Source organism: Streptomyces alanosinicus (assembly GCF_014650595.1).
Lineage (GTDB): Bacteria > Actinomycetota > Actinomycetes > Streptomycetales > Streptomycetaceae > Streptomyces > Streptomyces alanosinicus.
Genome location: NZ_BMVG01000017.1, coordinates 1 through 56,014, shown reverse-complemented (window position 1 = coordinate 56,014; position 56,014 = coordinate 1). Strand labels below are relative to the sequence as shown.

Annotated in this window: 56 protein-coding genes, 1 tRNA gene and 3 pseudogenes (1 of these 60 cut by a window edge); 24 read left to right on the top strand and 36 right to left on the bottom strand. The window is 69.1% G+C overall.

The window, feature by feature from the left end; genetic code table 11:
• The 19 genes from IE277_RS28480 to IE277_RS28390 all read right to left on the bottom strand — a co-directional run.
• Positions 1-270: the 5' portion of a DUF6519 domain-containing protein gene (locus IE277_RS28480; RefSeq protein ID WP_189956575.1), read on the bottom strand. Its footprint begins 3,024 nt before the window's first position; the window shows 270 of its 3,294 coding nt (coding positions 1-270); it begins with the start codon at positions 268-270; the stop codon falls past the left edge of the window.
• Between the two features lie 32 nt (positions 271-302).
• Positions 303-2,522, bottom strand: coding sequence for a hypothetical protein (locus IE277_RS28475; RefSeq protein WP_189956574.1), 2,220 nt, complete (start codon positions 2,520-2,522; stop codon positions 303-305).
• Positions 2,519-5,131, bottom strand: coding sequence for a baseplate J/gp47 family protein (locus IE277_RS28470; protein WP_189956573.1), 2,613 nt, complete (start codon positions 5,129-5,131; stop codon positions 2,519-2,521). Before IE277_RS28470 ends, IE277_RS28475 begins: the two co-directional genes overlap by 4 nt.
• Positions 5,128-7,689 (bottom strand): putative baseplate assembly protein, encoded by a 2,562-nt coding sequence (locus IE277_RS28465; RefSeq protein WP_189956572.1) that lies wholly within the window; start codon positions 7,687-7,689, stop codon positions 5,128-5,130. The genes IE277_RS28470 and IE277_RS28465 overlap by 4 nt, the downstream gene beginning before the upstream one ends.
• Entirely contained in the window at positions 7,686-8,051 is a 366-nt protein-coding gene (locus IE277_RS28460; RefSeq protein WP_189956571.1) for a GPW/gp25 family protein, read from the bottom strand. Before IE277_RS28460 ends, IE277_RS28465 begins: the two co-directional genes overlap by 4 nt.
• The gene (locus IE277_RS28455) at positions 8,048-8,350 is read right to left on the bottom strand and encodes a hypothetical protein (RefSeq protein WP_189956570.1); all 303 of its coding nucleotides are present in this window, start codon (positions 8,348-8,350) and stop codon (positions 8,048-8,050) included. Before IE277_RS28455 ends, IE277_RS28460 begins: the two co-directional genes overlap by 4 nt.
• A 5-nt stretch (positions 8,351-8,355) precedes the next feature.
• A complete protein-coding gene (locus IE277_RS28450) occupies positions 8,356-9,072 on the bottom strand; it encodes a phage baseplate assembly protein V (protein ID WP_229882020.1) in 717 nt (238 codons plus the stop codon).
• A complete protein-coding gene (locus tag IE277_RS28445; protein WP_189956569.1) occupies positions 9,069-10,172 on the bottom strand; it encodes a phage late control D family protein in 1,104 nt (367 codons plus the stop codon). The genes IE277_RS28450 and IE277_RS28445 overlap by 4 nt, the downstream gene beginning before the upstream one ends.
• Positions 10,169-10,474, bottom strand: a complete 306-nt coding sequence (locus tag IE277_RS28440) for a Base plate wedge protein 53 (RefSeq protein WP_189956568.1) — start codon at positions 10,472-10,474, stop codon at positions 10,169-10,171. Before IE277_RS28440 ends, IE277_RS28445 begins: the two co-directional genes overlap by 4 nt.
• Positions 10,475-10,491: 17 nt before the next feature.
• A complete protein-coding gene (locus tag IE277_RS28435; protein WP_031167654.1) occupies positions 10,492-11,160 on the bottom strand; it encodes a hypothetical protein in 669 nt (222 codons plus the stop codon).
• Positions 11,161-14,340, bottom strand: a complete 3,180-nt coding sequence (locus tag IE277_RS47555; RefSeq protein ID WP_229882019.1) for an eCIS core domain-containing protein — start codon at positions 14,338-14,340, stop codon at positions 11,161-11,163.
• Entirely contained in the window at positions 14,337-14,588 is a 252-nt protein-coding gene (locus IE277_RS28425; protein ID WP_189956567.1) for a hypothetical protein, read from the bottom strand. Before IE277_RS28425 ends, IE277_RS47555 begins: the two co-directional genes overlap by 4 nt.
• Entirely contained in the window at positions 14,585-16,531 is a 1,947-nt protein-coding gene (locus IE277_RS28420) for an ATP-binding protein (RefSeq protein ID WP_189956566.1), read from the bottom strand. The genes IE277_RS28425 and IE277_RS28420 overlap by 4 nt, the downstream gene beginning before the upstream one ends.
• Positions 16,532-16,536: 5 nt before the next feature.
• A complete protein-coding gene (locus tag IE277_RS28415; RefSeq protein WP_189956565.1) occupies positions 16,537-17,778 on the bottom strand; it encodes a Pvc16 family protein in 1,242 nt (413 codons plus the stop codon).
• Positions 17,775-18,626 carry a hypothetical protein gene (locus IE277_RS28410; RefSeq protein ID WP_189956564.1) on the bottom strand — a complete coding sequence of 284 codons (852 nt, stop codon included), beginning with the start codon at positions 18,624-18,626 and terminating at the stop codon, positions 17,775-17,777. The genes IE277_RS28415 and IE277_RS28410 overlap by 4 nt, the downstream gene beginning before the upstream one ends.
• Positions 18,623-19,396, bottom strand: a complete 774-nt coding sequence (locus IE277_RS28405) for a hypothetical protein (protein WP_051926900.1) — start codon at positions 19,394-19,396, stop codon at positions 18,623-18,625. The genes IE277_RS28410 and IE277_RS28405 overlap by 4 nt, the downstream gene beginning before the upstream one ends.
• Entirely contained in the window at positions 19,393-19,911 is a 519-nt protein-coding gene (locus IE277_RS28400; protein WP_189956563.1) for a phage tail protein, read from the bottom strand. Before IE277_RS28400 ends, IE277_RS28405 begins: the two co-directional genes overlap by 4 nt.
• A 31-nt stretch (positions 19,912-19,942) precedes the next feature.
• Entirely contained in the window at positions 19,943-21,874 is a 1,932-nt protein-coding gene (locus tag IE277_RS28395) for a phage tail sheath family protein (RefSeq protein ID WP_189956562.1), read from the bottom strand.
• Positions 21,875-22,033: 159 nt separating this feature from the next.
• A complete protein-coding gene (locus tag IE277_RS28390; RefSeq protein ID WP_229882018.1) occupies positions 22,034-22,702 on the bottom strand; it encodes a COG4705 family protein in 669 nt (222 codons plus the stop codon).
• Positions 22,703-22,939: 237 nt separating this feature from the next.
• On the opposite strand from IE277_RS28390, the gene IE277_RS49650 reads away from it, so the two are divergent.
• The 5 genes from IE277_RS49650 (at position 22,940) to IE277_RS28370 (ending at position 26,247) form a co-directional block, all read left to right on the top strand.
• A complete protein-coding gene (locus IE277_RS49650; RefSeq protein ID WP_373310897.1) occupies positions 22,940-23,209 on the top strand; it encodes a ribbon-helix-helix domain-containing protein in 270 nt (89 codons plus the stop codon).
• Entirely contained in the window at positions 23,181-23,621 is a 441-nt protein-coding gene (locus IE277_RS49645; RefSeq protein WP_373310895.1) for a type II toxin-antitoxin system VapC family toxin, read from the top strand. Before IE277_RS49650 ends, IE277_RS49645 begins: the two co-directional genes overlap by 29 nt.
• A gap of 24 nt (positions 23,622-23,645) precedes the next feature.
• Positions 23,646-24,290, top strand: coding sequence for a plasmid pRiA4b ORF-3 family protein (locus IE277_RS28375; protein ID WP_189956558.1), 645 nt, complete (start codon positions 23,646-23,648; stop codon positions 24,288-24,290).
• 639 nt (positions 24,291-24,929) lie between these two features.
• Positions 24,930-25,109 carry a DUF6197 family protein gene (locus IE277_RS50115; RefSeq protein WP_444544845.1) on the top strand — a complete coding sequence of 60 codons (180 nt, stop codon included), beginning with the start codon at positions 24,930-24,932 and terminating at the stop codon, positions 25,107-25,109.
• A gap of 586 nt (positions 25,110-25,695) precedes the next feature.
• Positions 25,696-26,247, top strand: a complete 552-nt coding sequence (locus tag IE277_RS28370; protein ID WP_229882017.1) for a hypothetical protein — start codon at positions 25,696-25,698, stop codon at positions 26,245-26,247.
• Positions 26,248-26,400: 153 nt separating this feature from the next.
• On the opposite strand, the gene IE277_RS28365 is transcribed toward IE277_RS28370, so the two are convergent.
• The 4 genes from IE277_RS28365 to IE277_RS28350 are packed head-to-tail and all read right to left on the bottom strand — an operon-like array spanning position 26,401 to position 28,370.
• Positions 26,401-26,589, bottom strand: coding sequence for a DUF397 domain-containing protein (locus tag IE277_RS28365; RefSeq protein ID WP_189956556.1), 189 nt, complete (start codon positions 26,587-26,589; stop codon positions 26,401-26,403).
• A 12-nt stretch (positions 26,590-26,601) separates the two neighbouring features.
• Positions 26,602-27,456 (bottom strand): helix-turn-helix domain-containing protein, encoded by an 855-nt coding sequence (locus IE277_RS28360; protein ID WP_189956555.1) that lies wholly within the window; start codon positions 27,454-27,456, stop codon positions 26,602-26,604.
• A gap of 7 nt (positions 27,457-27,463) precedes the next feature.
• Entirely contained in the window at positions 27,464-27,988 is a 525-nt protein-coding gene (locus tag IE277_RS28355) for a DUF6879 family protein (protein WP_189956554.1), read from the bottom strand.
• The gene (locus tag IE277_RS28350; RefSeq protein WP_189956553.1) at positions 27,960-28,370 is read right to left on the bottom strand and encodes a hypothetical protein; all 411 of its coding nucleotides are present in this window, start codon (positions 28,368-28,370) and stop codon (positions 27,960-27,962) included. The genes IE277_RS28355 and IE277_RS28350 overlap by 29 nt, the downstream gene beginning before the upstream one ends.
• Before the next feature lie 194 nt (positions 28,371-28,564).
• Here IE277_RS28350 and IE277_RS28345 point away from each other — a divergent pair, with 194 nt between their 5' ends.
• From IE277_RS28345 to IE277_RS28315, 7 genes are all read left to right on the top strand, one after another.
• Positions 28,565-28,933, top strand: coding sequence for a hypothetical protein (locus IE277_RS28345; RefSeq protein WP_189956552.1), 369 nt, complete (start codon positions 28,565-28,567; stop codon positions 28,931-28,933).
• Positions 28,930-29,163, top strand: coding sequence for a DUF7848 domain-containing protein (locus IE277_RS28340; protein ID WP_189956551.1), 234 nt, complete (start codon positions 28,930-28,932; stop codon positions 29,161-29,163). Before IE277_RS28345 ends, IE277_RS28340 begins: the two co-directional genes overlap by 4 nt.
• Before the next feature lie 315 nt (positions 29,164-29,478).
• Positions 29,479-29,970 carry a hypothetical protein gene (locus IE277_RS28335; RefSeq protein ID WP_189956550.1) on the top strand — a complete coding sequence of 164 codons (492 nt, stop codon included), beginning with the start codon at positions 29,479-29,481 and terminating at the stop codon, positions 29,968-29,970.
• A gap of 95 nt (positions 29,971-30,065) precedes the next feature.
• Complete coding sequence (locus IE277_RS28330) at positions 30,066-30,725, top strand: class I SAM-dependent methyltransferase (RefSeq protein ID WP_189956549.1); 660 nt, start codon at positions 30,066-30,068, stop codon at positions 30,723-30,725.
• A gap of 103 nt (positions 30,726-30,828) precedes the next feature.
• Positions 30,829-30,996 (top strand): tyrosine-type recombinase/integrase, encoded by a 168-nt coding sequence (locus tag IE277_RS28325; RefSeq protein WP_268252663.1) that lies wholly within the window; start codon positions 30,829-30,831, stop codon positions 30,994-30,996.
• Between the two features lie 111 nt (positions 30,997-31,107).
• Positions 31,108-31,809: a hypothetical protein gene (locus tag IE277_RS28320; RefSeq protein WP_189956548.1), complete on the top strand. Its 702-nt coding sequence runs from the start codon at positions 31,108-31,110 to the stop codon at positions 31,807-31,809.
• A 354-nt stretch (positions 31,810-32,163) separates the two neighbouring features.
• Entirely contained in the window at positions 32,164-32,862 is a 699-nt protein-coding gene (locus tag IE277_RS28315; protein WP_189956547.1) for a hypothetical protein, read from the top strand.
• A 129-nt stretch (positions 32,863-32,991) separates the two neighbouring features.
• On the opposite strand, the gene IE277_RS28310 is transcribed toward IE277_RS28315, so the two are convergent.
• The 3 genes and pseudogenes from IE277_RS28310 to IE277_RS28300 form a co-directional block, all read right to left on the bottom strand.
• Positions 32,992-33,065: transfer RNA gene (locus tag IE277_RS28310), tRNA-Pro, on the bottom strand.
• 142 nt (positions 33,066-33,207) lie between these two features.
• Positions 33,208-33,922: pseudogene (locus tag IE277_RS28305) on the bottom strand (MFS transporter); the annotation flags it as partial.
• A 151-nt stretch (positions 33,923-34,073) separates the two neighbouring features.
• Positions 34,074-34,595: a hypothetical protein gene (locus IE277_RS28300; RefSeq protein WP_189956546.1), complete on the bottom strand. Its 522-nt coding sequence runs from the start codon at positions 34,593-34,595 to the stop codon at positions 34,074-34,076.
• Positions 34,596-34,726: 131 nt separating this feature from the next.
• Here IE277_RS28300 and IE277_RS28295 point away from each other — a divergent pair, with 131 nt between their 5' ends.
• Entirely contained in the window at positions 34,727-35,071 is a 345-nt protein-coding gene (locus tag IE277_RS28295; protein ID WP_189956545.1) for a cupin domain-containing protein, read from the top strand.
• Positions 35,072-35,132: 61 nt separating this feature from the next.
• Here the strand turns inward: IE277_RS28295 and IE277_RS28290 are convergent, their stop codons facing one another.
• The gene (locus tag IE277_RS28290; RefSeq protein ID WP_189956544.1) at positions 35,133-36,125 is read right to left on the bottom strand and encodes a LacI family DNA-binding transcriptional regulator; all 993 of its coding nucleotides are present in this window, start codon (positions 36,123-36,125) and stop codon (positions 35,133-35,135) included.
• Positions 36,126-36,244: 119 nt separating this feature from the next.
• Between IE277_RS28290 and IE277_RS28285 the strand changes: the two genes are divergently transcribed.
• Positions 36,245-37,405: a Gfo/Idh/MocA family protein gene (locus IE277_RS28285; protein WP_189956543.1), complete on the top strand. Its 1,161-nt coding sequence runs from the start codon at positions 36,245-36,247 to the stop codon at positions 37,403-37,405.
• A 30-nt stretch (positions 37,406-37,435) separates the two neighbouring features.
• Here IE277_RS28285 and IE277_RS28280 read toward each other — a convergent pair whose 3' ends face one another.
• Both IE277_RS28280 and IE277_RS28275 read right to left on the bottom strand, forming a co-directional pair.
• The gene (locus IE277_RS28280) at positions 37,436-38,092 is read right to left on the bottom strand and encodes a poly-gamma-glutamate hydrolase family protein (protein ID WP_189956542.1); all 657 of its coding nucleotides are present in this window, start codon (positions 38,090-38,092) and stop codon (positions 37,436-37,438) included.
• Positions 38,093-38,102: 10 nt separating this feature from the next.
• A complete protein-coding gene (locus IE277_RS28275) occupies positions 38,103-39,134 on the bottom strand; it encodes a LacI family DNA-binding transcriptional regulator (protein WP_189956541.1) in 1,032 nt (343 codons plus the stop codon).
• A gap of 147 nt (positions 39,135-39,281) precedes the next feature.
• On the opposite strand from IE277_RS28275, the pseudogene IE277_RS28270 reads away from it, so the two are divergent.
• The 3 genes and pseudogenes from IE277_RS28270 to IE277_RS28260 all read left to right on the top strand — a co-directional run.
• Positions 39,282-39,614: pseudogene (locus IE277_RS28270) on the top strand (phytanoyl-CoA dioxygenase family protein); the annotation flags it as partial.
• A gap of 123 nt (positions 39,615-39,737) precedes the next feature.
• Positions 39,738-40,562, top strand: a pseudogene (locus IE277_RS28265) (SDR family oxidoreductase).
• Positions 40,563-40,661: 99 nt separating this feature from the next.
• Positions 40,662-41,666, top strand: coding sequence for a Gfo/Idh/MocA family protein (locus tag IE277_RS28260; protein WP_189956540.1), 1,005 nt, complete (start codon positions 40,662-40,664; stop codon positions 41,664-41,666).
• Positions 41,667-41,727: 61 nt separating this feature from the next.
• Here IE277_RS28260 and IE277_RS28255 read toward each other — a convergent pair whose 3' ends face one another.
• From IE277_RS28255 to IE277_RS28235, 5 genes are all read right to left on the bottom strand, one after another.
• Positions 41,728-41,919, bottom strand: a complete 192-nt coding sequence (locus tag IE277_RS28255) for a hypothetical protein (protein WP_189956539.1) — start codon at positions 41,917-41,919, stop codon at positions 41,728-41,730.
• 226 nt (positions 41,920-42,145) lie between these two features.
• On the bottom strand, positions 42,146-43,054 hold the full coding sequence (locus IE277_RS28250) for a sugar phosphate isomerase/epimerase family protein (protein WP_189956538.1): 909 nt from the start codon (positions 43,052-43,054) through the stop codon (positions 42,146-42,148).
• Between the two features lie 2 nt (positions 43,055-43,056).
• Positions 43,057-43,968, bottom strand: coding sequence for an ATP-binding cassette domain-containing protein (locus tag IE277_RS28245; protein WP_189956537.1), 912 nt, complete (start codon positions 43,966-43,968; stop codon positions 43,057-43,059).
• Positions 43,969-43,972: 4 nt separating this feature from the next.
• Positions 43,973-45,049 carry an ABC transporter permease gene (locus IE277_RS28240; protein ID WP_189956536.1) on the bottom strand — a complete coding sequence of 359 codons (1,077 nt, stop codon included), beginning with the start codon at positions 45,047-45,049 and terminating at the stop codon, positions 43,973-43,975.
• Positions 45,049-46,068, bottom strand: coding sequence for a sugar ABC transporter substrate-binding protein (locus IE277_RS28235; protein WP_189956535.1), 1,020 nt, complete (start codon positions 46,066-46,068; stop codon positions 45,049-45,051). Before IE277_RS28235 ends, IE277_RS28240 begins: the two co-directional genes overlap by 1 nt.
• A 505-nt stretch (positions 46,069-46,573) precedes the next feature.
• On the opposite strand from IE277_RS28235, the gene IE277_RS28230 reads away from it, so the two are divergent.
• From IE277_RS28230 to IE277_RS28215, 4 genes are all read left to right on the top strand, one after another.
• Positions 46,574-47,887 carry an ABC transporter substrate-binding protein gene (locus IE277_RS28230; protein ID WP_189956534.1) on the top strand — a complete coding sequence of 438 codons (1,314 nt, stop codon included), beginning with the start codon at positions 46,574-46,576 and terminating at the stop codon, positions 47,885-47,887.
• Positions 47,888-47,895: 8 nt separating this feature from the next.
• On the top strand, positions 47,896-48,879 hold the full coding sequence (locus IE277_RS28225) for a carbohydrate ABC transporter permease (RefSeq protein ID WP_189956533.1): 984 nt from the start codon (positions 47,896-47,898) through the stop codon (positions 48,877-48,879).
• Positions 48,876-49,763, top strand: a complete 888-nt coding sequence (locus tag IE277_RS28220) for a carbohydrate ABC transporter permease (protein WP_189956532.1) — start codon at positions 48,876-48,878, stop codon at positions 49,761-49,763. The genes IE277_RS28225 and IE277_RS28220 overlap by 4 nt, the downstream gene beginning before the upstream one ends.
• 114 nt (positions 49,764-49,877) lie before the next feature.
• Positions 49,878-50,882 (top strand): zinc-binding dehydrogenase, encoded by a 1,005-nt coding sequence (locus IE277_RS28215; RefSeq protein ID WP_189956531.1) that lies wholly within the window; start codon positions 49,878-49,880, stop codon positions 50,880-50,882.
• 34 nt (positions 50,883-50,916) lie between these two features.
• Here the strand turns inward: IE277_RS28215 and IE277_RS28210 are convergent, their stop codons facing one another.
• Complete coding sequence (locus IE277_RS28210; protein ID WP_189956530.1) at positions 50,917-51,453, bottom strand: PadR family transcriptional regulator; 537 nt, start codon at positions 51,451-51,453, stop codon at positions 50,917-50,919.
• Positions 51,454-51,825: 372 nt separating this feature from the next.
• Here IE277_RS28210 and IE277_RS28205 point away from each other — a divergent pair, with 372 nt between their 5' ends.
• The 3 genes from IE277_RS28205 (at position 51,826) to IE277_RS49275 (ending at position 54,869) form a co-directional block, all read left to right on the top strand.
• The gene (locus tag IE277_RS28205; RefSeq protein WP_189956658.1) at positions 51,826-53,103 is read left to right on the top strand and encodes a PP2C family protein-serine/threonine phosphatase; all 1,278 of its coding nucleotides are present in this window, start codon (positions 51,826-51,828) and stop codon (positions 53,101-53,103) included.
• Between the two features lie 109 nt (positions 53,104-53,212).
• Positions 53,213-54,262, top strand: a complete 1,050-nt coding sequence (locus IE277_RS28200; RefSeq protein WP_189956529.1) for an MASE1 domain-containing protein — start codon at positions 53,213-53,215, stop codon at positions 54,260-54,262.
• A 157-nt stretch (positions 54,263-54,419) separates the two neighbouring features.
• A complete protein-coding gene (locus IE277_RS49275; protein ID WP_189956528.1) occupies positions 54,420-54,869 on the top strand; it encodes a lipoyl domain-containing protein in 450 nt (149 codons plus the stop codon).
• A gap of 87 nt (positions 54,870-54,956) precedes the next feature.
• Here IE277_RS49275 and IE277_RS28190 read toward each other — a convergent pair whose 3' ends face one another.
• Positions 54,957-55,730 (bottom strand): hypothetical protein, encoded by a 774-nt coding sequence (locus tag IE277_RS28190; protein ID WP_189956527.1) that lies wholly within the window; start codon positions 55,728-55,730, stop codon positions 54,957-54,959.
• Positions 55,731-56,014 lie beyond the last annotated feature (284 nt).

Here is a 56,014-nt window from a genome sequence, read left to right as displayed (position 1 = left end):
GTGGACGTAGAGACGGCCGAGTCCGATGGTGAAGGACGCGCCGGCGGCGGCGATCCGGAAACCGGTGGCGCCCGGCGTGGCGCCCGCATCGAGGTCGAGCGGGGCTGTGCACGGGCCGAGGACGTCCAGGGCGAGCGCGCGCAGCCGGTGGTCGACCGCATCCGCGAGCTCGTTGAGGTCGGCGTCCAGCAGCACGCGGCCCTGCTGCGTCCTGGGGCGGTTGAAGTCGTCCACCGGGTCGTAGCTGAGGCGGGTGTAGTCCCCCGGCATGCGCTGCTCCTTCGGGTGTGCTCAGACGTGGTTCAGTTGATGAGGCTGGTGCCCGCTGTGATCCCCGCGGGGAGGTACTCGTCGAGCCGACGGCGGAGATTGTCCAGCCGCTGGGCCTGCTTGACGTGTCCGTATGCGCCGATCTCGCTGCCGTCCTCGGCGCCGGTGGCGATCTCGGCCGGGCAGGACGGCCCGAGTTGGGCGAAGCCCGGGTCGCCGTACCGGCGGGAGACGAACACCGGCCGGACCCGGCGGCGTTCGGCCGCGGCCGAGGCGGCCCGGGCAGCGAGGTCGGTCATCCCGGCGAGCGCTCGGGCCACCGCGAGCTCGGGCTGGCAGGCGAACCGGCGCGGGGTACGGCTGCCGTCGGGCGCGACGTAGCAGTAGCGCAGGCAGCCCTGCTGGGTGCGGGCAGCCATCACCCGGTCACCGAACAGGCACTCGCTCGCCTCCACGGTTCGGGCGGAGACCTCGCCGAGGAAGGTGCTGCGCTCGGCGCGCAGACCGGTCTCCGGTGCTGCCGGGCCGCCCAGCGTGTCGGTGCCGGTGCCGCGCGAGAGCACCGAGTCGAGCAGAAGGATCTCGTCGGCGGCCGCGTCCAGCACGATCTCGCCGAGGATGCTGAAGGCGAGCTGGACACGCAGCCGCGGCGACGGCCCGGAGACCCTGATGCTCGGCCCGTCCGCCAGCGGGGCACCGGTGGCATCGTGTGCTCCGCCCGGAGGCAGGGTGCAGTGCAGCAGCCGCAGTCGCGCGAGTTCGGCCCCGGTGGTGATCCGGCCGTCCAGGGCGACACCGGACAGGGTCAGCGAGCCGTCGCCGTCCACGGTCAGTACGGCATCCTGTGTGACCGGGCGGAGCACCGGGCGCTCGAGGTCCGCGGCCTCGATCACCAGGGTGCGTCCGGCGAGCGCGAGGTCGCCCGGAAGCCGGTAGGTCTCGCTGTCCAGGAGCCGGACGAGGGTGTGCCGGGCCGTGCTCGCGGCCCAGTCGGTCAGAGCGTCGGTCAGCGCGGTGCGGTCGGCGCCCTGGGCGGCCACGGTGATCACCTGGTCGGGCGCGGTCCCGACCAGCCAGCCCGACCGGTCGTAGTTGCCGCCACCGATCGTTCCGGCCGCGCCGTGGAAGAACGAGGCGCGCAGCTCGGACGGCAGTGCCAGCTGGTCGCCCACCGCCACCCGGCCGTGGCGGACGTCGACGGCGAGCACCCGCCCGGTGGGCCGGGCGGCGGGCCACGGGGCGAGCCGGCGGCTGACCACCTGGGCCGCGTACGCCGTGTCGGGGGCGGTCTCGTCGGCGGCGGGCGTGACGAACAGTTTGTCCAGCCAGACGCCCAGGCTCGCCGCCGGGGCGCCCGGTTCCTCGCCCACTGCGCCGTACAGCACTGTGTGCGCAGGACGGGCGTCGGCGGGCGGCAGGAGTGGCGCCTGACGGTGCGCCAGCAGATCGGTCTCGAACAGCGCCGGGGCCAAGGGGGCCGGTACTGCCGCGGCCTGGAGCTGCGGTGGCAGCTCGGCATCGCGGCTGCCTGGGGTGAACAGCGGTCGGTCCAGGCCGAGCGGGTCGAGCCGGAAGCGCCAGGGGCGGTCCGCCGGGCTCGCCATCACCCGGCGATGGGCCACCGCACGCTGCCGGTGGACGGCGATCGTCACGTGGGCCGGGTGGTACCAGCCCCGCGGGCCGTCCGGGCGGCGGACGTCGGCGAACCGGCTGGTGCGGTCGAACGGGGTGCCGGTCAGGCTGCTGTCGAGCCGGGTGGTGGGCCGGGCGGTGCCGAGGTCGGGCCGCGAGTGCCGCAGGTGCTGTGTCCAGCCGGTCCGGGCGAGCCCCTCGACCAGGTGCACCGGGAAGCCCGACGCGTAGTGGGCGATGTCCGCGATGCCGAAGACCGTTCCCTTGCGGCGGCGCAGGGCGATGGTGCGGGCGATGTCCGCGCGGGCGCTCGCCCCGGCGGGCGGCAGCAGGCGCGGGCCGCGCAGGTCCTCGAACTCGATCAGCGCGGTGGCGTCGTCCTGGGACCGGGCGGCGTCGTACAGCGGGACGGCGCCGATGAGTTCGGCGAGGTAGGGGACGACCCAGTCCTCGCACGTCTCGATGAACAGGTTGTCGTAGCCGCGGGCCATGTCTGCGGCGAGCGCGTCCGCCTGCTCGCCGATGATGCTGAGCAGCGCCCGCAGTGGTTCGCCCGCCTCGGCATCGCTCACCCGGATCGCGGCGGGGAGCTGGGCGTAGAGCCGGTCGGCTGCGGTCATTCGAGGCCTCCGGTGGTCGGCGTCGGTGGAGCGGCGACCAGAGTCACCGTCAGGTCCTCGGCGGTGAGGGACGGCAGCTCGGCGGGCAGGACGGTGCCCTGGGGGTCCGTGCGGACGCCGAGCAGGCGCAGCCGTTCCGGCAGCGGATCGGTGCCCGCTCCATGCGCGGTCAGGTAGGCCTCCCACTCGGTGTCGGTCAGGCCGTCCGGACGGAGGAATGCGAGCTCGGTGATGTTCACCGCCGCGACCCCTCGCACGTCGGACGTCGCGAGGTACAGGTCCGACAGGTGCAGGGGGCGGGCGAGTGCGGTGCGGTCGAAGGAGAGCCGGTGGGACAGGGCCTGGCGCACGGCTGCGAGCACGCTGTTGGCATCCGCGCCCGGATCGGGCACGACCGTGGCGGTGATCGTGACCGGGACCGGGACGTGGTCCTGGACCACCACCCGGCGGTAGGGCGGGCTCGCCGAGGCCACCACTTGGGCCAGCAGCCGGAGGCTGGCCGGGGCGAACGTGCCGCCCGCCGGAGCGGCGACCGTGACGGCGATCAGCATGCCCCGGCCGTCCCAGAGCGTCGCTGAACTCGCCTTGGCCACCTGACCGGTGGCGATCAGCATGTCCACGCAGTCGGCGGCACTGACCGCCCGGCCGAGTACCCGGGCGATGCCTGGGGCCCGCTCGCGTAGCGCAGTAGCGTTCTCCTGGTCGGCACCTCCCTGCGCGGCGGCCGGGTTCACCACCGCCTCGACGCCGGGCAGCCGGTGGAGTGCCTGGGTCAGGCTGCCCGCGCGCACCCGGCCGGCGAGCCCCGCGCCGTGCCGGTAGACGGCGACGAGGTTGGATGCGCCGGTACGGGGGCGGGCACCGGTGGCCGAGTCGCCGAACTGGACGGTGGTCGAGCCGTCGGGTTCGGTGCGCAGGGCGAACACCTCGTCCTCGGGGCCGGCCGCGAGCAGTTCGGGCACCGCGGTCCAGGCCAGGCCGTCCACCCGGACGGTCAGCGCGGGCACCGAGCCCTCGGGCGTCGGCGCGGGCACCCGGGTCAGCGGGCCCTTGGCGAGCGCGAACCGCTGGAACGTGGCCGAGGCGTCGCCGGAGCCGAGCACTTCGCCGGGCACGGTGGTGCCGTGGCCGGCCGCGGCGGCGTTGCCGAGCAGGCTGGTGGTGGCGGCGTCGAGGGCGGCCGTCTCGTCCGGGCTCGCGCCGACTGGCACGACGAGATGGCAGGACGTGCCCGGCACCGCGTCCGGGGGCTCGCGTCGGGCCTGGTGTTTCAGGGCGGTGGCGACGACGTGCCCGGAGGAGTCGGCGAGCATCACCCGCCGTCCCTCGATCAGGTCTGCCGGGGAGATGACGGGTGCCTGCGACCGGTCGGCGTCGGGAGGACCGACCACCCTGACGGCATCGCCCTCGGCGAGCCCGGGAATCCACAGTTCGCTCCCGAGCGTGGCCGGATAGTCGTAGTCCAGCAGCGGCAGGCGGTCGCCGTGCAGTTCGGTGATCCGCGCACAGCGCCGGTCCGGGATCTCCGGAAACGCCGGTGAGGTGCTGACCAGCGCGACCGGGGCCGTGACACCGGCGATGGTCTCGACGTCCGTCTCGACGGCGGTCACCGTGACGACCTGGGTGAACTCCTCGGTCTTCGCGGAGTTCCGAGGGGTGATCACGACGAGCAGCCAGGTGCCGACGGCCAGGTCCTGGTGCGTGCCTTCCAAGGGCAGTGGCCGGCCGGCTCCGACATCGAGTCCGGGGGTGGGCTGCCCCCAGTCCCAGCGGACGCCCCCCGGCACGGACGGGTCGGGATGCGCTGTGGGTGGTGTGGTGTCCGGCGCATCGTGGCCGAAGACGCGGAGCGTTCGCTTCGGCCGGAAGACCGCGGTGCCCTTGCCGGGGCCGAAGTGCAGCCGCAGGCCGGCCGGTCCGGAGTCCACCGCGGTCACGACAGTGCGGACCGCTCCGTCGGGGCCGTGTCCCTGGGTGACCAGCACCACCGGGTCGCCGGGTCGGACCTGATCCCGGACCGCGGGCGAGTCGGCCGGATCGACCAGGACGCCCCCCGGGGCGGTCAGCGGGTTGTCGCCCTTGTCGAAACGGACGGGCTTTCCGAACGCGGGAAGCGAGTTGAACCGCCAGTCGGCCGCGCAGTCCTCCAAGGTCTCGAAGGTCTGCGGTTCCTCCCCGGGACCGGGCACACTCTGGACCGCGAAGCCGGTCGGTACGCTGACGGCAGTACGCGCGCCGAGGGTGAAGGCGAGCGTGGTGGTGGCGGAGACGCCCGGACGGGGGCGGTAGCCGATCAGCCGGACCAGGCGGTGCAGGCTCTCGTCGCGGGTGGCCGTGCCCAGGTAGGCCTCGTTGGCGTACCGCTCGCCGTAGAAGGTGAGCACGTCGGCGAGCACGGCCCACTGTTCGACCAGCGCGACGGCGTGGTCGTCCGGGTCGCGGGTGGTGAGCGCGGCGAGCTCGGAGCGGACGGCGATGCGTTCCAGCATGGTCCGGCGAAATGAACCGAAGGTGCCGATCCGGGTGCGCAGGCTCGGCAGTCCGGGCGGGTTGTCCACCGGCAGTGGCGTGTCGGGCAGGGTGCTGGGGCAGGTGTCGCGGGGCCTCACGGGGTACCTCCGTCGATGTCCAGGCGCAGCACGCCGCGCCCCGGCAGGCTGGGGTCGTCGTCGAGCCGGAGCACCTCCCAGGGCGCCACGTCGAGTCGCCCTGCGGCGAGTTCGCCGTTGTCGGACTGGTCGTAACGCCGCAGCAGGACAGCCTTCACCGAGTCCACACCGGGTACGGCGGCCACCGTCGCGTAGAGCTCGCCGAGCAGCAGGGGCCGTCCGAAGGTGAGCGTCGCCGGAGCCAGCAGCCCTGGGCGCCCGCCGGGCAGCCGGCGGGCGAGCAGGGCGTCCCGGACGGCGTGGCGCACCACGGACCGGCTGTGGCCGGCCGCGGCGCACACGTGCAGTTCCAGTTCGACGGGGACGAACCAGGGCGGCCGGACGTCGACGTCCTGCCCGGCGAGCCTGACGGCGTCCATGGCGGCGAGGATCCGGGCCCGCAGGCCGGCGGACAGTTCCTGGTGGCTGCCGCCGATGTCGACCAGGTCGGCCGGGTCGGTGGGGAGCGCGGCGATCAGCCAGGTGTACCAGCTGCCGGTCCACCGCAGGGCGGCCACGGCCGCCCGTACGCTCGGCAGACGCAGTACGGCGTCGACGGCATCCCGTTCGGTGACGGCGCGTTCCGAGTGGGACCGGTAGGCGTCGGGGGCGAGCTGCCTGGCGTGCTCGGTGGTCTCCGGCTCGGTGCCGCCGGTGGCGGGCAGCGGGTTGCGGACCGTCTCCACCTTGCCGGTGTCGGCGGCGGCCAGGCCGATGTGGATCAGTGATTCGGCTCCGACATTGCCGGCGGTGCCGTTGCCGGTGCGGTACCGGGCCAGGAAGGTGCTCGCCTCCAGCGGGGGGCGGCCGAGCGTGCCGTCGCCGAACCGGACCAGGCCGTGGCCGGTGTCGTCCACCTCGACGACCAGATGGAGGTCGTTCGGGCCGCTGTCGAGCAGGTCCGGTACGGGCGTGTACACCTGATCCCGACCGGAGCCGGGACGGGCGGTGACCGACAGGGCCGGCACCGCGTCCTCCGGTCCTCCGGTCAGCTGCGTGCGCTCGGCGCCGAGGGCGCCGATCTGGTGGGTGAGCGGGGCGTCGGGCAGGCGCAGCCGGAGTGGTGGCGGGCCGCCGAGCGGTCCGGCGGCGGTGGGGCTCCAGTCCTGGGGGCGGACGTCGACGCCGTCGCGGGTGATGCCGTGATCGGCCAGGACCAGATTGCCACGGGCGACCGAGACGTCCGGCACCGGGTCCCCGTCGGCTCGTACCGCGCGGACGCACACTGCGCGGTCGGGCGCGTCCGTCTCGGCCCAGCGCACGGCGAGCAGCGGGAGCGCCGGAGAGGTGTCGTCGGTGCGCTCGGCGAGCTGTACCTGGCCCTCGGAGTCCCGCCCGTAGTCGGCGAGGTACGCGGGGTCGCTGCCGGGCTGGACGTCCGTCAGCCGGACCACCCAGCGGGCGGTCGGGTCGGCGTCGGCGGGCGCGCCGGTGCCGGGCGAGCGGACCTGCTCCAGCAACAGCAGGTCACCGACGGTGAGTCGGGGAAGTACGGCGGTGCTCGGCTGCGCCCGGTCCTCGGCCCACAGCCAGGCGGTCGTGGCACCGGGAGGCAGCCGGAAGACATCCTCACCCCAGTGGTGGACGTGCAGCAGGTTGCCGCGCGGATGGGCCTTGAGTCGGTGCGTGGTCTCGAACACCACCGAGCCGGACAACGGCGGGAGTTGCAGGGCGGCCGGGGTCAGCAGGCCGGCCGGGACCGCCACGGGCGGGGCGGTGCTGGTGCCCGGCAGCGGCCCGGGGATCCGGGTGAGCACCCGAGTACCGGCCGGTACGGTGACCGGCGCCGTGACGGCCAGGTACACGGCCGTCGCCGCGTTGCGGCCCTGGTGCAGCCGGTAGTCCACGAGGGTGAGGTGCCTGCGGACGGACACCCGGCGCCGGGCGGTGTCCAGGTACGCCTCCAGGGCGGTTGCGTCCTGGGCGTACGAGAGCTGGTCGGCGTGGAATGCCAGCAACTCCAGGAGGGTGATCGCCAGGTCGGCCGGGTGCTGGTCGGACAGCGAGGGGTGGCGCTGGGCGGAGAGGTCGAGCAGCAGCCGGCGGAAGCTCGCGAAGTCCTTGGCGAGGGTGTCGAGCAGCGGTTCCGGCCCGGCCGGGTCGTCGGCCTCCGCGGGCGGCCGGCAGTCCAGGTCGGACGGACAGGCCGCCATGAAGGAGAACCCGATCCGGCGTAGCACCGGGTCCAGGTCGGTGACCGCGAGTTCCAGCTGGTACGTCGAGTGGTCGCCGCCCCTGTCCACCCGGACGTCGAGGGTGCGCGGGTCGTGCACGGCGACCGTCAGCGTCCGGATGGCGCGCACCCGTTCCCCGCCCTTGACCAGCACCCGGTCCGGCTGGCTGACCAGCTGCCAGGGGTCACCGCCGGTGGGCAGGTCGCTCAGCACGCCGACGGTGAGCCTGGTGTGGTCGGTGGGATCGACCTCGACGTAGTCGATGCCGTTGCCCCGGCCCTCCTCGGTGATCAGCTCGGCGCGGCGGCGGGAGAGCGGCGACGGCGGCAGGATGGCGTCCGTCATGCCGGCACCACCACCTGGCTGCTGCCGGGCGTGCCGTCGGCGCGACGGCGGTAGGCGACCGTGACGACCAGGCTGCCGTCCTCGCGTGCCTCGGCCGTCACCTGGTCGATGCTGATCACGTCGTCGAGCCACGTGTGCAGCTGTGCCTGGACCAGCGCCTGGGTGGTGGTGGCCATGACATCGCCGAGCGGGGCGAAGACCATCGCCCGCAGGCCGCAGCCGAAGTCGGGCCGCATGACGCGTTCTCCGGGCTCGGTGAGCAGGACGAGTCCGATCAGGTCGCGGATGTGCTGGTCGGGATCGGCGCTCGCGGTGCGGCCGGTCCCGTCGGGGCGGAGCGGGAAGGCGAGCGGACCGGTCATGAGGCGTCCACCCTGATGTTCACGGTGCAGGGGTGGTGGGCCGAGTCCCACGCCAGCAGCCCGTCCGAGGCATGGTCGTGCAGATGCTCGACGACCGCCTGCGAGATCGCCACGAACAGTGCGCGGCGGGCGCGGGCGTCAGGGCTGTTGTCGTCCAGCGCGAATGGCTCCTTGCCGGTCTCGGTGCGGACCAGGTCGTGGAGCTTGTGTTCGATCGTGGCGGCGAGCGAGCCTGCGAAGGCGGCCGGAGTGTCGGTGCCGCCCTTGTCGCCCATGCCGCCGGGCCGGAATCCCGTCATGTTCCTCACTCCACGAGGTTCTTGGTGCTGAGCATGCTGGCTGGTGGCGGGGTGAACGGGGCCACCGGCGGGGCTGGGGTCACCGGCAGCGCTCCCGCGGCGAGCTGGCCGGGGTGGATGTGCGTGTTGAAGAGCGTGGTGAGCTGAGTGAGGTAGCTCAGCAGCTGGGTGCCGAGCACCGCCGGTTCGGTGGCCTGCTGCCCGTGGGCGATCACCGGTGCTTCGAGGGTCACCTGGGTGAGCGCCTTCAGGGTGACCTGGCCGGACTGTGCCTTGATCTCCAGCAGGTTCTGGCCGGTCAGGTCACTGACCGTCAGGGTGTGGCCATCGTCGTCCAGGGCCACGGTCAGGCCGGTCTCGCTGGTCAGCTCGCGGCGGGCCGGACTCGGCAACGGCGAGGTCGGTTCGCCCGGGGCCTCCAGAGGACCCCACCAACCGCCGGACCAGATCGGGCGGGAGGGATCGCCGGCCTCGAACTCGACCCAGGCCGGGGCACCGACCGGCGGGATGGTGTACAAGCCCGAGCGCTGCCCCGCGTACGGCGTGCAGGGCAGCGCCCAGCCGGTCTCCACATCGCCGAGGACCTCGGGCACCTTCGCCTTGACCCGGCCGGACTTGAGCGGGTCATCGACGCTGGTGATCGTTCCCCGGTACTTGCCGTAGTAGCGGTCGGTCCTCGCCCCGACCGCGAGCAGCGCATGGTCCAGCATGTCCGCGGTCACCCCCCGAGTGCGCCGAGCAGCCCGTCATTGCCCACCGCGTTGCGCACCGCGGTGAACCGCTGGGTGTAACCCCCGGCTGGGCTGATCCGGTGCACGACTCTGCGGACCAGCCAGGAACCGCTGTACGCCTCGCCCGCACCGCCGAGCCGGATGACGTCGCCGGGCCGCAGCGGCCCGACGGAGGCGTCCACGGTGCCTTCGGCGGTGATCGCCAGGGCCGACCGGTCGACCACGGCCTGTGCTGCCGTGCGTAGGTCGCCCGCGTTGGTGAGCCCGGTGCCGGTCAGTCTCGTCACCGGGGCCGGGCTGATCCGGGACAGCACGCTGGTCCGGCCGATGGTCGAACCGGCCTCGTCGACGGTGGCGGACTGGGTGGCGTGCCGGAAGTCCAGCGCGTCTGCCGTGGCGGTGGTGGGCCGCAGCATGTCCTGGCTGATCCGCAGGTCGGTGACACTACTGGAGTCGCCGGCCCGGACGGCGAGCGTGGCGACGGGGTCGCCGTCGGCGGACAGCTGGTGGAAGTGTCCGATCTCCAGACCGGTGTTGGGCTGAGGCAGGGTGTACACCTCGAAGCCGTTGCGTCGGGCCAGGTGGCGCAGGAAGCGGATGTCGCTGCCGCGCTGGATCGTCGTGCCCTCCGGTTCGATCAGCACCGGTCCGGTCGGTGTCACCTGGGGAATGAGCCGGTGGGAGGCGAAGATCTGGGTGGCGATGAGGAAGTCGGGAAGATTGGGCCAGGCCTTGGTGTGGTCCTGGAGGTTCATCAGGGCGGTGGCGTCCACGCCGCCGATCTCCATGGAGGAGCCGCCGGTGGTCTCGCTGTAGATCACGGACCGGGTCGCCACGTAGCCGGTGAACAGGAAGGTGGGCAGCGGGCCGGTGCCGATCACGGCGCCGATCCGGACGCTCTGGCCAGGGGTGAACCGGTCCGGTTCGGTCAGTGGCCAGTCCCCGCTCGGGCCCAGCCCCGTGCCGAGCCGGAGCCGGAAGGTGCCGGAGGTGTCGAGGGTGGTCTCGATGACGAGCTCCTGAAGGGAGTTGACCACTTCAGCGGGCCCGGGGCGGTTGTCGAGCAGCAGGACGACGGTGGTCGCGGTCACGGCAGCACCTCCGCCGAGACCGGTTGGGGAAGGTCGATCCGGCTTCCCGGGCTGTCCAGCATTGCCGCCGGTCCGTCAGCGGCGGTGGCCGGATTGGCGTCCGCGATGTGCCACCAGGCACCCGCGTCGCCGTAGGCCCGGGCTGCCAGCATGTCGAGCCGGTCGTGCGCCCGGACCAGGTAGCCGGTGGTGGGGCCGGTGGCAGGCGGGATGCGCAGGTTGACCCACGGCCGGGCCCGGCCCTGGTCGTCGACGTACGTGGCGACCGGGACGTCCCGGTAACGGCTGCTCGGGTCGAACATGCGTGGCCTCACGGTGCTCAGAGGGGCAGGACGGACGGGGCGTGTGCGGCTGACTGGGCCGTGTTGACGGCCGCGAGCGCCTCGCGGGCCACGGCGTGCACGGTGACGAGCGCCTTGACGGCCGACGGTGCCTGGTCGAGCTCGTTCTTCGTCAGGGTGGTCAGCTGGAGGTCGGCGCGGGCGCTGATCGGGTTCAGGCGGGCGTCGAAGGCCTGCTCGGTCACGGTCAGCCCGGCGACCCTGACGGGCAGCACCCGTCCGATGCCCCAGACGAACACCGTCCACGGCACGGTGGCCGGCTTGATGGTGCTGAGACCGATCTTCGACAGTTGGTCGGTCAGCGCGGTCATCACGGTGGACGGGTGGATCAGCTGCTCGATCGCCGAGATCACCGGCAGTAGACCGCTCACCACGGTGACGGGGTTGGCCGACGGCTGTTCCAGCTGGTCGGTCGCGTCCAGGTCGAGCGTGACGGTCAGGTTCTCGACGGGTGTGTTCACCGGGGTGGTCGGTTCGCCGGCGCCGGGCGCAGCCTTGCCACCGGTGGCCTGGCCGAGATCGAAGCGACGGGTGAGAGTGTCGGGGTTGAGTGGGAACACGATCAGCTGGGTGGGCACCGGGACGCTCAGTCCGAACGCCAGAATCGCGCCCTTGGTGACCCGCGGCCGCCCGGGGAACTCGGTCATCTACAGCCCCAATCCCGCGCGGATCTGGGCGCCGATCCGGCCGGCCAGCGCGCGTACGTCGATGTCGGGCACGATCCACTGGATGTCCTTGGCCTCGGGCAGCCGCAGCGGCTGGTCCGACTGGTAGTGGAAGGGCGCGACCATTCCGAACTCCAGCCCCGTGGCGTACGAGTAGGCCGCCAGCCGGTAGGGCCAGCGCTTCTCGCCCAACAGCACCGCGTGGGCGACGATGTCCGCGTCGATGGCCAGCGTGAGCACCGGCTGCACCCGGATGGCCGCCGACGTGTCGAAGGTCAGCACATGCCTGGCGTACGTCAGCTTTGCACCGGCCTCCAGGCCGCCTTTCAGCACGACCCCACCGGTGACGGTGATGCCGGCGGTCACGCTCCCGACCGCGACCGAGAGGCCCACCCCGGCCCGCACATCGAGCTCCAGCCCCGCCTGCGCGGGCAGCACCAGCCGCGCCTCGGCCCCCACTTCGAGGTCGGAGTCCTGCTCCAGCGGGTTGAACGCGGCCGAGATCACCATGTCGCGGATCTCGCCCGGGCCGAAGCTGTACTGCGCCGCCATCCCGGCGCTGATCGTCGCCACCAGGCCGATCGACTTCGGCCCCAACGGGATGGCGAAGAGCGGGATCTCCGGCAGGTCGTAGTGGAACAGCTGGTACCGGTTGCCGCGCCGCTCCAGGAACCTGTACGGCGGGAACCGCAGCTCACCTTCCACCCGGAGCCGCTGATCCGGCGACAGAACGAGCACGGCCTTGCCGGTCAGGCCTTCCCGGACGGTGACGAGAGCCTCGCCCCGGCCGGAGATCCGGCCCTGCTCGTCCAGCACGACCTTGAGGCTGCCGTGGACCCGGCCGTGCTCCAGCGCGGCGGTCCCGTGGCCGGTGAACCTGTCGTCGCGGTAGGCGACGGTGAGATCGCCGGAGACGCCGTGGACGGCGAATGTGGTGTGCCCGGTGCCGGTGAGGTGCTCACCGTCGTAGGAGACGTGGAAGTCGAGCTCCTGGAGCCCGGGAGGGGTGAGTTTGACCAGCCCGGCGTAGACGATGCGGTCGCCCTTGCTGGAGACCTCCAAGTTCGCGACGGTGGTGCCGATCTGCAGGCCGGCGGTGCCGGACGCCTGCCACCCCACGCCGTCGAAGCCGACCCGTACGTCCGCGCTGCGCACCAGCCCGGACGGGCGTGTGCTCTTGACGTCGGCGTGACCGCGGAGTCCGGTCCCCGGCCGGTACTCGACGGTGCCCTTAGCCTCGTCGGTCCCCGGAATCCGGGCCCGTACCGCGCCTGCCGCGAACAGCCCGTCGGAGTCCACCTTGGCATCCAGCCGGCCGGTGATCCGTTGCCCCAGTGCGAAGCCGACGTGTCCCTCCGCGGAGAACGGCTCGGCGAGGTTCACGCTCAGCGTGGACTCGGTGACCTCGAAGGGCGGCAGTGTGAGCTCTTCGGGCTTGGGGTTGACGGAACCCTTCAGGCCGTCGGAGTCCAGCTCGATCCCGATGTCCACTCCGCGCAGCAGCGGCACGTCGGGCTTGATGACGCCCTTGCCGACCAGCCCGCCTTCCGTGAGGTCCACATCGAGGTGACCACTGCTCAGAAAGGGGTAGGCGACCTTCAGTTTTTTGTCCTGCGGGTTCAGCTTCAGTACCCCGTCGGCCCCCACGTTCAGCCGGATCGGTGCCCTCGCTTCCTCGGACTCGCCCTTCTTGGGCTTCGCGCCCTTTGCGTGTTGCAGGAGGAGCGGGATCTTGGTGCCCTTCTTGGAGTTCGCACCACGGGTGTCCACCCTCGCCGTGATGTAATCGGCTTTCTTCCCACGGTGCAGGGTGTCTAGGATCAGAACCGGAATCAACAGGCGGGCGTTGTGGTTCTGCGCGATGGGGCTGCCGTCGAGCTTGACGGGCTCGTCGGCCGGTTTCCCGGGCACCAGCAGAACGGCAGAGTTGGCCCCGGCCTTGATGGTGTAGGGCACCAGGCCTTCGGTGCCCGCCGACACCACCGGCCCGGGCCTGGTTCCTTCCTCCAGATCCTGGAGCGCGGTGAAGTGGATCTGCAGCGGCTCCGTTGCCTTGCCCCGGCGCTGCTTGTCGAGGAATTCCTCGACGTTGGTCTGGCTCTTCAGTGAGGGCAGGGAGGCCGGCCGCGGGTACTTCGACGGCTTTTGCGTGGCACCGGAGAACTTGAGTACTACATTCTCCACTCGCTCGGCTTCGGGATGCCCCTTCACGGCGTCCTGTGCGGACCGTGCGGCCCTGAAGAGGCTCTGCGCGATGGTCGCGCCACTGCTCATGTTCAGGTCCGCCTTGTGAGGGGCGAAGTTCTGCCTGTCGTTGGAGCCGCCTACCTGGAGCTCCACGATGTGGTCGAACTGGACGCCATCGGCCGTGGTCTGCTCCCTGAGCGTGGAGCCGGCGGACCCACCGGCGTCGTGCCACAACCTGGGGGCATCCTTCTCGGGCCACTGGACGCGCTGCAACCACAACCGGCTGGTGGGTTCCTCCCTCTTCTGCTTCATCGCAACACTTGGATGCTGACCTGGCACGACGCAGATGGTCGCTTCCAACTGATCTGCCTTGGCGGCCTCTTGGTAGACGTCCTCCCACGGGCCCTTCTCATAGGGAAGGATGAACTCGCCCATGTCGACGGCGATGACACCGGACGTGCCCCCCGGCTTCCACTTGACCGGCCGCTGCTCACCCGCTTTCACGTAGTCGACCGTGATCGGGTTCCAGCCGGTCTCCGCCCGTCCCAGGAACGGGGCCGTGGCGCGCTGCCAGGCCCAGGCGCGGGGCAGCGGGCGGTCCGACAGCGCCGCCGCCAGGTCGGCCTGGCGTTCCAGGGGTGCCGACGCAGCCGGCAGGCGGCCGCCCTCACCGGCAAGGAAGTTGGGCGCATGGGCCGTCCCGCCATGCTGGACGACATGGGCCAGCTCGTGGGCGATCAGGGACCGGCCGGAGGCGGTCAGCGGGTCGTAGGAGCCGTGCGCGAACGCCACGTCATGGCCGACGGTGTACGCCTTCGCGTCCAGCGCGCGGGCCGCGGCATCCGCCTCCGGGCCGACGTGCACCCGCACGGGCGAGAAGTCGTGCCCGAAACGCGCCGAGAGCTGGTCGCGCACGCCCGCCTCGAGCGGTTGCGGGCGCCCGGTGAGGCCCGCGGCCGCGGTCGACCCGCTCATCGCCGCACCACCCGCGCCACGGTGAACGCCAGCTGTCGGCCCAGGAGTTCGCTGTCCGGCACCGACTGCCGTCCCTCGCTCTCGCGTGGCGGGCGCTCGGTGGTGACCGACGGTCCCGGCGCGGCCGGATCGGCGAGCAGGGCCGCCAGATGGCGCCGGAAGGCGGCCAGCACGGCCGGTGCGTCGGGCTCCTGGATGCCGCGCAGCACCAACTGCTCGATCGCCACCTCGATCGGCGCGGTCATCATTCCCACCCCCGGATCTCGTGTGGGGACAGCGGGCGGTCCAGCTTGTCGCACTCGATCTGCAAGGCCTCACGGACGTGCGTCATCCGCACCGGCTCTCCGGCCTCCGCGGCCAGGAACGCGGCGTGCAGGGCGAGTTGGACGATCGTGCCGCCCGCCACGGCGACCTGCGACAGCCGCGCCGGGTCGAGGCCCTCCACCGGGACGCCCGGCGGGAAGGCCCGCTCCCACAGCCGGGTCCGCTGCGCGGCATCCGGGAAGGGGAAGGTGACCACGAACCGCATCCGCCGGGTGAAGGCGGAATCGATGGCCTCCTTGACGTTGGTGGTCACGATGCAGATGCCGGAGTAGGTCTCCAAGCGCTGGAGCAGGTAGCTGACCTCCAGGTTGGCGTACCGGTCGCGGCTGTCGCGCACCTGGGTGCGGCGGCTGAACAGGGCGTCGCCCTCGTCGAACAGCAGCACCGCACCGGCCTCGGCGGCGTCGAACAGCCGGGCCAGGTTCTTCTCGGTCTCCCCGATGTACTTGCTGACCACCTGGCTCAGGTCCGCGCAGATGACATCGAGGCCGAGATCGGCGGCCACGGCCTCGGCTGCCGTGGTCTTCCCGGTGCCACTGGGGCCTGTGAACAGGGCGGTCACCGCCAGGCCGCGGCTGTGCTCGGGACAGCCCCATTCGCCGTGTACCCGGCTGCGCTGCCGCACCTGCGCCAGCAGGGCGCTCAGGGCGCGCCGGGCCGGCTCGGCGAGTACCAGGGAGTCCAGCCGGGCGATGGGACGGCGCAGTTCGGCCAGCCCGTGCAGCGGCCGGCCCGCGGCGGCGCGGCAGGCGGCTGCCACGTCCGGGTGTGCGCCGGGAACGGTGGCGAGCCGGGCCGCCCGCTCGACGCCCAGGGCGATGGCGGCCGGGGTGAGCGGGTGGCGGTCCGCCAGAGCGGCCGGATCGTCCCGCAGTCCGGCCTCGGCCAGGGCGTGGGCGAACAGCGTGCGGCGCTCCGCCGGGCCGGCCGCGGGCAGGCGCAGCACCGGCAGATCGGCGCGCGGCGGCGGCTCCGTCAGGGCGAGCACGGTCGGCACGCCGTGTGCGCTGGTCCCTGCCGCCAGCCGCAGCACGGCCGCCACGGTTTCCGGTGCTCCGGCCACCGGTGCCGATTCGATCAGCAGCAGCCGGCCACCCAGTGCGGCCTCCCGGGCGAGCATCCGGCCGTACAGGTCGGCGGTGGGGGCGTCGGCCGGGATGTCGCCACCGTCGACGAGCAGGCAGGTCAGTCCATGAGAACCGGCCGCGGCCAGCACGGCCTGGCGTCTGGTCAGGTGGTCCTCGCCGACCAGGACGACCGCCCGGGCGGTCGGACCCGGCGCGGTCAGCGCGGCAAGCGCGTCGGCGACGTCCCCCTGGTTGTCCGTCAGCCGGCAGAGGTCGGCGGCCAACCGAGCTCGGCCGCACAGCCGTTCGTCCAGGGTGGTGGCTCCGACCAGGCCGTGCAGGATCCGCTCGTCCACGGTCAGCGGCAGCTGGGAGATCCCGCCGGGCCGGGCCGCCGGCGACTGGGGAGGGAGGTCGACCAGCCGCCAGTGCCGCAGCGGCGCGTCGGGCAGCAGCGCACTCCAGTGCGCGTCGGACAGCGCGGCGAGCGCACGGGCGAAGGTCACCGGCCCGGTGGCGGACGGCAGGCCGAGATCGGGTGCGGCCGCAGCCACCAGCACGTCCCGCTCGAAGCGGGTCAGGCCGAACAGCAGCGCGATCCGGTCGAGCGCGACCGGTGATCCGGTTGCGGCCTGCACGTCCTCGGCGAGCAGCGCCGCGGCGCGTTCCGGCTGCTCGGCGTCGGCAGGGCGGGCGTCCAGGCGGACCGCGACCGCCTCGGCCTGCAGGACCAGGTGGCGCTGGTTGTCGCGGGCCCACACCGCGGCCCTGTCGTCCTTGCCCACCACACGATCGGCCATTGCCGTCACAGCGTCACCTCCAGCAGCCTGTACCGGCCCTGGCTGTCGAGCGGTGGCATGCTGCGAACGCCGTCGACCTCCAGCGTGACCCGGTAGGTGCCGCGAGGGGCGTCGGCCACCGGTGCGCTGACGGCCGCTGAGGGCGGGGCGCCTGCCAGGGGCGATGCGTCGAGTGCGAGTGCCACGACGGTGCCCGGCGCCACACTGTCGAGCAGCAGGCGCACCCGCTGCGGGGCGGCGACCGCCGGGACGACGGCGGCGCTGATCGTGCCGTGGTAGTCACCCGGCCCGGGGCTGGGAGCCGCGGTGACCGACGACAGAGTCGGTACGACCGTGAACGCCACCGGATCGCTCGCCGCCGCCGGACTGGTGGAGGACAGAGCCGGGTCGAGGGGCGGAGTCAGTCGCTGGACCTGCACGCTGTGCGCGCCGGCCTTGAGACCGGTCAGCGGGATCGTCAGGTGTCCGGGGTCGACCACGGTCGCGGTAGCGACCGGGGTGCCGTTCAGCACCACCCGCAATGTCTCGCCGGGCAGCGGGGCGAGCGCGCCGCCGTACAACTGTAGGAGCGGCATCGGGTCGGTCGCCCGGACCGGGGCACCGATGCCTTCCGGACCTGCCACCGCGTCCAGCCGCGGAGCGGCCAGCGAACGGGCACCGGACGCGACCTGCCGTACCGGGAGCACGGTGCCCGGCACTTCCGACGACTCGACCAGTACCGGACCCGCGGCGGCAGCGAGGGTGACCGTGAACGAGCCGGGCTGGTACAGCGCCCACAGCCGGCTCACCTCGTCCAGAGTCAGCGACTCCGGAATGATCCGGACCCGTTCGACGGCCTGGCCCAGGTCGCTGCCCACCAGGTCCTGGTGGCCGTTGACCGCCGTCGTGATCAGCTCGGCGGTGAGTTCGGGCACCGCATGCAGAGTGGCCGCGCACAGCGCGAGCAACTGCTCGGACTGGTAGGTGGTCGTACCGCGGAAGGTGAAGAGATAGTGCAGTTCAAGGGCGGCCCGGGGCTTGCTGCGCAGGACGCCGGTGGACGTACGGGTCGGCAGGTCGACGAACGACAGTGCCTCGTTTCGGGTGATCCGGTACAGGTGGACGCCGACCCGAGGGGCGTGTCCGTCGTCGTCCAACGGGCCCGGCGCCACCAGCGGACGTGGCGCGATGCCGGCCGCGTCCACGCGGCTCTGGAGCAGGGTGGTGATCGCGGCGGTGACCGTGGGCACGGCCAGCGCATTGCTCATCCGGCCCACTCCCCGGCGAGGTGGCGGCGGTAAGCGGCGAGCAGATCGGGATGTGCGGCCGGCGTCGGCTGTGCAGGTCTGGCCGTGGCGGGCGCGGCTGGTGGCGCGGGCGGCGGTACCACCAGTTCGACCCGGCCGATCCGGACCACCACGGGCGGGGGAGCAGGCGATTCGGCCGCCCGGGCTCGGCGGGCTGCGCGGGCCGAGGTCAGCGCCGGCGGGAGCGGACGGTCGGCAGGCGTCGTCGCGCTCGGGATCGGCCGGGGACGCAGTACGACACATGGCTGCTTGGAGGGCGCGGGCGGGGTGCCCCCGCGGGCGGGTGCGGTGGCCCGTGGCTCGGGACGGGCTGGTGGCACGGGTGGCGGCGCCGGGCGCAGTGGGAGCTCGGGGGCGATGGGCAGGGCCTGCTGCATCCGGGGCGGAGCGGGGTCGGGTCGTACCGGGCGGGGATCGGTGGGCCCAGGCGTGTCCTGGGGTGGTGCGGGTGCCGTGCGCGGCCGCCGGTCGAGGGCGGCGGTCCGGGGAGTGGCCGTCGGGCGAGGGGCAGGCGGGTCCGAGGCTGCCGCCCCGGCCGGTCGCGGTGCCTCGGTAACCTGGTGTTCGACGACGGGTACCACGGTGATCCGGGGCGGTGTCTGCGGTTCGGCAGGGAGGACTGAAGGCCTGTCGGCATGCCGGTCGATCGGCATGGGCACGCCCGGCGGCTCCGCGACGGCGGAAACGGCCGCCCGGGCCGCGAACCGCGCGAGGTGCCGGTCGGTGGACGGACGGGGTGTTCCCGCGCGCTCGGTGGTGCGGAGCGCGCGTGCCGCGAGCCGGTGCAGGTAGCCGCCGGAGCCGCTCACACCCCACCGTCCGCGATCAGAGTGAGGTACTCGGCCCGTCGGGGCGCGGGCAGCGCGAGGACGTCTGACTCGGTCCAGCCGTAGGCCAGTGCCAGTGTGTGGACGTCCTCCAGGAGTTCATGGGGCGTGGCGAGCCGGGCGGCCAGCTCGGCGGCCGGGTCGAGAAGGCCGGGCACCGCCGCCGTACAACTGGCACAGTGCAGCAGCAGCTCGATGTCCGCGAGCGGGTCGGCCGCGGCCATGGACGCCTCGACGGCCGTGAGAGCCTCCTCGCCCAGGGTGCGCCATCCGTCGACGCAGCGATCCAGCAGCAGGTGACGGCCCTGGCCGGCGTCGGCGATCGCGACAACCGCCTCCAGGTCGGCGCCGGTCGGAAGCCGGTAACCGATCTGGCCGTCCGCTCGGGCACCTGGTTCGCCTGCGTCCCGGATCAACTCCTGGACATCGACGGCGGCATCCAGCTGCTCACCGCAGGATGGGCATGCGACCATCCATTCGATGGGTGCGCCGTACGTCACCGCGACCACCGCGAGCAGCAGCGCGTTGCGGTCGCCGATGCAGAGTGCCCGGAGCCTGTCCACGCTCGGAAGCGATCCGCCGACTTCCTCGACAGCTGCCGACAGCACCCGGGTGACCCACTGTTCGTCGACGTGCAGGTCCGGTGCCCCCAGCGCTGCCTCGTCGGCGCCGGTGAGCACCCGTACCACCGCGGTGTCCGGCTCATGACGCAGCGGCACTTGCTCGACCTTCCTGGCGATGCCGTACCTCATGGCGTGTACGAGACCTCCTTGGGTTCCGTCACCGCCGGGTCGCGTTCCCACCCCTCGTTCTCCAGCTTGAGATGGGCGATTGCCACGGCGTTCGCGTTGGCGTCCAGGTCGGGCAGCGACTGGTACTCGCTCACCCAGCACCGGAACACGTTGTAGGCGATGACGAGCTGCCCGGCCTCGTTGTAGAGCTCGATCACGATGTCCTTGCGGAAGTCCGCGAGGCTGACCTCGGCACCGAAGGCCGCGCCGTGCTGCCAGACCTTGGCCGCCCAGTTCTCGAATTCGAGATCATGGGTGACGCCGCGTTCCAGCGTGATCGCCTCGTACTTGGTCCGGCCGGGTGAGCGGCGCGCACTGGACGGGTCGCCGCCCTCGCGGTGCTCAACCACCTCGGTGGTCCGTTTCAGGGAGCTGACCTTGCTGACTCCGGCGACGTAGCGGCCGTCCCACTTCACCCGGAACTTGAAGTTCTTGTACGGGTCGAACCGGTTGGTGTTGACTGCGAACTGGGCCATGGATGGCGCCCCTTCGAACTCTGGATCTGGCTCAACTCTGCGTTTGGCCGGCCAGCTGCTGGATGCGCAGGACCACGAACTCGGCCGGCCTCAGTGGCGCGAAGCCCACCAGGACGTTGACCACGCCCAGCGCCTGGTCATCCGGCGTGGTGGTGGTCGCGTCGCACCGCACCAGGTACGCCTCTTTGGGAGTGCGCCCGGCGAAGGCCCCTTGGCGGAACAGGCCGTGGAGGAACGAGCCGATATTCAGCCGGATCTGGGACCACAACGGCTCGTCGTTGGGTTCGAAGACCACCCACTTCAGCCCCCTGAGCAGGCTCGACTCCAGGAAGTTCGCCATCCGCCGGACCGGGACGTACCGATAGTCCGAAGGCGTGGCATCGCCGCCTGCCAGCGTGCGCGCACCCCAGGCCACTTGGCCGTACGCGGGGAAGGTCCGAAGGCAGTTGACTGCGATGGGGTTGAGCACGCCGTTCTCGGGGTCGGTCAGGTCGTAGTCGAGCTGGCGCACTCCGAGCAGGGTCGCCTCGGTACCGGCCGGTGCCTTCCAGACTCCACGGGCCGCGTCGATCCGCGCCATCAGGCCTGCGATCGTGCCACACGGTCCGATCGAGCGGGGCAGGTAGTTGCTGGTCGGATCGGAGATGGTCAGGCGAGGGTAGTAGAGGGCGCTGTACTCGTCCCGGACGTAGTTGTGGCTCTGCAGCCAGGACCGCAGCGCGGCCGGGGTGTCCACGGTGTCCGGCGGGTCGAGGAGCAGGATCGCCTGCTTGGCCCGGCAGTAGGCGATGGCGTTGCCGACGATGTTGTCGTACCCAGTATCGCCGGACAGCCCGTCGCGGTCGCCGGACTGCTGGTTGGCGATGCTGGGCAGGCAGAGGAGCGTGAAATCGGTGTTCTCCAGGGCGTGCATGCCGCTGCCGCCACCGGTCGCACCGCCCACGAGATCCGCGGCGGAGGGGTGCGCGCCGTCGCTGCCGGAGGTCAGGGGGAGGGAGCTGTCCGCATGGGCGGCGCGACCGTTGGAGTCGAGCAACAGCTTTTCAGCGATGGTGCTGCTACCGGTGTTCGCGATCGTCACGAGTGCGCTGTCGGCCACTCCGGCGAGCACCTGCAGGGCGTTGTGTCCGGGCAGGACGTGCACGATGGCCTGGGCCCACACGGGGTCCGCGCCCTTGGCGGTACGGATCGCGGACTGGAGGTCGGCCGCCAGTTCCTCCAGCGAACCGGTCGTCTTGGGAAGCGCCACTGTCGTGGTGACCGTCCCCACGGTGATGTCGAGATGCGGCGTGTCGGTCTCCGCCAGGTTCGGGACGTTCGAGCCGGAGAGCAGTCCGGTGGCGGCGGGCTGCACGGGAGCCCCAGCCGGAATATCCTTGATCCGTACCAGAGTGGACGCCGAATTGACCACGTTCGGAAGGTAGTTGGGATCGCCTGGGGCGCTGACGGTGAGCCCGCGGAAGACCTCCTGCTGGACGACGGCCACGCTGTGGCCGTCACTGCCGACCAGGCTGATCACAAGGTCGAACCGCTCGACGCCCTGCGCGTCCGGATCGGGCCCGATCACCTGGACGCGCAGGCTGTTCCCCCACTCACCCTCGCTGAGCGCGGCCACCCTGAACGCGGTGGCTCCGCCCGTGCCGGTGACATCGACCCACGCCTTTGCGGGCGAGGCCGTGGACGAGGCCGTGGACGAGGTTCCGGCAACCCGTACCACCCACGCCCGAGCCCCGCCGTTCAGGAAGTACTGCGCCAACGCGAATGACGCATCGCTGTCCCGGTGCAGTCCGCCGAACTGGCGTTCCACGTCCGCGAACGACAGGACCTCTACGGCCTGGTTCATCGGGCCGCGCGGGAACCACCCGACGAAGGCCGCGATCGCGGTGGGCACACCGGTGATCGGATGGACGCCGCTGGGCACCTCCTCGACGTACACGCCCGGATACGTGGGTGCGACGGGCATGACTGCTCCTCTCCTCCTGGGATTGGACGCAGTATCCCGACAGGCCGTCACCTCACCGTCTACCGAGCCGTCACGGCGGCGTCACAGGATTCACCCATCGCGGTGGATCCGGACGCACTCCTTCCGTACCGCCGGACTCGTGGCCCTGCTGCTGAGGGTTCAGACCGCGGATTCGGTGTCGCGCCGGGTGAGCGCCAGGAAGGTCACGAAGCCGACGATCGCCACCGTCCAGGCCAGCGTCACCGGGCCCAGGCCCCATCCCAGGCCGTCCGCCTTGCTGACGGCCATCCAGTCGGCGAGGGAGGCACCGAGCGGGCGGGTGATGACGTACGCCGTCCAGAACGCGGTCACCGCGCCCAGCAGGCCGGCGCGATGGGTGACGGCCGGGACGCAGATCGCCACGGCGAACAGGACGGCCGAGCCCAGGTAGCCGAGGCCGATCGTCGCGGTGAGGTCACCCGCGGCGGCGCCCAGGGCGAAGGGGGCGAGGACGGCCGCCCGGTAGAAGAACTCGCGGCGCCGGGTGCGGATGGAGTGGATGGACAGGGTGCGCTCGGACCTGTACCAGAGGGCGAAGACGGCGGCCAGGGCGATCATGAACAGCGGGGTGGACAGGGTGTACGGGACACCGAGACCGACGTGGAGCATGTCCGCGGCCATCGTGCCGAACACGCTGACCATCACGATCGCCGTCCAGTAGATCCAGGCCACGTACCGGCGGACCGCGCACTGGAGCACGAGCGAGGCGGCGAACGCCAGACCGCCGAGGCCGACCGCCGGGATCGGGCCCACCCTCCAGGAGCAGTGGGAACGACACGTCCAGTCCATCCAGCAGCTCCAAGTCGGCGAGGCATACATCCGCCTCCCTGACGACCAAGTCCACAAGGTCCGAACCCCACAGCTGCCAGACCTGACCGTCCTCCCCCACGAGCTGTCCGAGGTCGAGCACTACTACCTCTACCGCTACTTCGAGCCGCCCAGGCAACGCGAGCACGTATCCCTTGTGCAGTTTCCTCGGATACGAAGGAGGACGAAATAGTCCCGGTTGACTTTAAATGGGCAGGTATGTTAAAAGCAAAACATATGGTGCGTACGCAAATTTATTTACCACGTTCTCTGTATGACCGCATCCAGCTAAGGGCTGAGCGGGAGCACACCTCTATGGGACAAGTGATTCGAGAACTTCTGGAAGACAAAGTCTTCCACAGGAAGCCCAGGGAGACTGCAGGGGATGCGCTGTTACGACTCGCCAAGCTGGGGGAGAAGCTGAGGTTCCACGGGCCAGCCGATCTGTCGACCCGGCTCGATGACTACCTCTATGGAGAACAAAAGTAACCACCGCATCATCGTTGCCGATACAAGCGGCTTAGTCTCGCTATTCAACGCGACTGACAGCAACCATCAGGTCGCCGTTGAGGCAGCACTTCGGCTAATGGATCCTAACGTCGAAATTGACGTTGCCGTTCCCCTCGCTGTGTTCCTGGAGTGCTACAACGTTCTCGGCCGTCAGCTTGGGCACATAGGAGCTATCCAAGCCGTCGGAGAGCTATCCCGGACTTTCCGTCTCATGGACGCAGTCGACAGACACACCATCGATCTTACAGAGAAGCTTTTTCTCATCGCGCCCGCTTCTGTAAGCCACACTGACTGTTTAGTGATGGCTTGCTGCGATGAGTTCGGTACCCGAGAAATCTTTGGCTTCGACCGGGCCTTCACTAAGGCAGGGTATTCACTCCCCCCTTTTTAGAGGTAGCGGAGAGGAGTCAGCTGCATGAAGCCCTCCGATTCAACTATCCACCAGATCAAGGTCAGTATCCGCGGATCACAGCCTCTCATTTGGCGCCTTATAGAGGTTCCCTCCGATGTCACCTTGGTTGAGCTGCACAACATTATCCAGGCTGCTTTTGACTGGGAGAACCGCCACATGTGGGAGTTCTCTGTTTCTTCGGGAGGACAGGACTCCGTTCGCTACGATTCCGAGTTCGAAACCGACGAAGCCAACCAAGCAGACGAGGTAAGGCTCTATCAGGTCTTACCCGAAGCCCACACCATGCTCTACACCTATGACTACGGGGATAACCGGGAATTGGATATCACCACCCAGCGCATCCATACCTCGGAGCCCGGTGTCCAGTACCCCTGGTGTCTCGACGGTGCACAAGCTGCCCCACTTGAAGACTGTGGTGGGATCGACGAATACCAGCGACTTCTGGAATCTCTGTCTTCTCAGTCTAGGAGGAAGGACCGCGAGGAAGATCGTGAGACTCTCGTCAACCGTGGAATCACCGATTGGTTTGATGCAGACCACTTTGATGTGAAGAAGGTAAACCAAGCACTTGCCGACTTTGCCATACCCACGGTAGCCAACCAGGAGCTTTCCGACCTAGCTACTGCGGAGGAGGGGGCATCCTCATGACGCTTGGACGGCCTCTTGGCCGAACTCGCCGCCTAGCAGTACACGCTCCCAAGATAGAGCGGCGCACCACGCTCACCCTTACGTCTGAAGAACTACTGGATCTCTCGCGGTACATAGCGGCCGGTAGGATCCTTCTCCAGATCAACCCTCCAGTCATCACCCATATCAAAAAGGCGATGACTCGTCGAGGGCTTCAGCCCCCAGCGGGTCTCTGACAATACTACTTTTCCTTTCCTCCCTTAATTGACGTTCGTATGCGGTCTTCCCTCTCGGGTCAAGGGCCGACGGAGGCACGGAGTCGGCTTGCGGAGCCCTTGATGCGCAGGGAGGCCGCGGCAGCAGAAGGAAGGGAAAGCCCATAGGGCTCAGGTGTGTTGCTGCCCCATGTCGCACAAGAAATGTTCCTCGACTACCAGTTGAGGCCACAGAGCACCCAACGCTTGAGATTTGGTCCTGTAGTTGAGTTTGTCGTTGCAGCAGCAGCCTTGAGACGCCTCGAACAAGCCCTACTCCCCCGCCGCTGTCATCTACCTTACAGAACCGGCTTATAGATCGGTGGTATAAGCAAACCCATGGCGAAGCGTTAGTTTTTCGCCCGTTCTTTTACAAATCAGTCAAGATCGGAGTTTGCGATGACACCTGCACCTGGATAAATGGGCAGACTATATAAACACTATGAACTATCTGCTCGGTTGGCTTTCCTGGAACCGCGGAATCACGAACCTTGGTTCGTGGAACGATGATCCAGATACGACCGCCGAGACGGTAGTGCTCTTGCTGCGTAAGGCAGCTGATGATTGGATGGATCCGCCATTTTGACTGAGAGTTGAGGAGGGCATGTCTGGCGAGCGCCATGCGGCGCTCATCATGAACCAGGCGGTTCTCTTCTTTCCTTCGGGCACCTATGTATGTGATCTAGCGACTTGCTAGGCCGAGGCCGCCAGCCTCGCACATACCGCTAGGTGCCCTTTTTCATGACCCCCTAGCGTCAGACCGAAGATCAGGTCACGCCTTCATTGACGCGGCTCGTACGACTTCGGTGAACTTGAGGGCGAGGGCAGCTAGGAGACTCGACAGCTCTCGATGTCGAGCTGGACCGTCAGACCAACTCGCCAGTTTGCACTCCAGGTTGGAAAGGGTTCAGCGATTTGGGTCATTCGACAGGCAGTATGGGCGCAGTTCGGTCTCATCACGCGGGGACGCTTGGTAGACCATTTACTGTTGAACGAAGAAGCTTTTCTCTCAAATAAGTTAGAAATGTGAACGACTGGGTCCTTGTATGCCGAGCGGTGAGATACTGATGAGGGATCAAATAAGCGCCCACCTCTAGAGGCGGAGAGGGGCGATCTTAATGACTTCGCATCAGGCTTCCGTGCCAGCTGGTCAGGGAAACCGACACAGAGCGTTGGAGGAGCTACGCAAACCAGCATTGGTAGTTGCTACTCTACTGCTGGCCGCGTTCGTTGCAAGCGTCGTCAGTAGCCTTGTGAATCCCGGTAGCGGTTTGAGTGGACCACAACTAGCAGCTCTTGCTGCGCTTTGTGCAGGGTTCTATCTTCTGTCCCGACCTGAGGCTCTTGCTGAGTTCAGGTTTGGTCCGCTTGGAGCAAGGTTTCAAGAGATAGACCAACTGAAAGATAAGGTTCGGGCGCTCCAGTTGGCCATAGGCGCTGTCGTGACAAACCACGAGCGGAACCATATGGAAAAGCTCGTTGGTACAGGGAGCGACTACGCCGAGTTCGTATGGCCAATGATCGGTGAACTTCAGCATCTGCAAGCCATGGGCTACATCGACGCAACAGATGGCGTACGCGGCGTACGTGCTATTGCTGAAGATTGCCATGAGCAAGAAGGCGAAGGTTTTCACCTGAGGGACTTCGTCCGCATTACACCGACAGGAGAAGAGTACCTAAGCGTATACAAGGAATGGTTCGAGGTACCTAAACAACGCGCTTAGGCTGAAGAACAGCGGAGCCCCGGCGCTGCATGGTCCGACCCGGACTTCTAAGCATGGCTCAGGTACGTCGTCTACGGTTCGTCCGTGCGTTAGTTGGGGCAGATTGGGAGGCTCCACAAGAGCCTCCCAGACTGTGGACGAATCCTTCGCTTTTCAGTCGAGCGGCAGCCTCTTCGTGAAGTCGATGAAGCGTGTCCAGGCCGGCGGGTGAACATGCATCCGTCCATGGTCGCGGTGCTTCGTGTCCCGTACCAGAATCGCTGCAGGGTCGTCGTCGGCAACCTCCACGCAGCTGTCGGACTTCGTGTAGGTGCTGGTTCGCCACTTGGGCTCGGATGTCACCTTGATCGTCTCCTACTCGGTTGTCATGCGGTCGAAGTGATGGATTGCGGCGAAGATCAGATCTCGGACAGCGGGCCCGTAGACCGCTGACTGTTGCAACAGTGCGAAGGCCTTCATATACAGCTCGATCTCTCGGGGTTGTGTCACCGAGAACTCGGCCGAGTACGTCTCAACGAGGACGAGCTTGTCATCAAACATGGAGAACGAATTGCCGGGCCAGATATGCAAGGGCGCTGACCGAGGCACGATGCCGAGGCTCAGGCGAGCAAGCCGCATGACAGCCAACAGCCGATCGAGCTGTCCCTTCATCACCTCCGGTCCGCCGAAGTTGCTGTAGAGCGCCTGCTCACCCAGCACGACGTTGAAGATCCGATTTCCTTGGTATAGGTACTGCTGTCGTTCCAGCCGCTTGGCCGTGGCGGCCTCGGTGTCATCAGGGATCTGGTAGTAGTCACGGACCTGTCTGAAGGTCTCCGCGGCGTACTCCGCAGTCTGGAGGGTTCCCCACATGAGTGTCGGATGCCAGATGCGGAAGACCTTGGTCTTGGAGTAGACCGGTATCGCTGCTTGCTGCCGTTTCTCCGCCCCCGTCGCCAGCTGCCGGCGCCACTCAAGCCATAGCTCGTCGATGTGGCGCACTGTGGCGATCAGGTCTTCGATCTGTGAAGCATTGTTGGTCTTGGTACACCAGACGCGGATGTCGTCCTCGCTGGCATTCTGCTTCCCGTTCTCGATCCGAGAGACCTTGGACTCTTGCCATCCCGTCGCCAGCGCGAATGCCCGGCCGCTCGTGAACCCCGCATCCTTGCGGAATCCGCGAAGCCGGGCACCCAGCGCTTCTCGTGCCTCTTGTGCTTGGTTGCTCACTGATAGGTCAGGGCTTGTACTTGGCGTGTGGGATGGCGATGGCCCAGAGCTGGTCGCGCAGTCGGATGCACTCGGCCAGTGTGTTGGGGTCTTCCACGATCTCTGACCCGAGCACTCGACCTTCAGGGTCGAAGTGACCCACAGCCAGGAGGCGATCGTCGTAGAGCCACCAGTCGTTCCCACTCGCGGGGAAGGTGACACCCTCAGGCAGCAGGTGCCGCGGCAGCCAACGGATGTCCTCGCCCATCTCGATATTCAGGTGGGTGAGCGAGTGTTCCCACGTGACGTACTGGCTATGAGGCTGTGTGACCACCCGGACCCGACGCACGGTCTTGCCCTCGCCTGTGACCCGCTTCATCAGGCTCGTCCAGTCGTTCAGCCAGGCGTAGTCGTCAGGCTCGCCCCGCTTCCATCGCGCGTACGGCGTGTCCTCGACGGGAGAACCGTAGTCGTCTCGCAGCTCCAGGTGGAAGGCGTCCCGTTCGAACTGGTTGAACAGCTCGTCACGCTGGGCGGGAGTGATCAGGTCCACTGTTGTCTTCCTCCAGTAGGGCCGTGATCGAGGACTTGGGGACCTCGATGCAGGTCTCATAGTCGGGCATGCGCATCTGACTCAGGGCCTCAGGGTCGTGCATCTGCGGGCCCTGCAAGATGCATGTTCCCTGTTCGGTGACGAGCTTGATCGGATCGGCGAACGTGCGGATCTGCCCGGACGATTGCCCGTCCTTCGTCAGGTGCTCAAACAGCTCGGGCGGCACCTCGATCACGGTCTGCTCCTCCGGAACGTCAAGCTTCATGAGGTGTTCGTTGGCGTACACCTTCCATCCCTGGATGACGTAGGTGTTCTGGTCGCTGGCGTACAGGGTGGGGCTGTCTCCCGGGGTGGAGTTCTTCCCAAGGAACCGTAGCTTCATGGTTGCTCTCCCGTCCGCTGCCTTGCGCCGGATTGCGCGACGACACGATGGTCGCGAGGCTGTTCGGGCCCGTCAATCGGCATGCTGCAAACTCGCACAATCTTCTTGGGACTTGGGAGCGGGCCGCCCTACGTTCGTCATCGAACCCAAACCCGCACAGGCGGCACCGAGGGGAGACGTGAGTGGTGGGCAGCGTGACTGAAGAACGTGTGATGTCGGAGGCTGAAGCCGCAAGCTTGCCCATCGACGCCAAGACGATCTCCGCGACCGTTGACCTCGTGCTTGGGATGAGCCTCGGCACCTCCAAGCGGGAGGACATCGACGTGCGAGTGGGCCAGCTGACTGGATTCTTGAACCTGCTCAAGGGTCAGTGCCTCGGTGAGGACGAGGACCAGGACGTGTTGCGGCTCCTGGGCATGGTGGATCGGCACTTGGCACTGAGCAACCGCCCGACGAGGCGCTCGCAGGCCCACGAGGCGTTTAACTACATGCACGACGCCGCAGTGTTCGCCAGTGCCTTGCTGTCGGCCTACACGAAGAAGAACGGGATCGTTGCGTCGTGAGGGCTGTACTGCGCTTCGTCACCTACAAGATCACCCGAGATCCCGATGGGGAGGTCACCTTCCAGGCCCGCTGCGTTTGCGGCGACGACAAAGAGTGCGGGGCCGAGTCCAACGTGCTGGGCGGCGAGGAAGCCGTCTCCGATTGGATGGCCGAGCACACCGTCGCGACAGGACACCGCCGCTTCGAGCGCATCTTCAAGGACTATGCCCTCGTGCAGGCAGAGGGATGACCGCCAAGCGATGGTCGAGGGGCCTCTGGTGGCTCTGCCGTCAGCCAGACCAAGAGGTGACCTTCATAGGTCCCATCACGGCCAACGGTAAGACGGCCCCCGGCTTCGCATGCCGGCGCTGTTGCGACTGGTCGCACCGATACGTCGACGCCTATATCCGCCAGCTCGACGCACGGTCGGCCTCATAGCTCCCGCCCCGGCACTGTCCCCCGTCAGAGTTGGGGTGGGGTAAGGCCCCCGCCTACCTGAACGTCCTAGGCAGTCGGCCAGGTGAGCGGGGTTCCACACCCTCACTACACGAGAGAGGGCACAACCATGACCGTACTGCTTGAGGCTCCACAGACCACGAAGGTCCGGGACCCGAAAGCGATCCTGGACGAGATCGGCGAGGCCGATCCTCACCTGATCCTGGGCTCCGGCATCGGCCTGTGGGAGCGCGAAGTGCAGCTCCTGATGCGTGACACCGTGCGAGTGCGCAGCCTCGCGGAACGCATCCTGGGCCAGGGGGTCGCCTACTTGATCACCGCCATGGAGAAGCCGGGCAACGATATGGGACCGGGCTTCGAGGTCGACCAGGGTGTCCACCAGATCATTCTCGACACCCCCGTGTACTTCGCCATCTGTGAGCGGCACAACGGCGGCCGGTACAAGCACCACGCACCGCTGATCGAGCGCCGGCGCGACGGGATCGTGATGCGAACGGCCGAGATCATCCGCCAGAACGGCTTCGCGGTCGACCGCGAGCTGTGGGAGGTCGACGCCTCCGACTGCGGCCCCTGCGACGACAAGGTCCCCGACTCCCACTGACAGTCGCGCGGCCTGCCCGAGCTAGGTTCGCCCCTGCCCTCATCCAGCTTCCCGAGGGCGGGGGCTCCCCCGTACCAACGACAAGGAAACGCCCTGTGTCTGCACAGCATGACTACGCCATCGAGACTGAGGTCTGGGACACCTACGCGGAATCGGCCTTCGATCCAGCTGCCGAGCCGGTATTCAACTGGACGCAGTACAGGGATCATGGCCCCGGCCCGGAGGTTCTGGGGGAACCACGGAGGGTGCTGGAGATCGGCTGCGGCACTGGGCGCGCGGTTGCCTTCCTCGCGAAGAGTGGCGTAGAAGCCCACGGGCTCGACCTCTCCCCCGTCATGGTGAAGAAGATCACCGACAGGTGGTCGGACACAGGAGCTGTCTTCCACCAGGGCGAGGCGCTGTCCTTCCTCGCAACGACCGAAGCGACGTATGACGCCATCTACTCGATCTTCGGCTGTGCCTGGTTCGCGGACCCGGTCCGGCTCCTGCCTTTGGCTCTGGACCGTCTGAACCCCGGAGGCGTTTTTGCCTTGTCGCACCCGCCGGCCATCCCCGGAGCCTACGGCCCACAGGGAATGTACAAGGGCGGCTTCGCTGGACGGCCCGTCTACACGTACCGCTACAGCTACTCCCCTCGAAAGTGGAGGAACCTCCTGCTGAAGTACGGCTTCCAGCGTGTCGGCGTCAAGGTGATCCAGGCTCCGACCGAGGGACACATCGGCACCCTCTTTGGCACTGCTGTCCGACCGGCGTGAGCGCAGCATCGAAGGGACCCCTGAGTTCTCGACAAACGTTCCCCTCCGCTTTTGCAGGCGCGAGGGGATTTTGTTTGTCATCTCCGAATGAAGTAATTCCTTATTGCACGCCTGCCTGTCCTGGATGGCCAACAACGGCGTGCCCGACACCGTGGTCTCCGCTTGGGCCGGACACAGCGATCTGTCCTTCACCAAGCGCGTTTACGTCCACCCCGACCCGCAGAGCCTCAAGGCAGGCTCGGACAAGCTCGGGCAGCTGCTGGTGTCTTGAAGAGGTTGCGCAGATTGGGTCTCCCGAGCGGTCGGCGTGGAGTCTTGCGCGTCACGCAGCGTTACGTATGGTTACTGAGCGTGAGAATTGATAGCGAAGGGAGTATCGCGAGTGTCTGAGAAGAACCTGCCCGAGCCACCTGAACCGGTCTCGTGGCCCAACCCAAGCAGTGCCGCCAGCCCACCCCGTGGCGGGCCGACCGGGGGCACCGGAGCTGGGAGCCCCCCACGAGCACCCCAGCGGCCTGAGCAGTTCCCGCCCGAGGGGGAGGTCGAGTACGAACGGTCGGTCATCCGGATTCCCTTCAACCTCAAGGGCGCAGCACCTGGAGCCAACCGCAAGGTCGACGTGATGGTGTTCGACGCGTACATGAGGCTAATCCGCCAAGCTCCGGTCACAAACGGGCTGGGGTTCCGCCAGTTCGAGTTCACGATCGACGCCTGGGAGCTAACCAACACCTTCAGCCCCGGCCTGAACGCAGATGTAACCTTCACCCTCTCCGACACCGTGCAGCCACGAAGCATCTGCATCGCCCAGCAGCGCGAGCGTGACTATCCGTCGCTGATTGTCTACAGCGCGATCTACGACGTCTACCTGGGTACGACGCGCATCGTGGAGAATCAGCCTGGCGTGGCGTATGCGACCCCAGTGTGGGAGATCCCACCCCGCAACGTCACCGTCGCCTTCGAAAAGCCCTTTGAGTCCGACCAGTTCTCGTTCTCTGCGGGGTGCTGCGAAGGGATGAGGGCTATCACCCAAGAAGAGTTCGAGGCCGGCGCCGCCGCCGCCCGCGCCGTACGTGGCCAATCCTGACATTCCCCCCCCCGGTGCGGGCCGTGTGGGCATCATGCAGATCAATATCACCGATCTGGAGCTGGCTGGGCGCTTCTACCCCCGCACCCTGCGACCTGCCTCGCCGGGCCATCACAGCCTGGGCTCGCACCATTCCCTTCAAACTACTCCTCGGTCAACGGCCGGGCGGTCCTGCTCTGCCTCGCCATCGCCACGCACGATGCAACACGGCCGGCGACAGCCTGACCACACACGGGGTCCAATTAATCGCGATTCCCCGGTCTCACCGCACCTACAGGATCATCTGCTGTCCGCGAGCCGTTCATTGCCTCACCGGCTCTTTCAGCAGCGTCTACGAATTCCTGGAGCCCACTCATGAGCCAACTCCACACTCCGGACCACCCGCTGGGCACCATCCTCAGTGGTGCCCCGCTCCACCTGCTCACCCAGGCACAGCGCACGAGTTTCGACGCCTTCTGCCAGATGCTGGAACAGATCGGACGCGAGGGTGGTGACGACGAGCCACTCGTGCACGTACCCACCCTGCGGACCCTCACACGAGCCGCTATCGGGGACAAGGCCACGGGCCATCTTCTGGCCGAGCTGACCCGCCTGCCCGGTCACCGGCTCACTGACCAGGACCATCCCAGATTGGACTGGTTCACCCTGGCCGACCGCGTTCCCATCTTTGACCCGACTCCCGCTTCTACGTTCACCGTCCCCCTGGTCGACACCCCCCACATGGGACACGTGATCAATGCGGTCCACACCCTCTACCCCAGCCTCGAACCGGAACTGATCGACCCTCAGCTTCTGCCCGCTCGCCTCACAGACCTGCCGCACCCCGACCACTCCGGCACTCTCGACGAGCGTCTACGCACTGCCATCGATCTGGTCCACCGCAATCTGGGCTGGTGGGCTGCCTTCACCTTGGCCCTGATGACCATCGCTGCTGCGGGCAGCGCCGCACCTGGATGGGCTGCCTGGCCACTGCACATGTACGTGCTCGCCGCGTTGATCGGGGGCTGGACACTGACCGTCGTGGGTGGCTGCGCGCTAGCCACACCGTACTGAGTGGCAGACCTCGCGGCAGCCAGGCGTTTGTGACCAAATGTGACACGACAGCTCGCGGGAACGATCAAGGGCCCTGCCTCACCTAGGTGAAACAGGGCCCTGACCTGCGACTTCGGAGCGATGCTCCCGTCGGGACGACAGGATTTGAACCTGCGACCCCTTGACCCCCAGTCAAGTGCGCTACCAAGCTGCGCCACGTCCCGTTGCGGTCTCACGCGGGGTGTTCCCGTGTGATCACGCAGGTCAACCCTACCGCACCCGGGCGGGTGCCCGTGTCGCCGACGCGGCGGCGGGGGTCGGCGTACGGCCCTGGCGGCGGGCCGGGACCAGCAGGGCGGCGCCGGGCGCGGCCAGGCAGAGTACGGCGAGCAGTCCGGAGGCGGTGACGCTCGCGCCGAAGCCGTAGCCGGCCGTGACCGGTGTCTGGACGAAGCCGGGCAGGAAGGACCAGATCGCGTACATGCCCGCGCCGAAGAGCAGGGCGGCCACGCTGGTCGTCCACGCCGCGGGCAGCCGCATCACGCGCAGGTCGATCAGCCACGCGGAGAGCAGCCCTGCGCCGTACCAACTGACCTTCCCCTGGGCCCGGTTGGGTGACTCGGGGACGTAGGCCACGGCGATCAGGACCGTGGCGACGACGATCGCGACCGGGATCCAGAACAGCCGGCGGTAGTCGAGCGTGGAGACGATCGGCCCGGCGGCCACCATGGTGATCGCCGCCGCCGGCGGCGATCACCGCGGAGAGGTTGCTGATGCTGCCGCCGATGTCGGCGGGCGCGAACTCGTCCCGGATGATGCCGAAGGACAGCGGGAAGAGGGCATCGCCGACGCCCTGGACGACCCAAGCGACGATGAGGTCGCCGACCCGGCCGAGGATCGGGGTGAAGACCGAGGCGGACAGCGGATAGGCCGTCATCACCCAGGTCGCGGCCGACCGGGAGGTGTGCAGGGCGTGCTGGACGGTCGGCAGGGCCGGCGCGATCAGCGACTGGAGCATGGAGAACACGCCGGCACCGGTCGCGAGGACCGCGAAGGTGAGGCGGGTGGACTTGCGGGGCATGAAGAAGCCTCTCCGAAAGCCAGAGAACGGTGCACTGGCAAAGTGGAGGTACCCCTCGCGATCGCGCTGGACGGGGTGCGCACCGGCCGCTGACAACCGCCGCTACGGCCCCGCAGATGCCCACGCGCTACGGCCCGCTGCCGCCCGCTCGCTACTTGATCAGCGCGTTCGCCACCACCACGATCAGCCCGAGCAGCGCGTCGCCCAGCCCGACGAGTACGGCGACCGGCCAGCGACGTGCCGCCCAGCGGGCGGTGACCAGGCCCAGGCTGAAGAGGATGGCGATGTTGAGGGCGAAGGCCGGGTATTCGAGCCCCTTCGCGGGCCACCACCCCCAGCCCGCGCCCGCCAGCACGAAGACCGTGGGCAGCACGGCCGTGACCAGGGGCCACTCGTCGCGCAGGGTACGCAGCACGTCCCAGCGGCGGTGCGGGGCGCGTTCGGCGATGTAGTGGGCGTAGCCATGGGCCAGGGCGGAGGCGAACGCGGTCACCAGCAGCCAGGCGGCGTCGTAGCGGCGTCCCGCGGGGGTCACCCGGCCGTACTGGGTGAGGGCCGCGACCATCGAGCTGGCGAGGACCGCGCCGTACACCCCGCCGAACAGCACGGCCTCGCGTGTCTCGTGCCGCCGGGGCTGGGGCGGGGCCGTGCCGACCACCGGGGAGTCAGCCATGTTCCCCACCATCACCCGGGGCGCGCGGGTCCGCCAGTCCACGACCGACCGACGAAGTGTCCTCCCACCAGCCCCGATGTCCCACACTCTGTCGACGGCGGCGGGCGCGGGGCGCTGGCTAGGCTCGCCGTATGACGCACAGCTTCGCACTGCACATCCCCGACGCCGACCTGACGCCCGAGCCCCTCGACCCGGAGCAGATCGTCTCGGGGAGTCCGGAGGTCACCGGCAAGGTGGTCTGGGAGTCGCCGGACGGCCGGCAGATCCGCGGGATCTGGCAGATCACGCCCGGCGTGGTCACCGACACCGAGGCGGACGAGCTGTTCGTGGTGGTCAGCGGTTCGGCGACGATCGAGGTCGAGGACGGGCCGACGCTGACGGTGGGGCCGGGCGACATGGCGATGCTGCGCGCGGGCGACCGTACGACGTGGACGGTGCACGAGACGCTGCGCAAGGCGTACGCGATCAACCTCTGACACCCTCCGAGGCCGCCCGCAACCCCTGACGCCGCCCGCAACCCCCGAGGCCGCCCGCCCGTCACGCAGGCGGCGCCGTCGTCCCCCGGATCTCCAGCGTCGGCACGGCGAGGTGGACGCGCCCCTCACCGGCCGGCCCCTCCAGCCGGTCGAGCAGACAGCGGGCGGCGCGCCGGCCGATCTCGTGCGGGGCGGTGTCGACGGTGGTGAGCCAGACGTGCCGCAGCCGCGCGATGCTGGTGTTGTCGTAGCCGGCCACCGACAGGTCGCGTGGTACGCGCAGGCCCAGTTCCCCGGCCGCCGAGAGCGCGCCGACGGAGGCCATGTCGTTGACGGCGAAGAGGGCGGTGGGCCGGTCGGCGCGGCTGAGCAGTCGTACCGTGCCCCGGTAGCCGCCTTCCTCGGTCAGATCGCCCGGTTCTACGACCGGCTCGGCACCGTGTGCCTTCATGGCCGCCTCGAAGCCGCGCCGGCGCAGCTCGCCGACGGCGCCATGGCCCGCGAGATGGGCGATCCTGCGATGGCCGAGGCCCAGCAGGTGCTCGGTGACCAGCCGCGCCCCCTGCTCGTCGTCCCCGGCGACGACGTCGACACCCGGCGGCTGTGGCTCGCGGGCGCCCGCCACGACGACCGGCATCCGCTGGGCGAGCACGCCGAGCCCGTCGGCGCCCGGGACCGTCCCCACGACCACGAGGCCGTCGGCGCCCAGGTCCAGGAAGGGTTCGGCGAGGTCGTGCCCCATCCGCCGGTTCAGCCGGGCGTCGGCGAGCAGCATGTGCAGCCCGGCGGCGTGCAGCAGGGAGTTCAGGCCGTCGAGGAGGTCGACGAACCAGGGGTTGCGCAGGTCGTCCAGGAGGACGCCGACCGTGCGGGTGCGCTGTTCGCTGAGGCTGCGGGCGGCCGCGTTCGGCCGGTAGCCCAGCTCGCGCACGGCGCGGAGCACGGCCTCCCGTTTCTCGGGTCCGACCGGTCCCGAGCCGCGCAGCACCAGCGAGACCAGCGACTTGGACACCCCGGCTTGCTCGGCCACGTCGCGGATCGTCGGCGGTCTCATGAGATGGACCGTTCCATGCGGCGTGCCGCTCTGTCAAAGGGTTGACACGCTTGCGATGTCAGGACAAAGGTGGCCTGGACAGAGCGTGGACCGGTCCAAGTAGCCCCGGGAGGGCTGTCATGGTGGATGAGCTGGGTGTCGCCGTCATCGGGTTCGGCTGGATGGGCCGGGTGCACTCCCAGGCGTACGCGCGGCTGCCGCACCACTATCCGCATCTCCCGCTGCGCCCCCGGCTGATCACGGTCGCCGAGGAGGTGCCGGGGCGCGCCGAGGAGGCCGCCGAGCGGTACGGGTTCGCCTCCGCGACCCGCGACTGGCGTGAGGTGGCGGCCGATCCCCGGGTGCGGGCCGTGAGCATCACCGCCCCGAACTTCCTGCACCGGGAGATCGGCGTGGCGATGGCCGAGGCCGGCAAGCACATCTGGATCGAGAAGCCGGTCGGGCTGACCGTCGGGGACGCCCGCGCGGTCGCCGACGCGGTCGCCAAGGCCGGCGTGCAGGGCACCGTCGGCTTCAACTACCGCAACGCACCCGCCGTCGAGGCCGCCCGCGAGCTGATCGCCTCCGGTGAGATCGGCGCGGTGACCCACGTCCGCATCCGCCTCTTCAGTGACTACGCGGCCCATCCGGACGGCGCCCTGACCTGGCGGTACGAGCGGGCGCGCGGCGGCAGCGGGGTGCTCGGCGATCTGGCCTCGCACGGCGCCGACCTGGCCCGCTTCCTGCTCGGTGACATCGACTCGCTCACCGCCGACACCGCGGTCTTCGTCCCGGAGCGGGCCCGGCCGGCCGGCGCCACCGCCGGCCACACCCTCGCCGCCGGCGGCGAACGGGGCCCGGTCGAGAACGAGGACTACGTGAACTGCCTGCTGCGCTTCGCCTCCGGCGCCCGCGGGGTCCTGGAGGCCTGCCGGGTCTCGGTCGGCGAACAGAACAACTACGGCTTCGAGGTGCACGGCACGAAAGGGTCCGTCTTCTGGGACTTCCGGCGGCTGAACGAGCTTGCGGTGAGCCGGGGTTCGACGTATCAGGACCAGCCCGTGAGCACGGTGTACGTCGGGCCGGGCGACGGTGAGTTCGCCGCGTTCCAGCCGGGGGCGGCGAACGCGATGGGGTACGACGATCTGAAGGTGATCGAGGCGTCCCGGTTCGTGCGGTCCGTGGCCGAGGGGACGGCGTACGGGGCGACGCTCACGGACGCGGTGTGCAGTGCTGCGGCGCTGGACGCGATGGCCCGGTCGGCTCAGGACGGTACCTGGGCGGAAATCGGGTCGTGCTGAGTGCGCCGTCCGAAGCGCCACGCCATGCCGTCATGCGTCTGCGGCGTCGTCGTGGCCCGTCGCGCAGTTCCCCGCGCCCCTGCTCGGCACTGTCCTGCTCAGTGCTTCCACACCCGCCGTCAGCGCGTCGGTCACCTGGTCCGGTGGGATGTCGGCGTCGCCGCTCGTGCGGGCCGGCAGGGGCAGTTCCACCTGGACTCCGGCGAGGCGGGTCAGGTTGACCGGGTTCCTGGGGTGGACGCCGCGCAGGTCGGAGGGGATCGCGGCCAGGTCGGTGACGGCCGGGAACTGCGGGGCCCGGGCGGCGAACGCCTCGGCGAGGACGTGGGCCGCGTCGCGGTTGGCGCCGCCGAGGAAGACGGTGTGCGCTGCCCCGGGCCGCATATGGCCGTGCAGGGAGACCGTGAGGCGGACCTGCTGAAGGAAGTCCCGCAGCAGCGCGCTGTGGTCGGGTGCCATGCGCGGGGACGGGATGTGCACGGGCCGGCGGACATCCGGCTGGGTGAAGACGAGGCTGGTGGCGCCGCAGCGGCGGGCGACGACGCGGGCGAGTTCGGCGGTGCCTCCCTCGTTGCTGCCGTGCAGCGCCAGCAGCCCGATCCCGTCGCCCGGTACGAGGGTCGCGAGCAGCGGGACGCCCTCGATCTCCACCTGCTCGCTGCGTGGCGTCCGCTCCGTGCGTGCCATCGTTCCCCCTTCAGCCGTCCGTCGGCGCGGGCATGTTGTACGGCGTGACGACCTGGATCGCGGACGGCAGCGCCGGGCCGGCCGGGGGCAGCGCGCCATGCGCCCGCATGACCAGATGGCAGGCCTCCCGCATGTCCTGGCGCAGATCGTGGTGGAGCACGGCGGACAGCCGGTGGGCCCGCAGCAGCCGGGTGTTGTCGTGGTCGAGGTCGTGGGCGATGAAGACCGCGCAGTCGCGGCCGAGGTCGGCGAAGGCGCGCAGGGTGGCGTCGTTGCCGCCGCCGATGGAGTAGACGGCCCGGATCTCCGGGTCGCGTTCCAGTGCGGCGCGGGCCAGGTCGTACTGGGTGGCGTCCAGGCCCTGTCCCTCGGCGATCTCCACCAGCCTTCGCGCGGGATGCCGGGCCCGCATCACGCTCCTGAACCCCATCTCGCGCTCCTCCTCGTTACGGAAGAAGCCGCTGCTGAGGCTGGTGAGGACATGGCCGGGCCGGTCGCCGAGCCACTGGCCCATCAGATAGGCGGCGGTGGCGCCGGCGGCCCGGTTGTCGCTGCCGACGCAGCCGAGCCGGCCGCTTGCGGGCAGATCGGTGACGAGGGTGACGACCGGGATGCCGGCGGCGGTGAGCCGGCCCACGGCGTCGGTGACCTCGGGGACGTCCGGCGCCTTGAGGATCACGCCCTGGGAGCCGCGCCGGGCGATCCGGTCAAGGGTCCTGACCTGCTCGGCAGCGGGGCCGGTCTCGCGGAAGTGGAAGCGGGAGCGGACCACGGCCGGGTGCAGGGACGGCAGTTCGGCCTCCAGGGCCGCGCGCACGGCGGCCGAGAACCGCTCCGGCGCCTGCACCACGATGTCGACCATGAAGGTACGGCCGACCAGCCGCACCTGGGTGCGCTGCCGGTCGAGGTCGGCGATGGCCCGGCGCACCTCCTGCGCGGTGCTCTCACGCACCCCTCCCCTGCCGTTCAGCACCCGGTCCACGGTGGCCTCGCTGAGACCCGCCTGACGTGCGATCTCCCGGATCGGGAACGGATGGCCCATGGCCCAGCTCCTTGATGGGTTTTTGATGGCTGGCTGCTGGTTGTTCGAGGGGTTTGTACTGACAAGAATGACAGGGCTGCGTCGTTTCCGTGGCCGAATGCCGTGATCGCGGGCCGGCGGCCGCGTGCCCCGACCGAAAGGACACCGATGTCCGTCGCCTCCGCGCCAGGCCGCGCCTGGCTGTCCGAGCAGGACTGCGACCTCGATGCCTTCCGCGCCCTGATCGAGCGGACGACGCACCTGGCGGACTATCCGCACGCCGCCTCGGTGGCGGAGAACGTCCTGGTGTACGAGGCGGAGCGGCTGCGGGCCGCCCACGACCGGGACGCGGTGCGGGCCGAGCCGGTGCGGGCGTTCGCCGACGGCCCCGGGATCGTCGTGGTGCGGGGTGCCTTCCCTGATCTCTCGGTCGTCGACCGGGTCACCTCGGTGTTCGAGGCGCTGATCGCCGAACGGCGGGGCTCGGGAGCCACGCCCGGCGCCCGCCCGCGCAGGCGGACCTGCCGCGGCGGGCGGTGCGCGAGGAGTGGAGCCCCCGGCGGCTGCGGGCGCGGCTGCGGGCCGGTACGGAACGGCGAGAGCTGAGGAAGGTCAGGGAAGCTCATGGGACTTGTCGACGGACTTCTCCGGGAAAAGACCGTCCTGGCCAACGGCGGCAGTCAGGGGGTCGGTGCCGCCATCGCGCGGGCCGCCGTCCGGGAGGGCGCCGCCGTGGCGGTCACCGGACGCCGTACGGAACCGGGTGAGGCGCTGGCGGCCGAGCTGGCGGCCGCCGGGGGCAAGGCGATGTTCGTGCGCGCCGACCTGGCGGACGCCGGTCAGGCCACGGCGGCCGTCACCGAGGTGGTGGACGCCTTCAGCCGGATCGACTGCCTGGTCAACTCGGCGGGGCTGACCTCGCGCGGCACGCTGCTGGACACGACCCCGGAGCTGTTCGACGCGCACATCGCGATCAATCTCAAGGGGCCGTTCTTCGCGATGCAGGTGGCGGTCGCCGACATGGTGGCCCGTAAGGCGCCCGGCACGGTCGTCGACATCATCACCTCCTCGGCGCACGGAGCCAGCCGTTCCTCGCGCCGTACGTCGCCGCCAAGGCGGGCCTCGTGGGTCTGACCCTCCCCCACGCTCGAAACAGACTCGCGCGGGGGGACCCCCATCGCGGCGCACGCCCATCGCTTCGACCGGATCCGGATCAACGGCCTGAACATCGGCTGGACCGCCACGGAGGGCGAGGACGCCACGCAGCGCGCCTTCCACGGTGCGGGCGACGGCTGGCGGGAGCAGGCCGCGGCGAGGCTGCCGATGGGCAAGCTGGGCCAACCGGACGAGATCGCCGACTTCGTGGTGTTCCTGCTGTCCGATCGCTCCGGCGTGGTGACCGGCTCGGTGGTCGACTGGGACCAGAACGTCCTCGGCGGCCTCGACTGATCCTCCCTCCCCGCTCGCCCTCGTGAGCACCGCCTCGCCCCCCGTACGCACCGCCTCGTCCCCGCAAGAACCGCGAGAACCGCAAGGAGCCTCATCGTCATGCGCATCGGAATCCTCGGCCTCGGCCGCATCGGCGCCTTCCATGCCGAGACCCTCTCCGGCCTCGACGCCGTCGACTCGCTCGTCGTCACCGACCCGTTCGCGGACGCGGCCAAGGCCGCCGCGGAGCGGTTCGGGGCCGAGGTCGTGGACTCGCCGGCGGCGCTGCTGGCCGCCGGCGTGGACGGCATCGTGGTGGCGGCCGCGACCGACGCCCACCCCGCCCTGATCCTGGCCGGCGTCGAGGCCGGTGTCCCGGTCTTCTGCGAGAAGCCCGTCGCGAAGACCATGAGCGAGGGCGTGGCGGTGCTGAAGGCCGTGAGCGGCGCCGATGTGCCGATCCAGATCGGCTACAACCGCCGCTTCGACGCGGGCTTCAGTGCCGCGCGCGCCGCCGTGCACGCGGGTGAGCTGGGCAAGCTGCACACGGTGCGCTGCACGACGCTGGACCCGGCGCCGCCGCCGGCCGCGTACGTCGCCGCGTCGGGTGGCATCTTCCGGGACTGCTCCGTGCACGACTTCGACATCATCCGCTGGGTGACCGGTCGTGAGGTCACCGAGGTGTACGCGGTCGGCGGCAACCGGGGCGCCGACTACATCAGGGAGGCGGGCGACGCCGACACCACCGGCGCGATCCTCACCCTGGACGACGGCACGATCGCGGTGGTCTCCAACTCCCGTCACAACGCCCGGGGTTATGACGTCCGCATGGAGCTGCACGGCTTCACGGACTCCCTGGCCGTCGGCCTGGACGACAAGCTGCCGCTGCGCTCGGCCGAACCCGGGGTGTCCTTCCCGGCCGGCACTCCGCACGACTTCTTCATGGACCGCTTCACCGACGCCTACCGCGCCGAACTCACCGCGTTCACCGAGGTCGTGGCCGGCACCCGGCCTTCCCCCTGTACCGTGGAGGACGCCCTGGAAGCGGGCTGGATCGCCGAGGCCTGCACCCTGTCCCTGCACGAGCACCGTCCGGTGACCCTCGCAGAGGTACGGCAGGCCTGACCGACGCGCCTCCTGCGCAGGGCGGGCCCGCACAGCGGTGCCCGCCCTGTGTCGTTGCCGCTCAGAGGCAGTAGCGCACCAGCCACTCGTCCGGGTTGTAGATGTCCCGGGCCGGGTCCGGCACGGTCGCCGGCCTGGTCTCGACGGTGTCTTCGGGGCGTATCCGCTCGGGCAGCGAGCCGAAGCGGGTGCGGCGCAGGGTCGCCGCGTCGGTGGTCTCCCGGGGTGTCCCGGATTCCGTGCGGTGTGTCATCTCGTCCTCCCGTCTGCGCGGGCGTCCCCCGTCTTCATGGTCAACGTCCGCGTGCCCCCGGTTGGTTCCCGGCCACCCGCTGGCCGAATCCGTTGCCGTACCGCAGGAACCAGCCCTGGGGAACCGGCCCGCAGGATCCGGCCCGCCGGGCATGCCGACGGCCCGGTTCCCATGGACACGGGAACCGGGCCGGGCGAGGGTCTGGGCCGGGCGAGGGTCTGGATCCTCAGGCCCCGCAGGAGCGCAGGAAGCGCCGGGTGCGGACCGCGATCGGCAGGGGCTTGTCCGGCTCGCACGGGTACATGTCCTGCTCCACGATCGCGAACAGATCCACGCCGAGCCGCTGCGCCGCCTCCATCACCGGCCCCAACTCCGGTACTCCGGACGGTGGTTCGCACATCACACCGCGAGCCACCGCGGGTCCGAACGGAGTCCCGGCGGCCTGCACCTCGGCCAGGATCCGCGGGTCGACCTGCTTGAGGTGGAGATAGCCGATGCGCTCGCTGTAGGTCTCGATGAGCTTGACGCTGTCCCCGCCGCAGTAGGCGTAGTGCCCGGTGTCCAGGCAGAGGTTGACCAGGTCCGTGTCCGTCGAGTCCAGGAAGCGCTCGACGTGGTCCTCGGTGTCGATATGGGTGTCGGCGTGCGGGTGGACGACGATGTCCAGGCCGTACGTCTCCCTGACCTCGTGCCCGAGCCGTTCCATGCCCTTGGTCAGGTGCGCCCACTGCTCGGCGGTCAGCTCCGGGGGCTCCAGGATCTCGGCGGTCTTGTCGTCCCGCCAGAAGGAGGGGATGACCACCAGGTGGCGCGCGCCCATCGCCTGGGTGAGCGCGGCGACCTCGCTGACATGGGCCCAGGTCTCCGCCCAGACGGACGGCCCCCGGTGCATGCCGGTGAAGACCGTGCCCGCGGACACCTTCAGATCGCGCCGGGCCACCTCGTCCCGCAGCCGGGCGGGGTCGGTGGGGAGATAGCCGTAGGGGCCGAGCTCGATCCAGTCGTAGCCCGCGTCGGAGACCTCGTCGAGGAAGCGTTCCCAGGGCACCTGCTGCGGATCGTCGGGGAACCAGACGCCCCAGGAATCGGGGGCCGAGCCGACCCGGATGCGGTCCAGCGGGGTGGGGGTGGCCATGGTCAGGGGGTTCCTTCCGGGGAGTGCGCGACGGGTGCGGTGAGATCGCTCTCTTCGGGGAGTTCCTCGGTGTCGACGCCGCGTACCTGGGCCAGTTCGTGTTTGAGGGCGGCGAGTTCGGCGCCGCCGGCCATGTGGTTGGTCAGTTCTTCCAGGCTGACCTCGCTGCGGGCGGCGGAGAGTTCGAGGGTGCCCAGGCGCAGGACGCTGAAGTGGTCGCCGACCATATAGGCGTGGTGGGGGTTGTGGGTGATGAAGATGACGCCCAGGCCGCGGTCGCGGGCGGCGGCGATGTACTTCAGGACCACGCCGGACTGTTTGACGCCGAGGGCGGCGGTGGGCTCGTCGAGGATGAGGACGCGGGCGCCGAAGTAGACGGCGCGGGCGATGGCCACGCACTGGCGCTGGCCGCCGGAGAGGGTGCCGATGGGCTGTTCCAGGTCGTCCAGGACGATGCCCATGTTCCGCAGTTCTTGGTCCGCGGTCTGTTTCATGCGGGCGATGTCCAGGCGGCGGACGGGCCAGGGGCCCTTGGTCATCTCGGAGCCGAGGAAGAAGTTCCGCCACACCGGCATCAGCGGCACGGTGGCCAGGTCCTGGTAGACGGTGGCGATACCGCGGTCCAGGGCCTCGCGGGGGCTGGCGAACCGCACCGGGCCGCCGTCGACGAGGAACTCTCCCTCGGTGTGCTGGTGCAGCCCGGAGACGATTTTGATCAGGGTGGACTTGCCGGCGCCGTTGTCGCCGAGCACACAGGTCACCTGTCCGGCGTGCACCGTCAGGTCGACGCCGTGCAGGGCGCGGATGTTGCCGTAGGACTTACCCGCGCCGCGCAGCTCGACCAGCGGGCCCTGCCCGGCGGCAGGGGTGTCGGCGAGGACGGCGCCGTGTGTGGTGGTTGCCTTGTCGGTCATCGTGCTACCTCCGGGTCGCCGTGCGCTGGACCCACAGATTGATCAGGACGGCGCCGAGCAGCATCACGCCGAGGAAGGCCTTGAACCAGTCCGGGTTCCAGCCGGCGTAGACGATGCCCTGGTTGACCATGCCGAACATGAACGCCCCGAAGACCGGGCCGATCGCGGAGCCGTAGCCGCCGGTGAGCAGACAGCCGCCGATCACGGCCGCCGCGATGTAGATCAGCTCGTTGCTGACGCCCTCACCGGACTGCACGGTGTTGAAGGAGAACAGGTTGTGCATGCCGACGAACCAGGCACCCAGGCCGACCAGCATGAACAGCGAGATCTTGGTGAACGTCACCGGCACACCCACCGCCCGCGCCGAATCCTTGTTCCCGCCGACGGCGAAGATCCAGTTGCCGTACTTGGTGCGCAGCAGCACCCAGGTGGCCAGGGCCGCGAAGACCAGCCACCACACGATCGTGATCTTCACCTCCACCCCGCCCACGTGGAACGAGGACGCGAAGATCTTCTTCGCCTGGGCGAAGCCGTCCATGTCGCTGATGTCGTCGGTGGCGACGTTGCCGGTGACCCATTTGGTCACGGCCAGGTTCACGCCCTGCAGGATCAGGAAGGTGCCGAGGGTGATCAGGAAGCTGGGCAGGCCGGTCTTGACCACCATCCAGCCGTTGAAGAAGCCGATGGCGAGCGAGACGGCCAGGGCGACGATCACGCCGGTCCACACGTTCAGGGTCAGCTGGTAGCTGAGCATGCTCGCGGTCAGCGCCGAGGAGATCACGGCGACGCCGGAGGACAGATCGAACTCTCCGCCGATCATCAGCAGCGCCACGGGCAGCGCCATGATCCCGATCGTCGAGGACTGGTAAAGGATCGTGGCCATCGAACTGCCCTGACGTACCGAGGGCGCCACGATCAGGAAGAAGACCAGCACGGCGGCCGCGCCGAGGAAGACACCCACCTCCGGGCGGGCGAGCAACCGCAACGCCAGCGGGCGGCGGGCGGTCCGGCCGTCGCTCTCCCTGGGACCGGACGCCGGCGGCCTGCCCAGGGCCGGATCGGCCTGCTGCGCCATGCTCATCACCGGGTCCCCTTCGCGGCGTACTCGGCGACCTTGTCGACATTGGACTTGTCGACGAAGGCCGGGCCGGTCAGCACCGGCTGCACTCCGCCACCGCTGTAGTTGCCGTTGTTCTTGTAGAGCCACAGTCCGTCGACCGCCAGATAGCCCTGCAGATAGGGCTGCTGATCGACCGCGAACTCGATGCTGCCGTTCTGGACCGCCTTCACCAGGTCCTTGTTCAGGTCGAAGGTGGCCACCTTGGCCTTGCTGCCCCCGTCATCCACTGACTGCACGGCGGTGAGGGCGTAGGGGGCGCCGAGGGTGACGACGGTGTCGATGGCGCTGTCCTGCTTGAGCTTCGCCGTGATCGTCGACCGCACGGACGGCATGTCCGTGCCGTTCACATACAGCGTCTCAGTGGTGCCCTTGAACGTCTTCTTCACTCCGTCGCAGCGCTGGGTGAGGCCCACATTGCCCTGCTCCTGGATCACACAGACGATCTTCTTGGCGCCGGTGGTGTTCAGCTTGTCGCCGAACGCCTCGCCCGCGACGCTCTCGTCCTGTCCGAAGAACTCCAGCAGGCCTAGCTGCTTCCAGTCACTCAGCCCCGAGTTCAGGCCCACGACGGGGATGCCGGCCTGCTGTGCCTTGCCTATGACGGCCTTCATCGCGTCCGGCTTGGCCAGGGTGACCGCGATGCCGTCGACCTTCTGGTCGATCGCGTTCTGCACCAGGTTCGCCTGGTTCCCCGCGTTCGGGTCGGCGGAGTAGACGAGTTTGACGTTGTCCTTGGCCGCGGCGGCCTCGGCGCCCTTGCGGACGGTGTCCCAGAAGGTGTCACCGGGTGCCTGGTGCGTGACCAGCGCGACGGTCATCCGTGGGGTATCGGCCTTGCCCACCGAGGCGTTCTGGGCCGCCTCCTCGGCCTTCTTGCCGCCATGGGCGCTGGCGCAGCCCGCCAGCGTCAGGGCGGCCGCGGCGGTGACAGCCACGACCGGAGCCAGTCTCCGGGAGCGGGAGGGAGAAGAGCGGTCCATCTTTCCTGCACCTCACTGTGCGTGGGACGGGGGGAAGGGACGCTGTTGCGTTGGGACGGGATACAAGTCCTTGGCGAGCCCGCTGTCAATACTTTGTTAAGACATCATTTCACAAGCAGGTTCGAATGTCAGTACAAACTATGGGCACCTCCGCCCTCCTGGACCTCCGCGTGAAGCATGAGCCCAGTACACCGCACCGCACCGCGAACGGCACCGGGTCGCTGGTCAGGGGCGGAAACGGAATCGCCCGTGTTCACACAGCCCCCGCCGCCGCCCGCGCCATGGGGCCGCCGGCTGCGCGCCGCGGCGAACTCGCAGGTAACGATGACGATTACGTTTCGGGCAAGAGACCGTCCAGTGGAGACCGACCTATTGACGCATGCGCGGACTTGGGGCTGTTATTACGCCCACGATGTTCGGTCGAGTTGGTTTCTGAGCGGTTTCGACGACCTTTCGGTGATCGACTCATCCCCTTGACCGAGCCCTGTATTCCTCAGGAGCCGCCATGCGCCTCTCCCCCTCCGGTGTTTCCGTCCCGGGTCCCAGCCGTCGTTCACTGCTGCGCGGTGCGGGCGGTGCCGCCCTGCTCGCCGGTGCCGGCATACCCCTGCTGTCCGCCTGCGGAGGCAGCGGTTCCTCCTCCGACCCGAAGACCGTCACGCTCGGCTCCAACGCCTCAGACGCCGTGCCGAAGAAGGCCTTCGAAGCGGTGTACGCGGACTTCAAGAAGCAGTCCGGGCTCTCGGTCGATGTGAACACGAAGGATCACAACACCTTCCAGGAACAGATCAACTCCTATCTGCAGGGCACGCCGGACGACGTGTTCAACTGGTTCGCCGGATACCGCATGCAGTTCTTCGCCGCGAAGAAGCTGGCCACACCGATCGACGACGTGTGGCAGAAGATCGGCGGCAATTTCCCGGACGCGATGAAGAAGCTCAGCAAGGGCGAGGACGGCAAGTACTACTTCGTACCGTTGACGACGTACCCCTGGGCGATCTTCTACCGCAAGAGCGTCTTCCAGCAGCACGGCTACAAGATCCCCGCGAGCTGGGACGACTTCGTCGCCCTGTGCAAGCAGATGCAGAAGGACGGCCTGGTCCCGCTCGCCTTCGGCGACAAGGACGCCTGGCCGGCGATGGGCACCTTCGACCAGATCAACTTCCGCCTCAACGGCTACGACTTCCATGTGCAGCTGATGGCGGGCAAGGCGTCCTGGACCGACGCCAAGGTGAAGGCCGTCTTCGACCACTGGGCCGAGATCCTGCCCTACCACCAGGACGGCTTCATGGGCCGTACCTGGGAGGACGCCGCACAGACGCTGGTTTCGAAGAAGGCCGGCATGTACCTCCTCGGCTCGTTCGTGGCGCAGCAGTTCACGAACAAGGCCGACCTGGACGACCTCGACTTCTTCCCCTTCCCGGAGCTCAACTCCGCGTACGGCCAGGACACGGTCGAGGCGCCGACCGACGGCTTCATGGTCAGCAAGGCCCCGAAGAACCACGCGGGTGTCCTGAAACTGCTGGAGTACCTCGGCACTCCGGCGGCCGAGGAGGTGTACCTGAAGACGGACACCAGTGTGGTGGCCGCCTCCAGCAAGGCCGACACCTCCGCGTACTCGCCGCTGCAGAAGAAGGCGTTCGAGATGATCGGCAGCGCCAAGAGCCTCACCCAGTTCATGGACCGTGACTCCCGGCCCGACTTCACCTCCACGGTGATGCAGCCCGGCCTGCAGAAGTTCCTGCAGAACCCCAAGGGCGTGGACAGCCTGCTGGCGTCCATCGAGCGCCAGAAGAAGACGATCTTCGCGTCCGAGTGAGCGCCCCGATGACGACCGACATGACGACGAAGACCCCGGAGGCGGCCACCGAGCCGCCTCCGAGGCGCACGCCCAAGAAGAAGCGGGCCGCGCAGCAGAGCCACCGGCGCCTGCTCACCCGCCGCGACCGCATCACGCTCGCCCTGATGGCGGGCGTGCCGACGATCCTGCATGTGGCCCTTGTCTGGGTCACCGCCATCGCCTCGATCTTCCTCGCCTTCACCACCTGGGACGGCATCGGGTTCGACTCGATCAAGTGGGTGGGGCTGGACAACTTCAAGCAACTCTTCAACGACAACCCGCAGTTCTGGCCGGCCGTCCAGCACAACGTCATCTGGTTCGTGGTGCTGATCCTGATCCCGACGCCGTTCGGCCTGTTCCTGGCCGTGCAGTTGGACAAGCGGATCCGCTTCAGCCGGGTCTACCAGACCGCGTTCTTCCTGCCGGTCGTCATCTCGATGGCCTGCATCGGCTTCGTCTGGCAGCTGGTCTACAACCCGGACACCGGCCTCATCAACAGCATCATCGGCGCGAACAAGCCCGGCCACTACATCGACTGGATCGGCGACCCGCACCTCAACCTGTGGGCGGTCCTCATCGCCGCTTCCTGGCGGCACGCCGGCTACATGATGATCCTGTACCTGGCCGGTCTGAAGAGCGTCGACCCCTCGCTCAGGGAGGCCGCCGCGCTGGACGGCGCCAATGAGTGGCAGACGTTCAAGAGCGTCATCTTCCCCACCCTGCGCCCGACCAACACGGTCGTCCTGGTCGTCACCATCATCGAGGCGCTGCGCGCCTTCGACCTGGTCTTCGTCTTCAACAAGGGCGCCCAGGGCACGGAGTTGCTGTCGATCCTGGTCACCAACAACATCATCGGCGAGTCCAGCCGCATCGGCTACGGCTCCGCCATCGCCGTCGTCCTGCTGGTGATCTCCCTCGCGGTGATCATCCCCTATCTGATCGCCACCTTCCGGAAGGAGCGGCGCGCATGAGCAGCACCACTCTCCCGCTGAAGCAGCGCGCCCCGGTCCGCCCCGCCCGGATCCTGCTGCACGTCTTCCTCGCGGGGACCGCCCTGGCGTGGCTGGCGCCGCTGCTGTGGGCGGTGTTCTCCGCGCTACGGCCGTACAGCGAGACCAGCGCCAAGGGCTACGTCTCCTGGCCGTCCAAGCTGACCTTCGAGAACTTCACGAACGCGTTCCAGCAGTCGGACATGCTGCACTACTTCGGCAACACGCTGATCATCGCGGTGCCGGCCGTACTGCTGACCCTGTTCCTGTCGTCCTGTGTGGCGTTCTACGTGGCCCGCTTCGACTTCCGGGTCAACCTCGCCCTGCTGCTGGTCTTCACGGCGGGCAACCTGCTGCCGCAGCAGGTCATCATCACCCCGCTGTACCGGCTGTACCTGCTGACGGACCTGCCGGGCATCACCGCCAGCGGCAAGCTGTACGACTCCGCGCTCGGCCTGGTCCTCATCCATGTGGCGTTCCAGTCGGGGTTCTGCGCGTTCGTGCTGAGCAACTACATGCGCTCGCTGCCGCACGAGCTGACGGAGGCCGCGCTGGTCGACGGTGCCTCGGTGTGGCGGCTGTACTGGCAGATCACCCTGCCGCTGTGCAAGCCGGCGATGGCGGCCCTGGCGACGCTGCTGTCCATCTGGATCTACAACGACTTCTTCTGGGCCCTCGTCCTGATCTCGACCGGCGAGAACATGCCGATCACCTCGGCCCTGAACAACCTCTCCGGGCAGTACTTCACCGACCCCAACCTGGTCGCCGCCGGCTCCCTGCTGACCGCGATCCCGACCCTGGTCGTCTACTTCGCGCTCCAGCGCCAGTTCGTCAGCGGCCTGACCCTCGGCGCCAACAAGGGCTGACCCACGGGCAGTTCCACTGCGGCATACCTCTCCTAGAGTGCCTCGATTCGTGGCACCCTGAAGGTGAGCACGGCCCGCACGGGCGTGCGGCCGCGGACGAGGGAGGCGTCATCCATGGCGGAGCGCACGATGCGGGCGGTCGTGACCGAGCGGCCCGGCGGCCCGGAGGTACTGCGCCTGAGGGAGGTGCCACGGCCCTCGGCGCGGCCGGGCTGGACCCTGGTGCGGATCACGGCCTTCGGGCTCAACCGCTCGGAGCTGTTCACGCGGCGCGGCTGGTCGCCCGGCGTGGAGCTGCCCCGCATCCTCGGCATCGAAGGCGTCGGCGTGGTGGCCGAATCAGTCGATCCACGGCTGCCGGAGGGCACCGCCGTCGCCGCCGCCATGGGCGGACTGGGCCGCCTCTTCGACGGCACCTACGCGGAGTACGCGCTGATCCCGAGCGCACAGCTGATGCCGGTCCGCACCGGTCTGCCCTGGCCGCTGGTGGCCGCCGTACCCGAGGCCTATCTCACCGCGTACGGCTCGCTGGAAGCCCTGGAGACCCGCCCGGGACAGCGCCTGCTCGTCCGCGCGGCCACCTCCGGCGTCGGCATGGCCGCTCTCGATCTCGCGCGCGACCTGGGGCTGGAGGTGGCCGGCACGACCCGCGATCCCGCCAAGGCCGCGGCCGTACGCGCCGCCGGCGCCGAGCACGTCGTGCTGGACCAGGGCGGCGCGCTGCCCGACCGGGTGAAGGAGGTGTGGTCCGACGGCGCCGACCGGATCCTGGACCTCGTCGGCGGCCCCGCCCTGCTGGACTCCCTGCGCTCCCTCGCGCCGCGCGGGCGGGTGTGCTGCACCGGCTGCCTGTCGGACGAATGGGTCGTCCCGTCCTTCGAACCGCTGGAGCACATTCCCTCCGGCGCCGCCCTGACCACCTTCTCCAGCAGCCTCGTCAACACCGGCGAGTGGGCCGCGCAGGCGCTTCAGGAGATCCTCGACCGGATCGCGGACGGCTCCGTCCGGCCTGCCCTCGACCAGGTCTTCCCGCTGGCCGAACTCCCGGACGCCCACCGGTACATGGAGGAGAACCGCGCGATCGGCAAGGTGGTGGGCAGCAATGTGCAGGACGCGTGAGCAGGCCGCTTGAGCCGGCCGCGCCGTGCCGCGGTCAGCCGGCGGTCCCGGCTTCGAGTTCCCTGATGGTCTCCTCCAGCCAGGCCTTCTCGGCGTTCCTCGTCGCGCGGGCCACGGTGAGGACGCCCCGCCGGAACGGGTCGCTCAGCTCGTCGGCCCGCAGCGGCCTCGTGCCGTCGTAGAAGAAGCTCGCGGGCTCCGCCAGGAAGTCCCACCGCCGGCGCAGTACGGCGATCCGCTCCCGCGGGTCGGGCAGCTGCGACAGGAACGACAGGACGACGACGAACTTGGCGCGGTCGGTGATGTCCTGCGTGCTCGGTCTGCGCAGCCGGCGCAGCAGTTCCGCGCGCCCCGCCTCCGTCAGCGTGATCATCTGCCGGGGTGCGACGCCCTGACCCGGCTCCTCGTGACGCGTGAGCCAGCCGGAACCCTCCAGCCGGGACACGGCCGGATACAGCGCTCCGTCGCTCACCGTGCGGACATGACCGGCCAGGCCGGCGATGTGCTTCTTCAACTCGTAGGCGTGCATGGGCCGTTCGGCGAGAAAGCCCAGGATCGCGAGCGTCAGCACAAGGCCTCCCGAGTGCGCTGGTCCGGTGGACTTTCCCACGATAACCGCGGCGATGCCTCGGGTCGAGGCGCCTCGAACCGAGGTGATATCTCTCGAATCGAGGCGCGCAGCTTTCCGGAGCCCGCGGTGGCGGCGGCGCCGGGTGCCACAATCAGAGACGACGCGGCGATGACCGTCCGCCCTGACGTGATCGGGGTCGTGGAAGGAGGCCGCAATGCACCTCTCGCTCCGGGGGCCGCGCCCGCGGACCCGTCGTGACCGGCGAGAACACCCATCGATGGCCGGGATCGGACATCAGGCCGCCGGGTGCCGGTGATGGCGGGAGAGCGGCAGTGGAGCCGGCCCAGGCAGCCACAACTCCCCGACCTGCATATGCGCCTGCGCTCCGAGCTGGGCCGGATCGACGAGCAGCTGCGTGGCCTGCTGTCCTCCATGGACCGGCTGCAGGGGCTGCTGGACGCGGTGGTGGCCATCAGCCGTGAGGTGGAGCTGCCCGCGGTGCTGCACCGTATCGTGACCACCGCGATGGACCTGGTCGGCGCCCGCTACGGAGCACTGGGCGTGCTCGACGCGTCCAGGGGGCGCCTGGAGCAGTTCATCACGGCCGGTCTGACGGAGCACGAACGCCTCGCTCTGGCCGAGTCCGGCCTGCCCCGCGGCCTGGGCGTCCTCGGCCATCTGATCCACTATCCCGAACCCCTGCGGATCGACGACATCACGGCCCATCCGTCCTCCGCCGGTTTCCCGCCCGGCCATCCCCGGCTGCACACCCTGCTCGGCGTCGCCATCAGTGTGCGCGGGGAGATCTACGGTGACCTCTACCTCTCCGAGCGAGAGGACGGCCGGCCCTTCGACGTGCACGACGAGAACGTCGTCGTCGCCCTGGCCGGCGCCGCCGGCATCGCGATCGAGAACGTCCGCCTCTTCGAACGGATCCGGGTCGGAGCCGAGCAGTTCCAGCGGCTGCTGCTGCCCACCCTGCCCGATCTGCGGCCCTTCACCGCCGCCGCCATCTACCGGCCGGCTGCCGAGCCCAGTCAGCTCGGCGGCGACTGGTACGACGCCATCCCCCTGCCCGACCACGCGGTGGCGGTCGTGATCGGTGATGTGGTCGGCCACGATCTGCGGGCCGCGGCGGCCATGGCCGCCACCCGCAACATGCTGCGCGCCCTGCTGTTCGACCAGAGCGACCCGCCCGGCGCGGTCCTCGCCCGGCTCGACCGGGCCCTGGAGGCCATGACGAACAGTCCCGTCACGACCACCACGCTGGCCCGTATCGAACAGGAGGGACCGGGCTGGCGACTGCACTGGAGCACCGCGGGCCACGTCCCGCCCCTGCTGCTCACCGATGAGCACCACGTGACCTACCTGCTCGCCGAGCCCGGACTGCCGCTCGGCGTCGACACCGCACAGCCCCGCCCGGACCACTCCCGCTCCCTGCCCCCGCACGCCACCGTGGTCTTCTTCACGGACGGGCTGATCGAGCATCCCGAGCACACCATCGACGAGCGGCTGAGCACACTCGCCGCACTCGCCGCGCAACACGCCGGCCTGCCCCTGCCCGCGTTCGTCCAGGCACTGGCCGACCAGCACCCCAGCGACGGGCACGACGACATGGCCATCCTCGCCGTGCGCATGCCGCCCGACTGAGGTCCCCCTCGTCGCAGAGCCGTCCTCGCCGGTCAGCGGCGACGTGGAGGATCCGGGGCAACCGGCGGATGATGGGCCTGGGGGACGGTGCCGACCCGGAGGTCGCCCCATGGCTGACGTGCGGCATGTACAGCCCGGCCGCAGTCGTGCGGCGGCCGTCGCGGAGATCTGTGCCCTCGCCGCGCTGTACTACGGCTCGGCCAGGGCAGGACTGCTCCAGCAGCTGGTGCGCGGCCAGGTCACCCCGCTGTGGCCGCCGAGCGGGATAGCGCTGGCGGGCCTGCTGCTGCGCGGCCCGCGGGTCTGGCCCGGCATCGCGATCGGCGCGTTCTTCACCAACCTCTGGCTGGGACCGTCACTCCCGGCCGTGCTCGCGATCACGGCAGGCAACACCCTGGCGCCCGTCTGCTCCTACACGCTGCTGCGCCGCATCGGCTTCCGCAACGAGCTGGACCGGCTGCGGGACGCGCTCGCCCTGATCTTCCTCGGCGCGTTCACCGGGATGCTGATCAGCGCGACGACAGGCAGCGGAACCCTGCTTCTCGCCGGTGTCCTGAACACCGAGGGCTTCTGGCCGACGTGGTCGGTGTGGTGGACCGGCGACGCGATGGGCGTTCTCGTGGTCACCCCGGTCCTGCTCGTCCTCAGCTCGGCACGCCGGCCGAAGGGCGTGTCGGCCCTGCGGTGGGTGGAGGGGCTGCTGCTCGTGGCGGCCACCATCGGTGTCGGTGTCGTCGAGACCAGTCGCGTGCCGCTGATGTTCCTCGGCTTCCCGCTGCTGATCTGGGCGGCCTTCCGCTTCCAGCTGGCCGGGGCCGCGCCCTGCGCGCTGGCCGTGTCCACGTTCGCGATCGTCACCGCCGCCCGGAGAGCGGGCCCCTTCGCCGGCCATGACCTGCTCACCAACATGATCACCCTGCAGGCGTTCAACGGCTCCGCCTCGCTGACCGCGCTGCTGGTCGCGGCCGTCATCAGCGAGCGCAACGAGACCCAGCGGGAGATCGCGCGAGCCTGCCGGCAACTCGCCGAGATGGTGGCCAAGATCGCCACCGGCGACCACCGCCCGCTGCTCCCCGACGGGCAGGACGGACAGGATGAAGAGGACGAAGAGGAACAGGGCGGTCCCACGGACGCGAAAAGGTCGTCCTCTCACCCCTGAGCCGAGGTGCATACCGAGGTTCTTCTCTGCATACTCAAAGGTGGACGTCCGCGATCACCAGCGTGCAATACGCTTCTATTCTTCCGCCTTTCGCTCTTTACCAGGTTTCCACGCTCCGTCCAGTGGATGTATCTGCCGAGAACCGGAAGGAGTCGACATGCGCGTTACCGCCCGGGGTCGTATTCCTCGCATCGTCGGGAAGTCATTCCTGATCGCAGCGCTTGCCGCCGCGCCGAGCCTCGCCTCTGCTTCCTTGACGCAGGCGTCGGCGTCGACGTCGGCGCCTCAAGGACAAACGCGGGAATCCCGCCCGACTCCCTCGCCATCCGCCAAGTCGCACACTACGAAAGTCGTCATGCCAAACCTCGGACAATCCGTGACAGAGGCTATCGTCACGAGATGGTTGGCGAAGGTGGGCGAATCCGTGCAGGCTGGTCAGCCATTGCTCGAAGTCTCCACTGACAAGGTGGACGCGGTCATCGACTCGCCCGCTTCCGGAAAGCTCACCAAGATCGTGGTCAAGGAGGACCGGACCGCGAAAGTCGGAGCAACGATCGCTCTGATATCCAGCGGAAGCAGCGCGTCTCGGACCCGAAGCACGCGCTGAACCTCTACGCCAGGTCGGCCCATGTGCCCGACAGGTGAGGGCGCCCACCAGCCGACCTGGCTCCCAGCACGGGACAGTCCACCGGCGTCAGCCGGGGATTGCCGCCAGGTCCTGCCGCAGCAGGTCGAGGGTGAAGCCGTCCGGGTCGGGACGGTCGGTGTCAGCCCACTGCTTACTGAGTACCGCGTATGCCTCGTCGCAGTAGGTCCGGAAGAACTGCCAGGTCATCGGCTGGAGCTTCCCCCAGGTGACACAGATCAGCTGCGTGGGGGTGTACCCGACGACCGGTACACAGTGGCCGCCCCAGCTGTTGGGCTGGCCAGGTCCTACCGGTCCCCCTGGGGGCACCATCCAGACGGACTGCCCTTGAGCGCTGTAGGGCATCTGCAGCCCGATGTACGCCGCGCCGAACAGTTCGATGGTGTTTCGCAGGTGTTCGGTGTTTCCCGGCTCACAGGCGGCGAAGGCGAAGATCTGGTTTCCCCCGATGCCGTCCGTGCGCCAGGAGTTCAAGGCGTCGAGCATGTTGGTGCCACGGTCCGTCGAGGGATCCCCCGCCTGGAATCCGGTGAGGGCGGTGTAGGCGTCGAGCGCTTCTTTCTCGGTGGGCTCGAACTCCACGGGCCCCTCGTAGGCCGACCAGTTCTGCTCCATGTGGAGCGCAGCGGCCTCCACACAGTCGCCGTATCGGTCATTGCCCAGCATCTGCCAGTCAACGACCTTGTCGGTCCAGTTCTTCGCCGTAGGGGCCGGCGGCAGTGTGGGATGGAGGTACTGCGCGAAGTTGAGCGTACGCCTGTCGACCCTGGCGGGAGCCTTGCCTAGTCGGCCAACGACGGGTTGGCCATTCCGAGGTGCCATGATCCTCCTTCGGGTGTCCTGCCCATACCTTGCGCAGGAATTGGGCATTTCTTCTGGCATATGCCACGACATGACTTCGTGCCACCGGGAGCCCATGAAGCCTGATCTGAACGGGTGAATTTATGATGGAAACCGTTCGTTTTCTACAGCGGTGCAAGTCGCCGACTACCGCTAGCCTCCGCCTTTCAGTTGGGTTTGGCTGAACCGGGTTGATGGCCGGGGGCATGTTTTCGGGCCGTGTGGCGTCTTCGGGCATGCCAAGGGCCCGACGCGCCGGCCGGGGT

Coding starts and splice junctions, on each gene's coding strand:
- IE277_RS28475 (WP_189956574.1), bottom strand. CDS start 2,522: ATGACCGCAGCCGACCGGCTCTACGCCCAGCTCCCCGCCGCGATCCGG.
- IE277_RS28465 (WP_189956572.1), bottom strand. CDS start 7,689: ATGACGGACGCCATCCTGCCGCCGTCGCCGCTCTCCCGCCGCCGCGCC.
- IE277_RS28460 (WP_189956571.1), bottom strand. CDS start 8,051: ATGACCGGTCCGCTCGCCTTCCCGCTCCGCCCCGACGGGACCGGCCGC.
- IE277_RS28455 (WP_189956570.1), bottom strand. CDS start 8,350: ATGACGGGATTCCGGCCCGGCGGCATGGGCGACAAGGGCGGCACCGAC.
- IE277_RS28440 (WP_189956568.1), bottom strand. CDS start 10,474: ATGTTCGACCCGAGCAGCCGTTACCGGGACGTCCCGGTCGCCACGTAC.
- IE277_RS28435 (WP_031167654.1), bottom strand. CDS start 11,160: ATGACCGAGTTCCCCGGGCGGCCGCGGGTCACCAAGGGCGCGATTCTG.
- IE277_RS47555 (WP_229882019.1), bottom strand. CDS start 14,340: ATGAGCGGGTCGACCGCGGCCGCGGGCCTCACCGGGCGCCCGCAACCG.
- IE277_RS28425 (WP_189956567.1), bottom strand. CDS start 14,588: ATGATGACCGCGCCGATCGAGGTGGCGATCGAGCAGTTGGTGCTGCGC.
- IE277_RS28420 (WP_189956566.1), bottom strand. CDS start 16,531: ATGGCCGATCGTGTGGTGGGCAAGGACGACAGGGCCGCGGTGTGGGCC.
- IE277_RS28415 (WP_189956565.1), bottom strand. CDS start 17,778: ATGAGCAATGCGCTGGCCGTGCCCACGGTCACCGCCGCGATCACCACC.
- IE277_RS28405 (WP_051926900.1), bottom strand. CDS start 19,396: ATGAGGTACGGCATCGCCAGGAAGGTCGAGCAAGTGCCGCTGCGTCAT.
- IE277_RS28400 (WP_189956563.1), bottom strand. CDS start 19,911: ATGGCCCAGTTCGCAGTCAACACCAACCGGTTCGACCCGTACAAGAAC.
- IE277_RS28395 (WP_189956562.1), bottom strand. CDS start 21,874: ATGCCCGTCGCACCCACGTATCCGGGCGTGTACGTCGAGGAGGTGCCC.
- IE277_RS28390 (WP_229882018.1), bottom strand. CDS start 22,702: ATGGACTGGACGTGTCGTTCCCACTGCTCCTGGAGGGTGGGCCCGATC.
- IE277_RS49650 (WP_373310897.1), top strand. CDS start 22,940: ATGTTAAAAGCAAAACATATGGTGCGTACGCAAATTTATTTACCACGT.
- IE277_RS49645 (WP_373310895.1), top strand. CDS start 23,181: ATGACTACCTCTATGGAGAACAAAAGTAACCACCGCATCATCGTTGCC.
- IE277_RS28375 (WP_189956558.1), top strand. CDS start 23,646: ATGAAGCCCTCCGATTCAACTATCCACCAGATCAAGGTCAGTATCCGC.
- IE277_RS28350 (WP_189956553.1), bottom strand. CDS start 28,370: ATGAAGCTACGGTTCCTTGGGAAGAACTCCACCCCGGGAGACAGCCCC.
- IE277_RS28335 (WP_189956550.1), top strand. CDS start 29,479: ATGACCGTACTGCTTGAGGCTCCACAGACCACGAAGGTCCGGGACCCG.
- IE277_RS28315 (WP_189956547.1), top strand. CDS start 32,164: ATGAGCCAACTCCACACTCCGGACCACCCGCTGGGCACCATCCTCAGT.
- IE277_RS28300 (WP_189956546.1), bottom strand. CDS start 34,595: ATGGCTGACTCCCCGGTGGTCGGCACGGCCCCGCCCCAGCCCCGGCGG.
- IE277_RS28295 (WP_189956545.1), top strand. CDS start 34,727: ATGACGCACAGCTTCGCACTGCACATCCCCGACGCCGACCTGACGCCC.
- IE277_RS28290 (WP_189956544.1), bottom strand. CDS start 36,125: ATGAGACCGCCGACGATCCGCGACGTGGCCGAGCAAGCCGGGGTGTCC.
- IE277_RS28285 (WP_189956543.1), top strand. CDS start 36,245: ATGGTGGATGAGCTGGGTGTCGCCGTCATCGGGTTCGGCTGGATGGGC.
- IE277_RS28280 (WP_189956542.1), bottom strand. CDS start 38,092: ATGGCACGCACGGAGCGGACGCCACGCAGCGAGCAGGTGGAGATCGAG.
- IE277_RS28275 (WP_189956541.1), bottom strand. CDS start 39,134: ATGGGCCATCCGTTCCCGATCCGGGAGATCGCACGTCAGGCGGGTCTC.
- IE277_RS28260 (WP_189956540.1), top strand. CDS start 40,662: ATGCGCATCGGAATCCTCGGCCTCGGCCGCATCGGCGCCTTCCATGCC.
- IE277_RS28255 (WP_189956539.1), bottom strand. CDS start 41,919: ATGACACACCGCACGGAATCCGGGACACCCCGGGAGACCACCGACGCG.
- IE277_RS28250 (WP_189956538.1), bottom strand. CDS start 43,054: ATGGCCACCCCCACCCCGCTGGACCGCATCCGGGTCGGCTCGGCCCCC.
- IE277_RS28245 (WP_189956537.1), bottom strand. CDS start 43,968: ATGACCGACAAGGCAACCACCACACACGGCGCCGTCCTCGCCGACACC.
- IE277_RS28240 (WP_189956536.1), bottom strand. CDS start 45,049: ATGAGCATGGCGCAGCAGGCCGATCCGGCCCTGGGCAGGCCGCCGGCG.
- IE277_RS28235 (WP_189956535.1), bottom strand. CDS start 46,068: ATGGACCGCTCTTCTCCCTCCCGCTCCCGGAGACTGGCTCCGGTCGTG.
- IE277_RS28230 (WP_189956534.1), top strand. CDS start 46,574: ATGCGCCTCTCCCCCTCCGGTGTTTCCGTCCCGGGTCCCAGCCGTCGT.
- IE277_RS28225 (WP_189956533.1), top strand. CDS start 47,896: ATGACGACCGACATGACGACGAAGACCCCGGAGGCGGCCACCGAGCCG.
- IE277_RS28220 (WP_189956532.1), top strand. CDS start 48,876: ATGAGCAGCACCACTCTCCCGCTGAAGCAGCGCGCCCCGGTCCGCCCC.
- IE277_RS28215 (WP_189956531.1), top strand. CDS start 49,878: ATGGCGGAGCGCACGATGCGGGCGGTCGTGACCGAGCGGCCCGGCGGC.
- IE277_RS28205 (WP_189956658.1), top strand. CDS start 51,826: ATGCGCCTGCGCTCCGAGCTGGGCCGGATCGACGAGCAGCTGCGTGGC.
- IE277_RS28200 (WP_189956529.1), top strand. CDS start 53,213: ATGGCTGACGTGCGGCATGTACAGCCCGGCCGCAGTCGTGCGGCGGCC.
- IE277_RS49275 (WP_189956528.1), top strand. CDS start 54,420: ATGCGCGTTACCGCCCGGGGTCGTATTCCTCGCATCGTCGGGAAGTCA.
- IE277_RS28190 (WP_189956527.1), bottom strand. CDS start 55,730: ATGGCACCTCGGAATGGCCAACCCGTCGTTGGCCGACTAGGCAAGGCT.